Below are 57671 nucleotides of genomic sequence, written 5' to 3' on the forward strand. Positions count from 1 at the left end.
GGTATAGTTGTGCGCGTGCGGCTGGTATTCGCCGGAAAAGTTCAAGTCGATATCGGGAACTTTGTCGCCCTTGAAGCCGAGGAACGTTTCGAACGGAATGTCCTGACCTTCGCCTTTCAGCTTTTCTCCGCAGTTCGGGCAGTTTTTGTCCGGGAGGTCGAAGCCGCTGGGGATCGATCCGTCGAGAATCCATTCGCTGTGCTTGCACGATTTGCAAATGTAATGCGGCGGCAGCGGATTAACCTCGGAAATGCCGAGGAACGTCGCTACGACCGAGGAACCGACCGAGCCCCGCGAACCGACGAGATAGCCGTCGGCGTTCGACTTCTTTACGAGGCGCTCGGAGATCAGATAGTTGGCCGAGAAACCATATTTGATAATCGGCACAAGCTCCTTCTCCAGACGCGCTACAATAACCTCCGGCAGCGGGTCACCGTAAATCTGCTTTGCCGTATCGTAGCAGGTGTTGCGGATTTCATCGTCCGCCCCTTCGAGAATCGGCGTGAACAGCTTGGTCGGAAACAGCTCCAATTCCTCGAACCGGTCGGCAAGCTCCGACGTATTTTTTACGACGACCTCGTAAGCCGTTTCTTTGCCCAAATATTCAAACTCTGCAAGCATTTCCTTCGTTGTGCGAAGGTGGACGTCCGGCTTGCGGATATCCTTAAGCGGGCTGAAGCCGGTAATCCCGTGAATGGTGATGTCACGGTATATTTTTTCCCGCGGATGCAGATAATGCACGTTGCCCGTCGCAATAACAGGCTTGCCGAGCTTGCGGCCGATTTGGACAATTTTGCGATTGGCATCCTCAAGCTGTGCCGGGCTTCCGACCAAGCCTTTGTCCACCAAGTGCATATTAACGCCAATCGGCTGAATTTCAAGCACGTCGTAAAATTCTGCGACCATTTCCGCTTCTTCAACCGATTTGTTCAGCACCGTTTCGTAAAACTCGCCCTTTTCGCAGCCCGAAGCAATGATCAAGCCTTCGCGCATTTCCTGCAGCTTGCTCTTCGGAATGCAGGCCACCCGATGAAAATACTCCGTATGCGAAAGAGATACAAGGCTGAACAGATTTTTTTTGCCGACCATATCTTTGGCGTAAATGCAGCAATGGAATGGCCGCTGCGTTTTAAGGTTTTTGCCGACCTCGTCGTTCAAACGCGACAGCTGCTTATAGCCGCGGTCCCCTGCTTCTTTCAACAGGTGAAAAAGTACGTGGCCAAGCGCAATCGAGTCGTCAATCGCCCGGTGATGGTTGTCCAAGCTGACTTTGAACTTATCAGATAGCGTGTTCAGCCGGTGGTTTTTAAGCGTCGGGAAGAGCAGCCGGGCGAGCTCAAGCGTATCCAACACGGGATTGGTCACTTCGGGCAAACCGAGCCGTTTGCAGTTCGCTTGAATGAACCCGATATCGAATCGCGCATTGTGCGCTACCAGAACACTGTCTCCTACGAACTCGATAAACTTGGGCAGCATCTGCTCCAGCTCGGGCGCACCCTTGACCATGTCGTCCGTAATGTTGGTGAGCTGCTGAATGTTATATGGAATCCGCTCATGCGGATCGATAAACGTGGCAAAGCGGTCGATTTCTTTACCGTCCTTCATGCGGACGCCCGCAAGTTCGATAATTTTGTTGCTGGTGACAGACAAGCCTGTAGTCTCGATGTCGAAAATAACATACTCCGCATCGGTGAGGTTTATGTCCGTCGGGTTCATAACGACCTGTACGGAATCGTCAACGACGTTGGCTTCCAAACCGTAAATAACCTTGATCCCGTTTTTCTTTGCGGCCTTATACGCCTCCGGGAAGCATTGAATACCGCTGTGGTCGGTCACCGCAATCGCTTTATGGCCCCATTTGGCTGCGGTTTTGATGTATTGGTCGACCGGTGTGATCCCGTCCATTGTGGACATTGCGGTATGAAGGTGAAACTCCACCCGCTTCTCTTCCGCATCGTCCTTCCGGTCCGGCGGTGCGACGATTTCATTGACGTCGGAAGGAATCATCACAAGTTCGGGGATCTGCATAAACCGGTCGTACTCGACCCGGCCGCGCAGCTTCAACCACTTGCCGTTCGTGATCAGGCTGTAAATTTTAACATCTTCTTTCGTTTTGGCAAACGCCTTGACCATGATCGAATCCGAAAAGTCGGTGACATTGAACATGAACAGCGTGCTGCCATTCTTAAGCTCTTTCGTGTCCAGGCCGAAGACCGTACCTTGTACCGTAACTTTCTTCTCTTCGTCCCTGACGTCCTGCAGCGGAACGGCCGGATCTTTAATATCGTAACCGACCATCAGCTTCAGTTCCGCATCCTGCTGCGCGTCCGCTTCGTTCTCCGCCTCCACGGCCGTCAAGATATTGATCGTCACTTCTTTCTCTTCCTGCTCGATCTGCTTCGAGAATCTCTCCAGTTCTTCTTCCCGAGAATCGCTGACCGCATACTTTACATGAAAATCGACGCCGAAAAATCCGCTGAAATATCGTTGAATCAGTCCGCCGATATTTTTTTTCTTAGCCAATTCCAAGCCGATCGTGTCCAACAAATAAAGCGTAAGCACGTTCCCGTTCGTTTCAATTTTGGCCTTGGTCATCCAGCCGTTAATCGATGCCGCTTCCCGCTGTACCCATTCGAGAAACATGCTCCAGTATTCGTGCGCCACTTCTTCCGGCTTCACATCCGGCGTGTATTGGAGCACGAAACGAATGGCAGCGATGTGCGAGAATTTGTCCCGGATCATTTTGCAGAAGGAACGGTAAATATCTTGCGGCACCACTTGAGTTTTGACGATATGAAACGTCCATTCCCTGTTTTTGCGGCTCGTTTCCACTTTATCGATATACCCGTCCGAAAAAAAAGACCGAACCACGTCCGCCGGTACACTGGCCTGCTGCATCAGCATTTCAAAGCGGTCCCGTTTCAGCGCCGTACTGTCATTGCTCATGGTGCTCCTCCCCCCGTAAAACGATGAAAGGGGCAAAAGGAGTGTTGCTTTCCCGTTGCCCCTTATGTAAAAGGTTAGGCGTTTGTTTAGCTAAGTGGAAAGTTTGTTTCTACCGGCCGAGCGGAAAAGTATTGCCACTCCACCGCTCTTGAAATCAAGTTGCCCTATCTTATAAAAACCTGCAAGGTAGCAACTTGATTTCAAAGGCGGCCGTTTCACTTTCCGTGGCAACACTTTTCCTAGGGCTGTAAGAACAATGCTTTTCAATCAAAAGCAAAACCAAACTCCTAATTACATGGCGTTAGTAGAAAAGATCGTGTTAATACGATTTGCCGAAGACGACCGTGTGCTTGGCGTCTTCGCCGCAGACGAGACATTTCGGCTTGGATACGCCCGGCTCGAACGGAATGTTGCGGCTCGTTGCGCCGGTCTCTTCTTTGACCTGCGCTTCGCAGGCTGCGGAGCCGCACCAGCCCGACAATGCGAAGCCGCGTTGTTGCTCGAGGAACGATTTCAGCTCGTCCACCGTACCTGCTTCCGTCATGCTTTCGTCACGGAACCGCTTGGCTCGATCATACATTTCCTGCTGTGTTTCCGTCAACAATTTTTGCACTTCTTCTACAAATTGGTCCTGCTGGACGACACGCTTCTCTCCGGTAATCCGGGATACCAAGACTACTTGCCCGTTTTCCATATCCCGCGGTCCCAGCTCAACGCGGACCGGTACGCCGCGCATTTCGTATTCGTTAAATTTCCAGCCCGGGCTTTGGTCCGGACGATCGTCCACTTTCGCGCGTACGCCAGCCTGCTTCAACTGGGCATACAGCTCGTCGACGCGGCCGACAACCTGCTCTCTCGTCTTCGGAGGGCCGATCGGAATCATGATGACTTGCGTCGGCGCGATCTTCGGCGGCAATGCCAATCCGCGGTCGTCGCCGTGGACCATGATCAAAGCTCCGATGAGACGGGTACTTACGCCCCAGGAAGTCGTATGGCAGAATTGATGCTGGTTCTCGCGGTCCAAATATTTGATATCGAACGCCACGGCGAAGTTCGTGCCCAAATAGTGGGAAGTCCCCGCTTGTACCGCTTTGCCGTCCTTCATCATCGCTTCGATGGAATACGTATCGACGGCGCCCGCGAACTTCTCGGAAGGCGTTTTCTGGCCCATGATAACCGGAATCGCTAAGAACTCTTCGGCAAAAGAACGATAAATTTCCAACATCTGCATCGTTTCTTTGCGCGCATCGGCTTCGTCCTCATGAGCCGTATGGCCTTCCTGCCATAAAAATTCGCTCGTACGCAAGAACGGCAGCGTCCGTTTTTCCCAACGGACCACGTTGGCCCACTGGTTGATCAAGAGCGGCAGGTCGCGGTAGGAATTAATCCACTCCGCGTACATATGACCGATCATCGTCTCGGACGTCGGGCGAATCGCCAGCCGCTCTTCGAGCTTCTCGCCGCCTGCTTCGGTTACCCACGGCAGCTCCGGGTTGAATCCTTCCACGTGCTCTTTTTCTTTTTGGAAAAAGCTCTCGGGAATGAACAGCGGGAAATAAGCATTGCGGTGTCCCGTTTCCTTAAACCGGCGGTCCAGCTCCCGCTGAATATTTTCCCAAAGCTCGTACCCGTCCGGTTTAAATACGATGCATCCCCGGACCGGCGAGTAGCTCATGAGATCGGCTTTTTTAATGACATCAATATACCAGCGGGAGAAATCCTCGCCCTGCGGCGTAATCTCTTTTACAAACTGTTTGTCTTGCTTTTGGTTCGACATCGTTCTGTTATCCCCCTACGGACGGCAATTCGTTATCCTTTAATCAAACGTAATATATCGTTATAAGTGACGGCTATCATAAGCAGCATTAGCATCGCAAAGCCGACAAAATGCACCATGCTTTCTCGGCTCGGATCGACGGGCTTGCCGCGGAGCGCCTCCAGCAGCAAAAACACCAGTCGGCTTCCGTCCAGCGCGGGAATCGGCAGCAGATTGAACAGTCCCAAATAAAGACTCATAATAGCCATCCACGAGATGTATTGGGCAAACCCTGCGCTAGCCTGCTCGCTTGTAAATTCGACAATCCTTACCGGACCGCCCAAATCGTCCATTTTCACTTGAAGCGTCGCCAGCTTGCCGAAGCCGTCCATGATGATGGTCGTGGCGGAAACAAGGCTGTTCCAACCTCCGGTAAATCCTTCCAGTACCGTGGCAGGCCGCGTTTCGGTCAGGAGCGAGACGCCGACGCGAATCACGCCGTCCTTGTCCATGAGCGGAGTCACTTCTTTACGGATCTGCTCCTTGTTGCGCTCAATGATCCAGACCATCGGTTTATTCGGAGATTGTTGAATCAAGTTCGTCAGCTTGCTGCGGTCGGAGCCGATTTGCACATGATCCACCTGAAGTATAATATCGCCGGATTGCAGTCCCGCTTTCTCCGCAGCGGAAGCCGGAACGGTTTCCTGAATTTTTACCCGGTTGGGCACTCCTGCGACGAACACAAAGGTGATAAAGAGCGCCAACGCAAGAATAAAATTCATCAGCGGTCCGGCAAAGATAGCCATCGCGCGCTGCCCTACCGTCTTGCTCCCGAACTGGCGGTCCCACGGGGCAATCTGGGTCTCTTTTTCCTTGGACACCATCATCGCCTGAGGATGAATCGAATAACGTTCGATTTCCCCGTCGACATCCAGGCGGACGAACAAATCTTTCTCCAGATCAATCTGCTCGACAACGCCTTCAATCGCATCCCGGCGGCTTTCGAACTCGTTCAAGTAGATGTGCGTAACCTGATTGTCGTCCAACTGCACGGCGATCCGCTGGCCTTGGTTGATTTGAACGATTTCCGGATCTTCTCCTGCCATTCGGACAAAGCCGCCGATCGGAAGAAGTCTGAGCGTATACCGGGTTTCCCCGCGCTTGAAGGAGAGCAGCTTGGGACCGAAGCCGATCGCGAATTCGCGAACAAGAATGCCCGCTCGCTTGGCAAAGTAAAAATGTCCCCACTCGTGAATCGTGACTAGAACAAAAAACAAAAGAACAATTTGAAATACGTTCTGGATGTTAGCCAATGGGTGTACGGCCTCCTTAAGTCGCAAATGTTCATATCCAAGTTATGGGCAAATGTTATTGGCTGCATGAAAAATCGTCCGAAGCCTTCCTTTAAGATTAACATTAATCCCAAAGGGAATACAAGCCGGGACTCATGATATGAACATATGAGCGGCTTCGCCGAAAGATGCCCTGGCGTCGCATCTTCAAACGGCCCATTTTAGTCCAAGCTCCGCGCCTCTTCCCTGGCCCACCGATCGATCTCCAGAATGGAGGACAAATCCGGGGCCGGGACTGGGGAATGCTTGTCCATTACCTTGGCAATCACCTCTTCGATAGCCAGGAATGAAATTTCCCCTTTTAAGAACCGTTCGACCGCAACTTCGTTTGCCGCATTGTACACGGTGGGCATGGAGCCGCCCGTCCGCCCGCTTTCATACGCCATCCGTAGACACGGATACCGTTCGAAATCCATCTCGCGAAACTGCAGCTTTCCGACATCGGATAAACGCAAACGTTCCGAAGGCGTCGCCATCCGGTCCGGATAAGTCAGCGCGTACTGAATCGGAACCCGCATATCCGGCATCCCCAATTGAGCGATGATGCTGTAGTCTACATACTCGACGAATGAATGGATAATGCTTTCGGGATGAATCAGTACTTCAATCTGGTCGTACGGCAAACCGAACAGCCAGTGGGCTTCGATCACTTCCAGCCCTTTGTTCGCCATCGTCGCCGAATCGATCGTGATTTTCGCGCCCATCGACCAATTCGGATGCTTGAGCGCATCTTCAACCGTTACATCAGCAAGCTCTTCCCGGGTGCGGTCGCGAAACGATCCCCCGGAAGCGGTTAGCGTAATTTTATGTATACGGTCCCGTGATTCTCCGTTCAAGCATTGGAATATAGCGGAATGCTCGCTATCGACCGGAAGCAAAGCGACGCCGCGGCGCTGCGCCAATTCCGTCACGAGATGGCCTGCGCTCACCAACGTCTCTTTGTTGGCAAGACCGATATGCTTGCCCGCGTCGATGGCGGCCAGCGTCGGCTTAAGTCCTTGGCTGCCGACAATCGCGGTGACGACTAGCTCGGCATCGGTGCCTGCCGCAATTTCGTGCAGCCCCTCTTCACCGTATAGCACCTGAACGTTCGATTTCGTTGCCGCACGCAACTGCTCCGCCGCTTCCTTCGTCGCAACGGATACTTTGCGGGGACGAAAGCGCTCGATTTGCTCCAGCAGGAGCGGGATATTATAACCGCCGGCGAGCCCTTCCACCTCGAAACGTTCCGGGTAATGCGATATGACATCCAAGGTCTGGGTTCCAACGGAACCGGTCGCCCCCAGAATACTGACTTTTTTCACCAACGTTCACCTCGGGGCAATAGTTATACGTGCGGGAGCAGAGCCACTAAATGGAGGAAGGGAAACACGATCAGCCAGCTGTCGGTCCGATCAAGCACGCCGCCATGTCCCGGCAGGATCGTTCCCGTATCCTTGATTCCCTTCACCCGCTTATAAGCGGATTGAATCAAGTCGCCCATCTGACCGACAATCGCAATAACGAGGCCGATCCAAATCGCTTGCGCAAAGTCAAGCAGGTCCGGACGGTACCAAGCAAAGCCGAGTGCAACGACAACGGACAACGCCGTGCCGCCGATAGCTCCCTCGACGGATTTTTTCGGACTAATGGTAGGCCAGAGCGGTGTTTTTCCAATCATCGATCCGGTAAAATATGCGCCGGAATCCGTTGACCAAATGCACAAAAATACGAGCAGCGTCCAATAAAGCCCATTCTCGGACAGCCAGCGCGTCTCCACCATGTAATGAAAGCCGATACCGACGTACACCATGCCCAAAAATGCCGTAGTCACATGATCGATCGTAATTTTGTTCTTCGAAATAACGGTAACGGCCAGAAGAACAAACAAGAACAACCAAATCAAACGCTCTAGCGATATCCCTGCTTCTTGCCACGGTATGACAAGGCCAATCACTCCTAGAGAGCCTAAAATCGAGATCGTTTTGTTCTTGTTAAGACCGTTCATCCGTAAAAACTCGTCGTATCCAATCAGCGACAAGGCCAGGATTAACCCGGCAAACCAATAGCCTCCCAAATACAACAGGATGAAAAAGGCGATCCCTGCCACGACTCCTGTGACAATTCGCTGCTTCAAATCGATTCCTCCATCGTTTATGCTGGCAGTCGGACATAAGCCAACTGCCCCTACCTGTTGTCAACAGCCGCTATAAACCGCCGTATCTCCTGGCGCGGCGCTGGTATTCCCCGATAGCGTCGTAGAAATGCGGCTCTGTAAATTCAGGCCAGCACAAATCCGTAAAATAAAGCTCCGAATAGGCTAACTGCCAGAGCATAAAGTTGCTGATCCGAAGCTCTCCGCTGGTGCGTATCAGAAGATCGGGGTCCGGGAGCGGATCGGTTAACAAATATTTGGAGAAAAGCGCCTCGTCCACTTCGTCCGCGGCCACTTTATTTTCTTTCATATCCTGAGCGAGCCGCTGAATACCCTTCAGCATTTCCTTGCGGCTCCCATAATTAAGCGCAAAGTTCAAAATGAGGCCGGTATTATGCTTCGTTTGATCGATCGCATCCTGAACCGCTTTCAGCGTAAAGTCAGGCAGATCTTCCTGCCAGCCCGTCATACGGATCTGGACATTATTTGCAATAAGCTCGTCGATTTCTTTCGGAAAAAATTCCATCGGCAGCTTCATCAAGTAGTCGACTTCTTCCTTCGGTCTCTTCCAATTTTCCGTGGAAAAAGCATACATGGTCAGCACCTTCACACCGATGCTGTTTGCGGCCATCGTAATTTTTTTTACGTTTTTCATACCTGAATGGTGGCCTGCCACCCGCGGCAGTCCCCGCTTTTGTGCCCATCGGCCATTACCGTCCATGATGACGGCCACATGGTTCGGAATGTTGTCCGCATCCAGCTTGAGAGCGGCTTGCTCTCCTTCCGGCTTGCTTCCAAACCATTTTTTGAATGACATCATGTCTGAATCCCCCATCAGGAAAGACTAAAAGCCCCCTCGAATAAGGGGGTCTTTACCGGTTACACTTCCATGATTTCTTTTTCTTTGGCAGCCAATACTTTGTCGACTTCCGCGATATGCTTGTCCGTAAACTTCTGGATGTCGTCCTGATGACGACGGGACTCGTCTTCCGAAATACCCGTCTTCTCCAGTTTTTTGATATCGTCGTTCGCGTCGCGGCGGATGTTGCGGATCGCCACTTTCGCTTCTTCGCCGAACTTGCGCGTCATTTTGACGAGCTCGGAACGGCGTTCTTCCGTCAAAGCCGGAATGACGATACGGATCGCGCTGCCGTCGTTGGATGGCGTCAATCCGAGATCGGATTTCATAATCGCTTTTTCGATAGCGGCAACCGAGCTTTTGTCCCACGGCTGAATCATCAGCGTGCGGGAATCCGGCGTATTGATGTTCGCCAGCTGGTTGACCGGTGTCATAGAACCGTAGTATTCGACTTGAACGCGATCCAGCAGGGCAGGAGTCGCACGCCCCGCACGAAGCGAAGCCAGCTCCTTCTTCAGCGCGCCGATCGCTTTCTCCATGCGTTCTTCCGCACTTTTTTTAATGGATTGCGGCATAGATTACACACTCCCTTTTACGATCGTGCCGATCTTCTCCCCAACTACGACGCGCTTGATATTGCCGCTTTCCGTAATCGAGAAGACGACCAGCGGAATATTGTTGTCCATGCATAAGGAGGATGCGGTCGAGTCCATAACGCCAAGGTTTTTGTTAAGCACTTCGAGGTAGGTCAGCGTTTCGAATTTTTGCGCGGTGGCGTCTTTGAACGGATCGGCGGTGTAGACGCCGTCGACTTTGTTCTTCGCCATCAAGATCACTTCCGCTTCGATTTCGGCTGCTCTCAGCGCCGCGGTCGTATCCGTCGAGAAATACGGATTGCCCGTTCCTGCCGCAAAAATGACAACCCTGCCCTTTTCCAAGTGCCGGATCGCTCTTCTGCGGATGTACGGTTCTGCAACCTGCTGCATCGTGATGGACGTTTGTACTCGTGTCGGTACGCCGATCGTTTCCAGCGCATCCTGCAGCGCCAGCGAGTTCATCACCGTAGCCAGCATACCCATGTAGTCTGCGGTTGCCCGGTCAATGCCTTTTGCGCTTCCGGCAATGCCGCGCCAGATGTTGCCGCCGCCAACGACGATGGCGACTTCCACCTGAAGATCCACTACTTCCTTCACCTGCTGGGCGATGGACGAAATCATCTCGGAGTCGATGCCGTAACCTTGTTGTCCGGCTAACGCTTCTCCGCTTAATTTCAAAATGACTCTTTTATAAATCGGACGTTCCAAGCTCCAACCCCTCCATTTCGATCAGACCGCTAAAGCTTTCTTTTAAAAAACAAGGAACACAGCGTGTTCCTCGTTACCTTGCATTTATCTTGTTGAATTACAGTTTAACTTGGGACATAACTTCTTCAGCGAAGTTTTCTTGTTTCTTCTCCAGGCCTTCTCCGAGCTCGAAACGAACGAAGCGGCGGATCGACAAGTTTTCGCCGATCGTTGCGATGTTTTCTTTCAATACTTCTTCTACGGTTTTGTCCGGGTCTTTAACGAAAGGCTGCTCAAGCAGGCAGTATTCCTCGTAGTATTTCGCCAGACGGCCTTCGACGATTTTCTCGACGATTTTTTCCGGCTTGCCTTCGTTCAGCGCTTGGTTCGTCAAGATTTCGCGCTCTTTGTCCAGCGCTTCTTGCGGAACTTCGTCACGGCGAAGGAATTTCGGGTTGGAAGCTGCGATGTGCAGAGCAACGTCGCGTACAAACGTTCTAAACTGCTCGTTTTTCGCCACGAAGTCAGTTTCGCTGTTTACTTCAACCAATACGCCGATTTTGCCGCCAGCGTGAATGTAGGACTCGATCATGCCTTCCGTTGCGACGCGGCCTGCTTTGTTGGCCGCTGCGGAAAGACCTTTTTCACGCAAAATTTCAGCAGCTTTTGTCAAGTCGCCGTTTGCTTCTTCCAATGCTTTTTTACAATCGAGCATGCCTGCTCCTGTTTTTTCGCGCAATTCTTTTACTGCTGCTGCACTAACTGCCATGATTTGGCCTCCTTGGAATGTAATATGTATTCCCAAAAAAAGGGCGGTGAAAGGATTTTGCACCTTTAAACCACCCTTTCTCGTATTCAATGCATTAAGCTGAAGTCTCTTCGCCTTGGTGAGCTTCGATAACCGCGTCAGCAATTTTAGCCGTCAGCAATTTCACGGCACGGATCGCGTCGTCGTTACCCGGGATCACGTAGTCGATTTCGTCCGGATCGCAGTTCGTGTCTACGATACCAACGATCGGAATACCAAGCTTGCGTGCTTCCGCAACGGCGATGCGCTCTTTGCGCGGGTCGATGACGAACAGTGCGCTCGGCAGACCTTTCATATGGGAGATACCGCCCAAGAATTTCTCAAGACGATCTTTTTCTTTGCGAAGAATGATAACTTCTTTTTTCGGCAGCACTTCGAACGTGCCGTCTTGCTCCCATTTTTCCAGCTCGTGCAAACGGTTGATCCGTTTTTGGATTGTTTGGAAGTTAGTCAGCGTACCGCCGAGCCAACGTTGGTTGATGTAGTACATTCCGCAACGCTCAGCTTCTTCTTTAACCGAATCTTGAGCTTGCTTTTTCGTACCTACGAACAAGATCGTGCCGTTCTCTGCGGCTACGGACTTGACGAAGTTGTAAGCTTCCTCAACTTTTTTGACCGTTTTTTGCAGGTCGATGATGTAAATTCCGTTTCTTTCGGTGAAGATGTATCGATCCATTTTCGGGTTCCAACGACGGGTTTGGTGACCGAAGTGTACCCCAGCTTCGAGCAGCTGTTTCATGGAGATAACTGCCATCCTCACGCACCTCCTCTAAATTGGTTTTTTGTGGTTTCCTCCGCCGATCGCATCTCCCGGTAAAACTCCTTGACCAAGACGCTTAAGAAAGCATCTGTTGAAGCCAGTGGGAGCACCATTACCGGAATTAACCGACGTGTGGTTTTTAACACCGAAAATTACTATACCATAACTGACAACCGTATGCAACACCTGCGGCAGTCCGACGAAAAAAGACAAATTCAGACCCCAACTGCCCGAGTCTGACCTTTTTATTGTGTCGTTAAGTTGGCAATGACTTGCGTCAGCTCGAGAGGCCCCTTAAATACATGTAGGCCCGAGATGATTTTGTCGTTCATCTGCTTTTGCTTCATCGTATCTACGAAGGCGTTCCGGTCGGCAATAACGCCGCTCTGCTGCAGCAAATCGGCAACTTGGGCCGCAGTCATGCCTTTGGAGACATAAATGTACGTTTCCTTATCGGGCGCGGCAGACTGCGGCTGTGCGGCTTGCTTGTCCCTCTCTTCTTTCAGCTTCTGCGCGATCAAGGCATCGACCTGCGGCTGGTCGTACAGCTTTTGACTTTTGTCGTACACATTAAAATAGGTAGAAGCAACTTCCTTAAGCCGGACGCGATCCATCTCCTCGGGCGCCTGTCCTGCCGCGGGCTGCTTGGAAGCGGCGCTGCTCGACGGAGCAACCGCATTCATCAGCTGAAGCAGAATGGCACCCAAAATCAAACCGATGCCGAGCCCGTACAGAAGCGATTTGTTCTTAAGCATTCGACCGTTCCTCCTGTTTGGCAAGCTGCAGGATCAGACTGATTTCCCCTTTGTTCATACCCAGCTTCTTGGCGATATAGTCCGTCGATTTGCCGGACTCGTACAATTCGAACAGCTCGCCGTAACGCACCTTCATATTCATCGCAGCTTTGTTCGCTGCTTCCGGCTGCGGGTCGGGTGCGGCAGGTTCCGTATAAGCCGCCGGCGATACCGCGGCCCCGGCGCTCGCTCCCAACGACTCTCCCGGCTTCGACGCTTCCGCTTGAAGGGATAGACGCCGCTGCTCTTCCGAGAACGTCAGTCTGTTCAGTTCGTGCCGCAGCTCCTGACATTGCTTTTCAAGCGTTTCCACACGCAAGGTCAGTTTAGCCGCCTGCTCCTCGTAAGTTTGTTTCGTCCCGGAGAACATCTCGATCAGCGCTTTGTTCTGCTCCTCAAGCTCCATAGCCAAGTGATCCATCGCCTGCTCCATCTCTTTTACGATGGCGCCGTCGGACTTGGCAGTTCCTTCCGATTTTCGCGGGATAATCTTTGCATAGACCACGATTAGAAGCCCGACCAGCACGATGTATACCCAAGGTTGGTCCAATTGCATTCACCTAGTTTCACAACAAAATAGTTATAAGGTCAAGTCGATATGATGCCCCTTGAACGGATGCTCCGGTCCGGTGCCGCCCTGCGCCTGTTTGGCTTCCTCGGCCGACTTCTTGGCCCCTCCGCCCCCTCGGGAGTCCCGTTCTCCCGAACGGCCCGACTGATCGTCTTTGATCGAAGCTTGACCGGTTTCCTCCGTCTTGGCGCTGATCTGACGCTCTTTTATCGTCGTCTTCTCGTTGGAGCTGTTCAGCATGGCCTGGTCTTCCACTCGCTTTTGCACCATTTGATGCTGCTTCAGACCGGCTTCGTCGTTCTTATGAAGCGCAAACTGCATTTCAACCGGTTTCATGCTCACCGGCATACCCTCCTTCGAGCTGTACGCGTACGTCAGCCTTTATACGATAGGAAGCATCGCGATATCTCCGTCGATCAATTGAAACCTAACGCGGGGAGAAGTATCTTTAATGAATTTGGTATATCGGCCGATCACGATTTTCGTTCCGCTGTAGGCGTTGGCCATGACTTCGACCTTTGCTTTTTCCGAGTCCTCAAGCGATCTCTCAATTTCCAACATTCGCTCTCTGGAGCTCGCAATTTCTTCCGTAACCTGTTTCTTGGTATGGTTCAGCTTAACCCGCATCGCCACTTTGTCCGGCCCAAGCTGTCCCGCGGCTGCCAATTGGTCGAGCAGCACAAGCGCCTTATCCGTCTTATCCAGGTTCTCGCTCAAAGCTCTTTGCTGGATGCGAAGCTGCTGAAGCTCGTTGCGGAGCTCCGGCAGGACCCCGACTTCGATGACTGTAGCGGTCGACATGGAGTTGCCGATCGTCCGGGCAATGACCGCGTCGCCCGCTTGAATCATTCCTCCGACAATCAGTCCCTTGGTGCCTTTGCATACAACTTGATTGCCGGCGCGTACCTGCGAGTGCATAATGCTCTGGCTGACCAGCACTTCTTCTCCCGCTGCGACGTTGGCATCCTGGATGAAAGAGCTTTTTACCCGTTTTCCGGCACGAATCGTTCCTTTGTTATGCCCAAGGATTCCCGCGCTGATCTCGATGGAGCCGGCTGCCTCCAACTCTGCGGCGTCCACACTGCCCGTAATGCGGATATCTCCCGCCGCTTTGATGCGAAAGCCCGGCAGCACGTTGCCGCGGATGACGACGGACCCGACAAAATCAATATTTCCGACATTATAGTCGACATCCCCGTTCACTTCAAAGATCGGAAACACATTGATTTTATCCCGGTCCGTCTTGGTGACCATTCCGTCAATGGCTGCATAAATGGCCGTCTGCTCCGGATCGGTCACGACATTTTTGCCGAGCTTGAGGCGCGCATCCTTCCCGTCCTTCGCAAAAAGCGTTTCCCCGGTTACCGCACGTCCCGGGACACCTAAGGCGGCCGGAATTTTTTGGGCGATCAATTGTCCCTTTTTCACATTATGGATCGTTGTCACTTCTTTATAATCGACCTTGCCGTCCTCCAGCTCGGCCGGGCGTTTGGATTTGTCGTCCAAATCGTACATCATCTGGACACGCCCGTCCTGACCGTTGTTCGGCGCATCGCCTTTGGCGATCACCGTCTGAGAGAAGAAGAAAGCCTTCGGATCGTCTACGATCGCGGCGATTTTCTCCTCATCTATGCCGTATACGATGTGATATGAGGCAATCAATTCCATAAGCTGTCCTTTGTTAACGCGGAACGAATCCTCGCAATTCGCAAACTTGAGGTAAGCGAACAGCTTGTCGTCGGACAACGAAATATCCATATAATAGCTGAGCGGCATCGCCAGATCGGCCATCATTCTCCCCACTTTCCGACCACTTAGTCATAAAATAGCTGCGACTTATGACGGCTCAAAGAACCTTTTAACCGCAGAATCGCTTTTGAGTGCAGCTGTGATATTCTGGATGGGGAAAGATTCATGACTTCGGCGATCTCGCTTAAAGACAATTCTTCGTAATAAAAGAGGGATACGACGGTCCGCTCTTTTTCCGTCAATCGTTCGATAGCTTTAGCTAATGTTTCTTTTAAGTAGACTTCATTTACTTTGGATTCCGGACTTTTCGCCTTTTCGTCAATTAACAAAGAAAGCCGCGTCTCCGAATCTTCCTCCCGGATAGGATCGTCGATCGAACAGACGGTCGTCACTGCGATCTCCTGTACCATCTGTTGAAACTCCTGCTCGCTGACATCCAGATAAGAGCTGATTTCGCTATCGGTTACGGAACGCAAGTATTGCTGTTCGAGCTTTTGATAAGCGTCCTCGATCTTCTTGGCCTTCTCCCTCACGGAACGGGGAACCCAATCGCCTTGACGGAGCCCGTCGATCATCGCTCCGCGAATGCGCCAGGAGGCATACGTTTCAAATTGCAGTCCCCGCTCGTAGTCGAACTTTTCGATGGCATCGATCAAGCCCATAATACCGCAGCTGGATAAATCTTCTTTCGAAACGTTTTTTGGCAGACCTATGGAAAGACGACCCGAAACGTAATCCACGAGCGGCAAATACGTTTCGATAAGCGCCTGCTTCGCTTTCAATTGTCTGTCTTCTCTCCATTGCTTCCAAACATCGATATTCGCCAAATGGGATTTTTGCGCGATCATGACAGATGGTCACCATCCTTATTCTTCAGACATTCGGCGAACCGCCTGTGCCAATTCGTCAGGACTCCCTTGTATCTTCGTTGAGAGCTTCGGTGGATTCAGCGGGGAAAAATCGGTCTCCGCGGCGTCCTTCAGACCCGGCGACGGTTTCAGCATCTGATGCAGCTCCGCATCCTGATCGGGCGTTACAACATCGACCGCCGTTCCTTTAAGCTCATCCTCTTCTTCCGAATGCTCAGGAATCGGAGCGCCCGCCAATCCGGCAACCGTGCCAAGCAACCAACGGAACAAAAATACGATTACAAACATCAGGACAAAGCTGTAGAAGCTGCGAATCAAGGTAGTCAGCCAAATATTGTCGGTTATCGACAATGCAAAGGTAATGACGAATGCCGCGGCTCCTACGATAAAGTTCCAACGTATCGATCCGATCATAGGTTTACAATTCCTTCACTCCGTGTTGTACGCTGCGAATCATGAGCATACCGGATTCGCAGTCGAATTCGATGGTTCGCCCGTAATTGCCGCCGGTATCTTCGGCAATAATCGGGATTTGGTAACGGCTGAGCATTTCCTTGCAGGACTCGACATTCCGCGGTCCGATCCGCATCGTGTCCGATTGGGAACCGAATGCGAACATTTGTGCTCCACCGGCCATTTTGGCAACCATGCGCTTCACTTGAGCCCCAAGATCCTCCATCAGGCGAATCATTTCGGGGATTGCCGTATCTGCATATTTCGCGATGTTCAGCTTTCCTTCTCTGGCAATATCCGAGGTCGGCAGCATGACGTGGGCCATTCCGGCTACTTTGGCCTTGGCATCGAACAAGGTAACACCCACGCAGGAACCGAGCCCCGTCGTCTTGAGCACACCGGTCAAGTGAGCGACGTTCAGGTCGGCCATTCCTACTTTAATCAGATTGTCTTGGATCATGGAGTATGCACTCCCAAAGCAACGAAAATACGTTCGAAGGACTCCGGATCCGGAATGAGGAAGAAATGCCCTTCCACCTCGTCGCTTCCATCCAGAAACTTCGTGTCGATCAAGAGCGCCTGGTCTCCCATTTGGCCGAATTGGAGCAGGCCGTAGCTCAGAATCGCTCCCGCCATATCAATCGCAAGCGAAGGAACAGTCGGCTGCATGTTCAGCTGTGTGAAATCCGCCAGGGACGACAAGTACGAGCCCGCCAAAATGTTGCCGATCTCGTTGAGCGCGGACAACTCCATTTCGGAGTACTCTTCGCCTTCCACCCCGTCCATTCCGACCAAGTTGCGAAGAAGCTTCTTGGCCGACTCGAACTTCAGAATAAAGAATAAATTTCCCGGCGTTTCCCCTTCGACCCTCAGAAATATAGCGATAACGGCTTCCTCGGCTCCTCCTACGCTGTCCGCGATTTCCTCGAAAGGAACCATTCGCACTTTGGGCACAAGCATATCCACAGGCTTATCGAGCAGCTGCGAGAGCGCAGTAGCCGCATGTCCGGCACCGATATTTCCGACTTCCTTCAGCACATCCATTTGAAAATCGGCAAAAGAATTAAATGCTTCCACTAGGCCTACTCCTCTACATTCTCCAGTTGAACGATCTCGCTCTTGGTCAATACTTCCTTCAGGTTCAGCAGCACAAGCAATCGGCTTTCGCCTACTTTGGCAATCCCGTGAAGGTACTTAGCCTTAATGCCGCCTACGATTTCCGGCGGATCGTCGATATGATCCGAATCCACATCGATGACATCGTTGGCCGAATCGACAATCAGGCCGACTTCGATGTCGCCGACGGCAACGATAATGATCCGCGAGTTGTCGGTATACTCGGTCTCCGGAAATCCGAAGCGGCCGCGCAAATCGATGACGGGGGTAACAACGCCGCGCAAATTGATGACGCCTTTGACAAATTCAGGCGTTTTCGGAACTCGGGTCATCGGCTGCATCCGTTCAATGGTGCGGACCTTCTCGACCTCTACCCCGTATTCTTCCTTTCCTAAAGTAAACACAATGACTTTCAATTCTTCTCCCATGCTCGCAGCCTCCTTAAGTTATCGCGTGAATGTAGCCGTCTTTGCGTCCCGCTATTTAATCAAGGCATTCGTATCGATAATTAACGCGACTTGTCCGTCTCCCAGAATGGTTGCGCCGGAAACCGCAAACAGCTTGGTCAAATATTTGCCGAGCGTCTTCAGCACGATTTCCTGCTGGCCGATAAATTCGTCGACGACGAGCGCCGCCATTTTGTCGCCTTTGCGTATGATGACCACTTGCGTTTCGTTCTCGGAAATGTTCGTTCCTCCCGGCACATCGAACAGATCGGCCAAGGATACGAGCGGGATAACCCCGGTACGGTACTCGACCATGCGATTGCCGTGAACCGAGCGAATCTGTTCTTTACGGACAGCCATCGTTTCCACAATGGAAGAAAGCGGAATAGCGTACTTCTCGTTATTGAGCCGGATCAGCATCGCCGAGATAATCGACAGCGTCAGCGGCAGCTGAACGGAAAATTTAGAGCCTTTCCCCCATTCCGAATCAACTTGGACTTGTCCGCCGAGACTTTGAATCTTCGTCTTCACGACATCAAGTCCGACCCCGCGGCCGGAAATATCCGATATTTTATCCGCCGTGCTGAAGCCGGAAGCAAAAATCAACTGATTGACCTCGTCATCCGTAATGCGCTCGGCTTGTTCCTTGGTCAATACGTTGTTTTCCAGAGCTTTTTTCAACACTTTGTCCCGGTTGATGCCGCGTCCGTCTTCCTCGATCTCGATAAACACATGGTTTCCGCTATGATACGCGCGCAGATGAATCGTTCCGGTCTCAGGCTTTCCGAGGGCAACGCGGTCGGCAGCCGGCTCCACGCCATGGTCGACGGCATTCCGGAGCAAGTGCACCAACGGATCGCCGATTTCGTCGATGACCGTCCGGTCCAATTCGGTATCGGCGCCGGTGATGATCAGATCTACCTTTTTGTCCAGCGTCTTCGCGACATCCCGGATCATACGCGGGAAACGGTTAAAGACGGTATCGATCGGCACCATGCGCAGCTTCAGTACGATATTTTGCAAATCGCTGCTGACCCTGGACATATGCTCGACGGTTTCCGTCAGTTCGCTGCGGCGAATTTCGCTGGCAAGCTGCTCCAACCGTACCCGGTCGATCAGCAGCTCGCTGAACAGGTTCATCAGCGTATCGAGCCGCTCGATGTCGACGCGGATCGTGCGTCCGGCTACAGGGGCACCTCCTGCGGCAGGTGCTTTTTTGGCTTCCTGCTTCGGCGCTTCCTGCGTCGATGCGGCGGCTGTCTCGGCTTGTGCCTGCGCTTGTGCGGCCGCTGCATTCGACCCGGAAGGCGGAGTCATGAGCTCCGTCAGCTTGGCCTGATCCAAAACGATGACGTCTACTTTATCGATTTCGGACACGCTCGCGACTTGCTTTTGCAGCTCGTCGGTGTCAATTTGGGATATGTAATAAACGACGAACGATTGATCGAATCGCTCCTGCTCGATATCTTCAACGGAAGGGTTGGACTTGATGACCTCTCCGTTCTGTTCAAGCACGTTGAATACCATATAAGCGCGCGCCGCTTTTAACACGCAATCTTGTCGAACCGTTACTTCGAGGCGAAGTACGGGAATGCCCGCTTCGATGGACTGCTGAAGAATCGAATATTGAAATTCGTCAAGCTCTCCCCCGGCGACGGTTGTCTGCACCGCTTTGGCCGTCGCGCCTCCGGCTGCGCCACCCTTGGTGTAATCGCCGGAAACGATGGACTTGAGCGCGGCAACGATTTCGGTTACGTCCGCTTGGCCTGTGCCGCCCTGAATGATGTCCTCCACCATGGATTCCAAGGAATCCAGACTTTTGAACAGGCAGTCGAAAATAAACGAATCCATCTTCAGCTTATGGTTGCGGACGAGGTCCAGCACATTCTCCATCTCGTGAGTCAGCGACGCCAGATCCTCGAATCCCATCGTCGCCGACATTCCTTTCAACGTATGTGCCGACCGAAAAATATTTTGCACGATCGTGATGTCTTCCGGGCTGCTCTCCAGACTGAGCATCTGTTCGTTCATCGCTTGCAAGTGATCTCTCGACTCATCGATAAACATCGAGAGGTATTGATTCATTTCCATATCTACACCTCCATCAGAGTAATTGTTCTATCAAAGCTTACCCGGAAGTCAGGGCTCGCGGGCGACGGCTTGTACCAGCTTCGCGGTAATTTCTTGCTGGGGGAGCACATGCGTTACGCAATTCAGCTCCACCGCCGCACGGGGCATCCCGTAAACGATGCAGGTGTCCTCCGATTCGGCGATCGTCGTTACGGCTCCGGATTGCTTCAGCGCCAGCATCCCTTTGGCTCCGTCGGAGCCCATACCGGTCATAAGTACGATGTGGCGTTTAAGCTCCCTCATCGGCAGCAGCGATTCGAAAAGCACGTCGACCGACGGCCGGTGTCCGCCGCGCGGATCTTCTTTTGTCAGATGGATCTTGTAAGAATGGTTCCCATTGCGGGCTACGGTCATATGATAGCCGCCAGGAGCGACATAAGCGGTGCCGCTCTCCAGAATCATGCCGGCTTCCGCCTCAACCACCCGCAGCCTTGAAACGGAATCGAGCCGCTGCGCCAGCGACTTGGTAAAGTTAGGAGGCATATGCTGGACGATAACGACCGGAGCGGGAAAGTGCTCCGGGAAATCGGACAACACCTGGTGCAGCGCCCGAGGCCCCCCGGTCGAGGTGCCGATGGCGACGATATGTTCGAATCCTGCCGTACCTGTAGCGGGGCGCCGTTCCATTCTTGGGGCCGGTTCCGAGAACGGCCGCGGATCTTTCGGCATCTCCGGCGCTTTCAGCGACGGCCTGCTCAACGCGGAACGCGACAGCTTGCGCATGTTCGTTTTTACCGCGATGTGCAGTTTTTCGAGCAGCAGTTGCTTGACTTTATGCAAATCGAGTGAAATCGAACCCGACGGTTTTCCGACGAAATCGACAGCCCCCCATTCGAGCGCTTTGATGGTCTCCGCCGCGCCTTCTTGGGTCAGACTGCTTAACATGATGACCGGAACCGGGTGCTCATTCATGATCGCGCGAAGCGCATCCAACCCGTTCATTTCCGGCATCTCAATATCCATGGTGACAGCATGGGGATTCAATTTTTTGACCAGCTCGACGGCTTCCTTGCCGTTTTTTGCGGTTCCTACTACCCGCAGCGCCGGGTCCCCCGATATAAGGTCGGTGATGATTTTTCTCATAAAAACCGAATCATCCACCACGAGCACATCATAAGGCTGCATACGTTTCACTCCTCTGCGTTGTGTCTGAAATCTGAAGGTCGGAGGACGTTCTCTTTTCTTTTATTTAAGCAGCTTAATCATTCGGTTCAAGAAGCCTTTGACCGCCCCCGAGCTCATGTCCGCCGGCTTTTGGTTCGCAATAAAATCATCGGTCAGATCGTAGATCGATTTGGATGCGCCGCTCGACGGAAAAGCTACGGTAAAAGGCACCTGCTTTTTTACGGCTTTGGATACCGCAGCATCATCAAGCACGTAGCCGATGGTTGGAATGTCCAGATTCAAAAATTGCTTGGCGACCATGCTGATCTTTTCGGCGGTTTGCCTGCCTTCCCGCCAATCGGTCACCCGATTGACGACCAGCCGGAAGCGAATGTCGTAATCCATCGCGCTTACCATTTTAATAATGGCATACGCGTCGGTAATCGAGGTCGGCTCCGGCGTCGTCACCACGATCGTTTCTTGTGCGGCAACGATAAACTTGAGCGTTTCTTTCGACAACCCGGCCCCCGTATCGAAAATGATAAAGTCCGCATGTCCGTTCAGCTGACCGATTTGCTCTTGAAAATAATCCAATTGTTCCTCGGACAGCCGGATCAGGTCGTTGAAACCTGAGCCTCCTGCAATAAATTGCAAATCGTTATAGCCCTTATGAATGATGTCCCAAATTGTCTTTTCCTTTTTCAACAAATGATACAAATTGTACTTCGGCGTAATGCCCATGAGCACGTCGATATTGGCCAGACCGATATCGGCGTCGAAAACGAGTACCTTGAACCCTTTTTTTTGAAGCGCAAGAGCAAAATTAAGTGTAAAGTTCGATTTGCCGACCCCGCCCTTACCGCTTGTAACGGCGAGAATGCGTGTCGGCTTTACTGCGGAGTTGGCTCGATGCCTGATCAGATTCCGAAGCTCTTGTGCCTGATCATTCATGGTTGTTATCCTCCAGAATCCAATCGATCAGCTGCCTCTCGTTCAACTCCTCGATATCGTCGGGAACGCTCTGTCCGTTGGCGATATAAGAAGTCTGCAATCCGAAATCGCGGATTAGGTTAACGACGGCGCCGTACGAATCGGTCTCGTCCCTTTTCGTAAACAATACTTTATTTAACTTGAACTTGCTGAAGTTGTATGTAATGGCCTTCATATCTTTATATTTGGTCGTTAAGCTGAGCACCAGAAACGTTTCGCTCTTCCCTTCGGATTGAAGCAGCGCATTGAGCTCCGATACGTACATCTCGTTGCGGAAGTTTCGACCGGCCGTATCCATAAAAATAAGATCACAGTCTTTCAAATTCTCGAGTGCCTTGTTCAAATCCAGCGGAGAAAAGACAACCTCAAGCGGAACGTTCAAAATGGTGGCGTACGTCTTGAGCTGCTCCACCGCGGCGATGCGGTACGTATCCGAGGTGATGAACCCGACCTTGCGGCGGTGCTTCAGCACTTGTTCGGCTGCCAGCTTGGCAATCGTTGTCGTTTTGCCTACGCCTGTAGGCCCGACAAAATGAGCGATTCGGGTATCGGAAGCGATCCCTTTGCCGCCCTGCGGCTGAAGCAGCGTTTGAAGCTGCGTCCGGATAGAATGGACAGCGAATTGTTCCGTGATCGGAACGTCTTCGGTTTCGGCTTCCTCCGATACCCGGTCCAGAAGCTCCCGGACCATCTGCGAGTCGATCTCCTGATCGAGCAGCCGGCGCTCCAGTTCCACTAAGACCGGATCTTGGGCTGCCTCGGGCATACGCTGTGAAGAAAGCTTCTGCATCATTTCTTTCATTTGCTTGATCTCTTCTAGCAGCGTATCTTCCTTGGCTCTGCTGCTGACGGATGCCGGCGGTGCCCCAACAGGGCCGGCCTGAGGAGGCGGGCTTGCCGGGAGCACGTCCGGCACTTCGGGAAACGACAGCGTCGGCTGCGCTTCCCGCTCCCGTTCCCGCTGCACCCCGTAAGCGGCAGCTGCAGCCGTACTCCCCACAAGCGCATTAGCCGCCGGGGCAGCCGGCTTCGCCAAGGTAGCGGTGGCCGACCTGCCGGAAGCCGGCTGTCCGCTTCCGGCCGCCGAATCCGTGGCAGCGATCACTTCGATCTTTTTCTTCGAAAACATGCCGAGAAATCCGCCGGAACGAATTTCTTTCGTATTGATGATGACAGCGTCTTTTCCGAGGTCCGTGCGAATTTTTTGCAAGGCATCCGGCATGGAGTCTACGACATATCGCTTTACTCTCATAGATTAACAACCCCCATGCTCTGAATTTCAACGCTCGGTTCCAGCTCGCTGTAAGATAAGACCGGAATGTCCTGCATCGTGCGTTCAAGCAGCTGCCTCAAGTACATGCGTATGGTGGGCGAGGTGAGAACGATCGGCTGCTGCCCTGCTTGAAGCAGCTTGGTTACTTGATCGGTAACCTTCTGATAGATCACTTGGCTGGACGTCGGATCGAGCGCGAGATAGCTGCCCTGATCCGATTGCTGTACCGATTCCGCAATTTTTTTCTCGAGCGTCGGCCCGACCGTAATAACTTTCAACGACTCGCCGCCGGTCGTGTACTGCTGCGTAATTTGTCTGGATAATCCCTGCCGGACATATTCCGTCAGCACTTCCGGATCCTTCGTGTACGTGCCGTAATCGGCGAGCGTCTCCAGAATGGTGACGAGATCGCGGACGGATATTTTTTCGCGAAGCAGCTTGACCAGCACTTTTTGCACGTCGCCTATCGACAGAACGTTCGGGATTAAATCCTCGACCAGCGCCGGGTGATTCTCCTTGACGTTCTCGATAAGCGCCTTCGTTTCCTGACGGCCCAGAAGCTCGTGAGCGTGCTTCTTAATAATTTCCGTCAAATGCGTTGCTACGACGGATGGCGGATCGACAACCGTGTAGCCGGAAAGCTCGGCCCGTTCCTTCGTCGGTTCGTCAATCCATAGCGCCGGCAGCCCGAAGGCCGGCTCCAGCGTATCGATCCCGGTAATCGAATCGTCGTCGATTCCTGGACTCATCGCCAAATAGTGACCGAGTAGCAAATCGCCGCGTGCGACCGTATTGCCTTTAATTTTAATGACATATTCGTTCGGTCGCAGTTGAATGTTATCGCGAATCCGGATCACCGGCACGACGATTCCGAGCTCGAGTGCGCACTGTCTGCGGATGAGGATTACGCGATCGAGCAGGTCGCCGCCCTGCTGCGTATCCGCCAGCGGGATAAGTCCGTATCCGAATTCGAACTCGATCGGATCAACCTGCAGCAAGCCGATGACACTTTCGGGGCTTCGTACTTCTTCGATTTGCTGTTCCTCCTCAAGCTGGACTTCAGCGGCTTGCTTGCGGTTCATCGTCTGCTGCATTTTGTAAGCTGCGAATGCAAGCATGGCAGCGATCGGCAATGTAGTGATCAGATGGATCGGCGTGAAAATGCCCAGCGCCGTAATCGTTCCCGCTACAATATAAAGCAGCTTCGGATACGAAAAGATTTGCGATGTCAAGTCGTGGGCCAAGTTTCCTTCGGAAGCCGCCCTCGTCACGATAATCCCCGCTGCGGTAGAGATCAGCAGTGCCGGAATTTGACTGACGAGACCGTCCCCGATCGTTAGGATCGAATAGAGCGCTCCCGCTTCACTAAGCGACATCCCTTTCATCGCCATTCCGATAATCAAGCCGCCGATGATATTGATCAGCAGCATGATAATGCCGGCGATCGCATCCCCTTTCACGAACTTGCTCGCACCGTCCATCGCGCCGTAAAAGTCGGCCTCACGCGAAATTTTCTCGCGTCGTTCTCTGGCCTGCTGTTCGTTGATCAGCCCTGCGTTCAAATCCGCGTCGATACTCATCTGTTTCCCCGGCATCGCGTCGAGCGTAAACCGTGCGGCTACCTCGGCAACCCGCTCCGAGCCTTTGGTAATGACGATAAACTGCACCAGCACCAAGATGATAAATACCACAAAACCGACGACAATGTTGCCCTGGGCAACGAACGATCCGAAGGTGCTGACCACGTTGCCCGCGTCCCCATGGGCCAAAATGTTTCTGGTTGTCGATACGTTCAGCGCAAGCCGGAACAAGGTGGTGATGAGCAGGAGCGACGGAAAGATGGAGAACTGAAGCGCGTCCTGTGTGTTCATGCCGATCAAAATGATCATGAGAGCAGCCGATATGTTGATAATCAGCAGGACATCCAGCAACCATATCGGCAGCGGGACGACCATCATCAGAACGATGCCGATCACGCCGATCAGCACGACCAGGTCTTTTGCTTTCATTGCAGGGTGTCCTCCTTTCCGGGATTAATTCGCTTTTCCTTTAACTTTGTATACGTATGCCAGCACCTCGGCTACGGCCTGAAACATATCGGCCGGTATCGATTCTCCGATCTCAACCTGCGCGTATAACGCGCGGGCGAGCGGTTTGTTTTCCATCGTTATGATGCCGTTATCCTTGGCAATCTGCCTTATCTTCAAGGCGATGTAATCGGTCCCCTTGGCGATAACGGTAGGCGCCTGCATCTTGGAGGCATCGTATTGAAGCGCGACGGCAAAGTGCGTCGGGTTCGTGATGACGACGTCCGCTTTAGGAACGTCCTGCATCATCCGCTGCAGTGCCATGCGGCGCTGCTTCTCGCGGATCTTTCCTTTAATCAGCGGATCCCCTTCCGTTTTCTTGTATTCGTCTTTAATATCCTGCTTGGACATCCGCAAGCTCTTCTCATACTCATAGCGCTGATAAATGTAATCCAAAATTGACATGACGATCAGTATCAATCCAATTTTAATCCCCAGTTGCAGCGTCAAGGAAGCAGTGAAAGCGATGATTTCTTCCAACGGCAGCCGCGCAAGCTGCAATATGTTGTCCTTTTCCGCCATTAACGTCGTATAGACAACAACTCCGATTACCGTCATCTTGAGCACCGATTTTAGAAAATCGACGATGGCCCGCATGGAGAACAGCCGCTTCGCCCCTTCGAGGGGGTTAATTTTGCTAAACTTCATCATGAGCGGTTCGCCCGTAAACAAAAAGCCGATCTGCACATAATTTCCAACAACGCCGATGACCATCGAGATCAAAAAAATCGGACCGAGAATCAACAACATTTGTGTGGCGATCTTTTCGAATAACACCATACTGTTATCCATGGTGACGTTCATATTGAGAAAATCGATGAAGATCGAGCGAAACAAACCGACGAGTCGCTCTTTCATGTAGCCTCCGAACAAGAAAAACGATAAGAAGGAGAAAAACAAGATGAAGGCGGCCGGCACTTCCATGCTTTTGGCTACTTGCCCTTTTTTGCGGGCTTCTTGTTTTTTCTTAGGCGTCGCCGCTTCCGTTTTCTCTCCCGAGAACAATTGCAAATCCAGCTTTAAACGTAATGCAGCCACGGCCTGCCTCCTCACACGCTAACTGCCAGCGAACAATCCGAAAAACTTGGCCATCGTTTCCAGCATGGTCGAGAATTTCTCTTTGTAGATCAATTCGTACCCTGGAAACAGGAGAAGCAGCAGAATAAAACCAACGATAATCTTCACCGGAATCCCGATGACGAAAATGTTGAACTGCGGGGCTACCCGAGCGAGAAGCCCAAGACCGACATCGGTCAGAAACATCGCGACGACAAGCGGCGCCGCCATTTGAAAGCTTATGGCAAATACTTGAGAGAACGTCTTCAGCATAAAGTCCGAAAGCTGACCGTTATAATTTTTAACAAACAAATCGTTATTCAAAGGAATCCATTCGTAGCTTCGCATAATTCCTTCGAGCAAGTAATGATGACCGTTGAAGCTTAAAAACAACAGCATGGCGATCATGTACTTCAAGTTGCCCAGAATCGGACTTTGCGCTCCTGTCAGCGGATCGATCACGTTCGCTATACCGAACCCCATCTGAAGGTCGATGAACGAACCGGAAATCTGAACGACCTGGAAGAACATATAAGCTATGAACCCCAGACATAGTCCCACAAGCACTTCCCGGAAAACGGAAAGAATATACAATGAATCCATAGCCACAGGCGTCGCCAGCCCAATGCTGAAGAAAGTAATAAAAGCAACGAAAAACGATAGCCCTACTTTCAGCTGCATCGGCACATTACGGGCCGCAAATACGGGAGCAACGACAAAAAACGAAGAAATCCGACAAAAAAACAACAAAAATCCAGGAAGATACTGCAAAACCCACTCCATTTCACCCACAACCTATCCCACGTATTTATACAGGTTATTCAACAGATTATAGGTAAAATCAACGAGTGTCGTCAGGATCCAAGGACCGAATATAAGTATCGCAAGCAGCACAACGACGATTTTCGGAACAAAGGCAAGGGTCTGCTCCTGGATTTGCGTCGTCGCTTGAAACACACTGATGATCAAGCCGACCGCCAGCGCCAGCACCATCATCGGAGCGCTGGCTTTAAGCGTGGTGTATACCGCTTCTCCGGCTAATCTGATTACAAATTCCGAGCTCAATGCGCTCTCCTCCCGGCTGGTCCGTCTATGTATTGTAACTGAGCAGAAGCGAACGAACGACGAGATACCAACCGTCCACAAGAATGAACAGCAAGATTTTGAACGGCAACGAAATCATTACCGGCGGCAGCATCATCATCCCCATCGCCATCAGCGTACTGGCAATGACCATATCAATGACCAAAAACGGAATAAAGATCATAAAGCCCATCTGAAACGCCGTCTTTAACTCGCTAATCGCATAAGCGGGAACAAGTGCCGTAAGCGGCGTATCTTCCACTCCGCTGGGCCGTGGCGCCTTGGTGTAATCCAGGAACAGCTTTAAATCTTTCTCCCGGGTATGCTGAAACATGAACTTCTTGATCGAAACGGATGCTTTCTCCAGCGCTGCCGTCTGGGTCAGCTCTCCCTTAAGATATGGCTGCACAGCCGTTTGGTTGATGTCCCCAAGCGTTGGCGCCATGATGAAAAAGGTAAGAAATAACGCAAGACCGATCAGCATTTGATTCGGCGGCATTTGCTGCGTACCGAGCGACGTCCGGACAAAGCCGAGCACGATGACGATTCGGGTAAAGCTGGTCATCAAAATCAGAATGGCCGGAGCGATGCTGAGAATGGTAATCAGCAGCACGATGGTAATGGCGCTCGAAGCTCCCTGCGGACTGTCGGATGTCCCGATATCGATGTTGATGCCGGGAATCGGATCGGCCGCATAGGCAGGGCTTGCGAGCGAACCGCACAGAACAAGAAGAATCAGCAGGAAAATGAGCCTCTTATTGAATTTCATCATTTATCATTCAACCGATCTGAATTAGTGTCTTGCTTGAGCAGCTGTTCCATTTGTTTCTTCTGATCCGACATATGCTGGATTTTTGTGTGAAACACCTCTTGGAACGAGGCTGTCACTTCTATGTCTTCTTCGACTGCCGGCTTGTTGCGAAGCTTTTTGAGCCAGCCTCCGATGGAATCGAAGGTCGGGCCCGCAAACGCCGGGCCGGAGGACATCAGCTCCGTAATCAAAGCGACCTCGGTTTCGTCCTCGATCTTTTCGAGCAGCTGAATGTTCTCCCCTACTCCGACGATATAAAGCGAACGGCCGATTTCGACAACTTGAATCGATTTATTTTGTCCGAGCGGCAGTCCGCCCAAGGAACGTATCGACCGCCCGGATAAAAATTTATTTTTCTGCGAAATCATCTTCACGATTACCAGAAAAATTCCGATAATAAGTAGAAGAAAAAAAAGGACTTGGAAGATCATCCAGAACGTGCCCCCTGAACTGCCTTCCGTTACAAGTCGATCCGGTGTTCCCAGCATTCCCGCCCCAGAGGGGGCCGGGTTTTCTGATTCCGCGAAACAAACAGCAGCAGGCCATACTGCTGTTTGCATCCAAACCATGGCAACACCGGACGATAACTTGGCTATGAGTCTTCTCAACATTTCACTTTCCTTTCAATTTGCGCAAGACCCATCGTTTAACCCCTGGTTGAAATTATCCCAAGGTTTTCTTGATTGCTTCAATAACACGGTCCGCCTGAAACGGCTTCACGATGAAATCTTTGGCGCCTGCCTGGATCGCATCGATAACCATAGCCTGCTGCCCCATAGCGGAGCACATAATAACCTTGGCATTTCCATCAAGCTTCTTGATTTCTTTAAGCGCATGGATACCGTCCATTTCCGGCATCGTGATATCCATCGTAACCAGATCGGGGCGGAGCTCTTTAAATTTTTCAATCGCTTGTGCGCCGTCGTTTGCTTCTCCGACAACTTCATAGCCGTTTTTCGTTAAAATATCGCGAATCATCATTCTCATAAATGCTGCGTCGTCTACAATCAAAATACGGTTTGCCATGGGTAACCATTCCTCCTATAGGATGCTTAAGTAATCTTGTTGGTTGATTTCTTATTGTAATTTTTGAATCCGATCCCATTGATTCACAATATCCGTCACGCGGACACCGAAGTTTTCGTCAATGACGACGACTTCGCCTTTGGCGATCAATTTGTTATTGACTAAAATATCGACAGGTTCCCCGGCCAGCTTGTCCAGTTCGATGATCGATCCTTGAGACAATTCGAGAATGTCCTTAATGACCTTATGCGTACGCCCCAGTTCAACCGTCACTTTAAGCGGGATGTCCAGCAGCAGATTCAAGTTCGTATCTTCTGCAGGAGACAGCTGCGGGTGACTGAAATTGGCGAATTGAGCCGGCTGGACGTTCACTCCCCTTGCCGTCGGAACTCCGTAGTTGGCCGGCTGCGGCGGATAAGCTTGCGCTGCAGGCGGAGTCATCGGCGGCTGGTATGCTGGCTGCTGATAACCGTGCTGCGGCGGCGGTTGATGCCCTGCCGGAGGCTGCGAATATGGATCTTGTCCGAAGGCGCTCGGCGCGGCATAGGCTGGCTGCTCCGGTGCCGGTTGGGAAACGGGCGCGGATTGTGCAGGCGCCGGTGCAGGTTCCTCTATTGCATCTCCACCTCCCATTAAAGTAGACACCATCTCTCTGGCGAAAGGGACCGGCAGCAGCTGCATGATGGTCGAATCAATCAGATCGCCGATCGTCAGTCGGAAAGAGATTTTGATAAATACATCTTCTGGAGGCAGGGAGGCAGTTCCTTCCCCTGACGCTAAATTTAATATGTCGATTCCCGGTGGCGAAATATTGACAAACCGGTTGAAGATCGTCGACATGGAAGTAGCGGACGAGCCCATCATTTGGTTCATCGCTTCCTGAACCGCGCTGATATGTATTTCGCTGAGCTCTTCCGTTTGTCCCGTCCCGTCTCCGCCCATCATCAAATCGGCGATAACCTGGGCATCCCGGGTTTTGATCACCAGAAGGTTGATTCCGTGAAAACCGTCGACGTAGTTCACATGGACAGCCACGTGCGGCTTCGGAAACTCATCGGCGAGCTCAGACTGAGCGATAATGGATACTTTCGGAGTCGTAATATCCACCTTTTTGCCAAGCAGGGTGGAAAGTGCAGTAGCCGCGCTTCCGAATGTAATGTTTCCGATTTCGCCAAGCGCATCTTGCTCCAAAGAAGACAAATAATCTTCTACTTGAGGAACAAACTCGGAAATAGCGGAGGAGCCGCTATCGCCCGATTGTCTCAATAGCGCATCAATCTCTTCTTGAGACAAATAATCCTTGTTATTCGTCATTCTCTTCCACTCCTTCTTCTTGGACAATCTCGCTGATTTGGACAGCCAGCTTGCCTCGCGTCGTCCCGGGACTGCCGTAAAACTTCAACTTTTCCCCTATGCGAATGTCTAACGGCTCATTCACGGATTTGCCAAGCGTGATGACATCCCCGGCATTGAGGTTCAAAAACTCCCTTACGGAAATTTGAGAAGAACCCAGTTCCGCGATAATCGGCAGTTTCGCTTTATGCAGCCTGGACTGCAGAGCCGTCAGCTCCTCCGGCGCACTTGTTTTTTTCTGGGAAACGAACCAATGGTGCACCGATAGTCTCGGCATAATCGGTTCGATGACGACGTGCGGAATACACAGGTTGATCATCCCGGTCGTGTCGCCGATTTTGGTGCTGAGCGAGATCAGCGCGATCGTTTCGTTAGGCGATACGATCTGCATAAATTGCGGATTCGTTTCGAGCGCTTCCAGCCTCGGAGACAAATCGATTACTGTCTTCCAAGCCTCCTGCAAACTGTCGAAGGCCCGGCTGAAAATCCGTTCGATGACAATGGTCTCGATCTCGGTCAACGCATTGATTTTCGTCGGCGATGTCCCCGCTCCGCCTAAGAGCCGATCCAGCATCGCAAAGGCTACGTTCGGGTGAACCTCAAGCACCATGCGGCCTTCCAGCGGCTCCGCCTCGAAGATGTTGAGAATCGTCATCTTCGGAATGGACCGGATGAACTCGTCGTAAGGCAGCTGTTCGACCTGCACGACGTTAATCTGGACAAAGGTTCTAAGCTGAGCGGAAAAATACGTCGTCAAATATCGGGCAAAGTTTTCATGGATTCGGGTTAAGCTCCGGATATGATCCTTGGAGAAACGTACGGCACGTTTAAAATCGTACACCCGTATTTTTTTCTGCGTCTCTTCCTTTTTAAGCTCCTCCGCATCCATTTCCCCTGAAGAAAGCGCCGCTAGCAGGGCGTCAATCTCATTCTGTGAAAGAACATCAACCATTAGCGTCACCTCCTTTGAACTGCTGCATCATGCTATGTAGTTATTGGAGTACGAAATCCGTAATCAAGATTTGATTCATTTTTCCCGATTGGAGAAGCGGGTTCATTTTATTCATAAGGGCGGAAGTGAGATTGTCGAAGCCTTTGCTTCCCGATACTTGCTCCGGTGTCATATCGGATAGCGTTTGAATGACAATGGCCTTCATTTGGCTGTCCAACTTCTCAAACTCTTCCTTGGCCTTCTTATTTTCCAGTTCAAAGGCAAAGCTCAATTTAATGAATTTGCCATTGCCCCCGGCCAAATTGGTAAGCACGTCTTTCATGATGACTGTATTTTGCTTGACCTCATCCGGGGTCAGCTTTTTGGCTTGTTTTACATCGCGGGCAGAACTTTGCGCCTGCTCTTGAGGGTTCTGATTGGCTTTATCCATATAGTTCCACAGGACGAACGCAGCCGTCAATATCAATGTAATCGCAATAAGAATAGCAACAACCATTATGAAAATTCTGCTTTTAAACAACTTACGACCCCTCCGAATTCAGGCTCTTAACCGTACCGCCGACAAGACCTACGGTTTGCAAAAAGCGGTGTACGGTGTCCATTACTTCCGTCACCGGCTCGAGCACCATGATTTTTTTACCGGTCACCAGCGTGATCATCGTGTCCGGCGTTTCTTCAATTGATTCGATCAAAAGCGCGTTCAGAACGATTGCTTTCCCATTAAGCCGTGTCAGGCGGACCATCGGTTACCTCCGAAAGGATAAAATCGGGGGAGAATCACTCCCCCTTGAAGCAAACTATCGTTTCAGATTGACGACTTCTTGAAGCACTTCGTCGGATGTAGTAATAATTCTCGAGTTGGACTGGAAGCCGCGCTGAGCGACAATCATTTCCGTAAACTCGGACGTTAAATCCACGTTGGACATTTCAAGCTGACCGGAAATGATAGCGCCGGTTCCCGTGGCTGGGTTGTTTGCCGTGGACTCATCGACAACGATTTCTGCCGTATTCGAGTTTGGCGTCGTCCGGTACAAGTTTCCTCCAATTTTCTCCAGTCCGCCCGGATTTGTTACTTTGGCAACGGCGATGAATTGATTGGTCGGCGTTGCAGCCCCGTCAGCTCCGATGGCGATAATTTCGCCGGACTGCGAAATCGAGAATGCGGTAACGGTGTCTTCCAGCGCCACAGCTGTACCTCCGGTGTTCAAAACAAACATACCGTCCGCCGTAACGAGACGACGTTGGGCATCCAGATCAAAGTTACCGGCACGTGTAAGGAGCGGCTGCCCATTTACATCAGTAGTTGGCGACACAAGGAAGAACCCGTCTCCGTCAATACGCAAATCCGTTATTTTATTCGTCGTCTGGGCGCTGCCCGGGGTGTGGAGAGTATCGATAGCGCCAACCGTCACGCCAAGTCCGATTTGTTTGGCATTAACGCCGCCAACCGTATCCGTCGGGGCCGTTACGCCGGAAATCTTTTGGCTCATGATGTCTTTGAACGCTACGCGACTTGATTTGAAGCCGTACGTATTCACGTTTGCGATGTTGTTACCAATGACGTCAAGCTTCGTCTGAAAGCCTCTCATACCCGAAACGCCGGAATAAAGCGATCTTAACATCGATAGTTATCCTCCCATATTGCAACTGCGCATCAATGGATGAAAACAGTTGTCAATGATGATGTAATAAACGACAGTTACAGCAAAGTTTAAAACACATTCGTTATTCGGTTGTTTCAGTCGGTCCACAACCTCGGCCTCCGAAATTCGGGCCGGCCTATCGCTACGAAATAATCATGGCCGAGTCGATTTGGGTAAATACGTTGTCCTTCATCGATGCTCCGTCCATGGCTGTAACTACCGTGCGATTCTTGATGTTGACGATCAGAGCGGTATCGTTGATCAGCATCAACGAGTCCTTTGCGCCTTTGCTCGCGGCTTTGTCAATCGCGGTGTTGAGCTTGACAAGCTGCTCGGGCCCTAGCTGAATGCCCCGCTGCCGCAAACGTTCTTCCGCGTGATGACTGAAACGCACGAGTTGATTTTGCAGCATCGTATCGAACGAGGTTGTCTGAACCCTCGGTTCCGGGTCCGTTCGTCGTACGGGCTGCGGCGCCACGGCATTCGGAAACAGGCGACCAACCGTTATTCGATCCGTCATGGAGTTACCTCCGGATTGGAAATTTGGCTGATCTGATCCATTTTCACTTCGTCGCCGTTAATTTTTGCGTACTGCTCGTCCTTCTTCATAAGGATGGACTCCACAGTTCCGGTTTTGACGATAGATTTGTTGTTTTTGTCAACATAGGTGTAGGTAACCTTTTTACCAATCAAACTGGATGCAAATCCTAGCGACTGCCGAAGCATTTTCATTTCCGAACTCATTTTGGCAAGCTGCTCGACGGATGTAAATTGAGCCATCTGAGCAATGAATTCTTTATCCTGCAGCGGCTGCGTCGGATCCTGGTTTTGCAATTGGGTCATGAGAATTTTAAGGAATTCGTCTTGCCCCAATTTTCCTTTCTCCTCGCCTTTGCCGGCGTTCTGAATATTTCCTTTGGCGTAATACGGCCATATGTTCCTGGTGCTGACATTTGAATCGGGCACGGTTTCACCCCCTGCTCCATCGGTGTAAGCTTGCTTAGGCCGTAACGTCAATCGATCCGGTTCCCAGGCTGCCTGCGGTGCTCGAAGTCTTCGCTTCTTCCTTCAGCTCGTCTTCTTCCATCGCAGCAATTCGGCCGCTGGCCGCTTTCTGCTGCTTGGAGGATTGTCCGGATTGCTGCTGGCGTCCTTCCTGGAACATGCCAGACTGGTAGTTCTGGCTTTGGCTTACTTCAAGCTTCTCCACTTGGATACCCTGGCTTTGCAATGTTGTTCTAAGCTGCGACAACTGACTTTCCAGCATTTCCTTACCGGCCAAGCTGTCCGCTACGAACTGGGCAATCAGTTGTCCGTTATGCATGGTCAGCTTCACTTCAACGTGTCCGAGATGCTGAGGATACAACGAAATTTTAGCCTCGGTTATCCCGTCTGCCGACGTTCCCATAAATATGGAACGAACGACAAACTGCGTCATGTCCTCCGAAAAAGTAGCTGCCTGCATCTGCACAACCGGCGCTTTTATCTGCGCATGATTGCCTTGCTGCTTAATGTATTCGTGCAGCGGCATCGGCTGACTTTCCGTTCCGTCTGCCATTCCCGCGTTTAACGGTTCAAACAGAGGTCCTTCGTCGGCTTTCGGCGGATCCATATGAAGCTGAACCATCGCGGCCTTTGCTGTAAGCGCTTCGAGCTTTTGCACCGGGCTGGAGACCACTTGGACAAGCTTCCCGGCATCCGAAGTCGAAGCTGCTTCCGCTGTCACTGCAGTCTGTATAGTAGAAGAGACACGGCGTTGATCGGCGCTTGATTTTTGCAGTTCGCTTAATTTGGACGCGGCCGACAACAGAACAGCCGGCAACTCTTTCACGGTTTGCTGAAGTTTCGTGTCTGTTTTTCCTTCCGCTACCAGGTCTTTTAACTGTTTCAAAATGGCGGCAGCTTCCTGTGCCGTCAGCGCTTTGGGCTGCTGTATTGCGCCAAGTTCATCGGTCTTCGACTCCGCAGGCGTATCCACAGCAGGCGTCAAAGGAATAAACAGCAGCGGATTAAGCGCATTCGCACTCTCTTCCGCGTTGTTTCCTTCGCCTGTTGGAACGGCCGCTTGATTGTTCTCAGGCTGATTCAAGGGAAGTGCTGCCAGCAGCGCTTGAAGCTGCAACAACCAAGCTTGCAAATCCGGGTTGTTCATCAGCGCGTTCGCATCCTCGCCTTTTGCCGAGTCGAGAAGTTGGATTAAGCCGTCGATTTGTTGAGCCGTTTGAGCCTGAGCTTGATCCGCCATCTGCGGGAGCGCGGCAATCAAAGGAGCGATCAACTGAGCAAGTGCCGACAAGCTGGCGGTTCCTGTCGTGCTGGCTCCCGCTCCGGAAGCATCGCCTGTCATCATTCCGTTTAGAGCCGACGAGAAGGATCCGGCCCCTCCGGCTGTGCTCCCCGTACTGGCGGAAGCGTTCGATCCGGCAGCGGATGTCCCGGCAGATGCGGCCACAGGAGTTTGTGTCGAAATTTCCATCTTTTTTTCACCTCCTTTCCATTGTATTTATTGAACCAGTCGGGCCGAGATCAGCGCTGCGGTTTCTTTGGACTGATCCGATATGGCCGCCAAAATTCTGGAGCGTCCGGCGCTATCCATAGAGCTCAAGATGGAGATCACTTTGTCGGGATTCGATTTCTGCATTTCCATCAAGACAGTAGCCGCACTTTTGGGCGTCATATTCGAAAACGTGCTGCCCAAATCGTCTTTGCTCAGCTTGTCCGTAGGCTGCTTGCTCTGCGCCGCCAATTCCTTTACGCGCTCCTGCAGGGCCGCAATCTCCGTATCCCTTACGTTCGTTTGATCCTTCAGCAGAATCGAGGCGTCAGCAGCCTTCTTCGGGTCCATCTTCTCCAGCACCTTGACGCGCTCGTCCGGCTTCATCATCCCAAGCACCAGAACCAATTCTTTGGAGGTCAAGTTCTCCATAATCGGCGCCGATTTGCTCGGCGACATCTTCGCATACATGGTAGCAAGCTGTTGAATTTGATGCGCATACTCCTCGTCGCTCAAAGTCTTGCTTTTTGCGCTTTCTTCCAATGTACTGTTCTTGAGCTGCAATTCCTTTATCGTCTCATCCCGCTGCTGCAGCGAGGCTTCCGCCTTTTTCAGCGCCTGCTCCAATTCCTGAAGCTTGGCCGTCGTGCCGGCATTCGCATTCTCCTGTGCCGGAGCGGACGACTCGGTCCCGGCGGGTTGAGCCGTTTCCGGATTGGCTGCCGTCTCCTTCGTTTTCGGATCCGGGATGATGTTGTTTACGATAGGAATTTTATTGGCTGCCCGAAGAACGTTGTTCATCACATCATAATCGAAAATCGTCAGCAGAACGCCGAGCAGTACAGCTGTAAAAACAAAAGGGATAAGGAACCATATTAAAAACCGCTCCATAGCTCCGTAAGAGGAGGACTGCTCCGTATCTGTGTTTGCCACTTCCTCACCTCCCCGCATTTTCATGAATTACGAAAGCCGTTTAAAACGATTCGTCGCCATTTCGTCCAACTGATTTTGCTCTTTCTTCAAAACCTCGGTGGAAAAATGCTGAAACGCTCTTTCTTTCGCTTTCGTCCAAACTTTTTCTTCAATCATCTTACCGGTTAAATCATCCTGTTTGTGCTGTACGATCGTTTTGGCTGCTTGCACATCCCGATGCTTGAGCTGAATGCGACCGTCAATATGGTTCACGTAACTTTGCAGCATGAGCAGGTTGGATACCGTCGTTACTTGGCTGGAAGACTTATGCAGCTCCTCCTGCATCTCGTGCTTGGCTTTCTCCAGCTCGGCCAGAGAAGATTCCTCCGCACGCATTTTACCGATCGCTTCGGACAGCATCCATTCCGCTTGCGTTTTCTCGTTCATCTTCAAATCAACGATTTTTTGAAAAGCGTATCGAAACCGCATGCTCCTTCTCATCCCCTGTAAAATTCTCGAATTAGCCTTTCCTGCGCTTCCGCGTATGTCAGCTTCTCCGTGACGCGCTGTCGCGTATAATCCCATATCGCTTGTATAGAGTCGAGAGATTGATCAATTTCTGAATTTGATCCTCGCTGGTACGCCCCGATATTGATCAAATCTTCCGAATCTTTATACACAGATAGCAATCTTTTCAAGTTCTCGGCCGCAAGCTGCTGCTCGTGAGGAACAATTTCTTTCATCACCCGGCTAACGCTGGCCAGAACGTCGATAGCGGGGTAGTGCCCGCGGTTGGCTATGTTACGGTTCAACACGATATGACCATCCAGTATTCCCCGTACAGCATCCGCAATTGGCTCATTCATATCATCCCCGTCGACAAGAACCGTGTAAAAGGCCGTAATAGAACCCTTAGGTCCGGTGCCCGACCGCTCCAGCAGCTTTGGAAGCGTTGCAAATACGGAAGGCGTATAGCCGCGAGTTGCAGGAGGTTCGCCTACCGCCAAGCCGACTTCACGCTGTGCCATGGCAAACCGGGTCACCGAGTCCATCATTAGCATCACATTCATCCCGCGATCGCGAAAAAATTCAGCGATCGTCGTAGCGATCAGCGCACCCTTGATCCGGATGAGCGCCGGTTGATCCGACGTTGCTACAATGACAACCGATCGGGCCAGCCCTTCGGGACCGAGATCGCGTTCGATAAAATCGAGCACCTCTCTGCCGCGTTCTCCGATAAGCGCAATCACATTCACGTCGGCTGACGTATTGCGGGCGACCATTCCCATCAGCGTACTTTTTCCGACGCCGGACCCGGCGAAAATACCGACACGCTGTCCCTTGCCTATCGTCAGCAGACCGTCGATGCAGCGTACGCCGACGCTTATCGGATCTAAAACGCGCGGCCGTTTTAACGGGTTGCTAGGTATATTATTAGTAGAATATTGCGTCATGCGCGATGGCAAAAACGTTCCGTCGAGCGGTTGCCCGAGCCCGTCCAGCACTTTGCCGAGCAGCTCGTGTCCTACCTGCACCGTCAGCGGTTTGCCGGTGCCGACCACATCGCAACCTGGACCGATGGCATGAAGCTCGCCGAGCGGCATAAGAATAACCTTGTTGTTCTTAAAGCCGACAACTTCCGCTTTGAGCGGCTGGTTCGATTTGAGCGGATAGATGTAGCATACGTCACCGATGCTTGCATCCGGTCCCTCCGATTCGACCGTTAATCCGATGACTTGAGTGACTTTTCCGTTTACGCGCACCGGGTCGATTTGACTTAAATGCTCTATGTATTTCTGCGCGGATGGCACCTGCATGATCTAAGATCCCTCGCTTCGCAGCGCCACTTGCCGAAGCGCATTCTTGATTTCGTTCAGCTGCGTGTCGATGCGGGCATCGATGCTTCCGAAGGAGGACCGAATAACGCATCCACGATCTTGTACCGAAGCATCCGGAATAATTTGTAGCTCCGCTTGCGAATCTAAGTGCAACAAAAGTTCTTCTCGTGCGTCTTGTATATAGGAGAATTGAGAAGGCGATACGCAAAGCGCAATAATTCCCTTTTCTCTTCGCCGTGACAGTACCTTTTGGATTAGCTCGATAACCCATTCGGATTGCAGCGTCAGCTGGCGGTCGACGATTTTCTCGGCAATCGAGCAGCTGAGCTCGATCAAGAACGGTTCGGACTCTTGAATGATCTGCTGCTTTAGTATGTACGATTGTTCCAAGATTTGCGACGCTTCCTGCAGCATGGTGTCGTATTGCTGGCGAAGCTCCGCTTCGGCTCTGGCCAGCCCTTCCTGGTAGCCTTGCTCGAAGCCCCGGTCCATCGCTTGCTCGATCGTTTCCTGATCCAACTGTCTGCGTTCGTCCCACCAAGCTTCAATCTCGGCTTGGGCCTGTTGTCTGATGGCTGCGGCCTCATCCATGGCGGCGCGTACTTGCTCTTCGGCAAACGATTCGGCGTCTTGAAGAATTTGGTCCTTCATCTGCATCAGATTGTCGAGCTCGAGCTGTTGTTCCTCCGTCAGTTCGCCGTCTTGCAGCGGTTCTTGTTTGAGAACGGGAGGAGCTGGAGGCTCTACAAGCTTGCTGTCTTCCATAGCTACATATTGAAATGATTTGATGACATTAGACAATAATATCATCTCCTCCGCCACGGGCGATGATGATTTCACCGGCTTCTTCCAAACGCCTAATCGTAGCTACGATGCGTGTTTGTGCTTCTTCGACGTCACGCAGCCGAACCGGACCCATGTACTCCATTTCTTCCCGGAACGTTTCGGCCATCCGCTTGGACATGTTTTTGAAAATGGCTTCCCGAACTTCTTCACTGGCCACTTTAAGCGCCAACTGGAGGTCGGCATTCTCGATGTCGCGGATAATCCGTTGGATCGAGCGATTGTCGATGTTGACGATGTCTTCAAATACGAACATCCGCTTCTTGATTTCCTCGGCAAGCTCGGGATCCTGAATCTCGAGCGAATCGAGGATCGTACGCTCTGTCCCGCGGTCGACGCCGTTCAAAATTTGAACGACGGCCGAAATCCCGCCGGCATTCGTATAGTCCTGCGTAACCGTTGCGGACAGTTTCTGCTCAAGTACCCGCTCGACTTGGCTGATGACCTCCGGCGACGTGCTGTCCATCAAGGCAACCCGCTTCGCCACATCCGCCTGCTTCTCTTGCGGAAGCGAGGACAGGATAATGGAGGCTTGCTCCGGCTGCAGGTAAGCGAGAACTAGAGCAATAGTTTGCGAATTTTCATTCTGGATGAAGTTCAAGATTTGAGCAGGATCGGCTTTCCGGGCAAAATCAAAAGGTCTCACTTGAAGCGTCGCCGTCAACCGGTTGATGATATCCAATGCTTTCTGAGATCCGAGTGCTTTCTCCAAAATCTCTTTCGCATACGTAATACCGCCTTGCGATATGAATTCTTGGGCTAAGCAAATTTGATGAAATTCTGCCAAGATCGCTTCTTTTTCGACATTGTCAACTTTCCTGACATTGGCTATTTCCAAAGTGAGCTGCTCAATTTCTTCGTCACGCAGATGTTTAAAAATTTGAGCGGACACTTCCGGACCCAAACTAATCAAAAGAATTGCGGCTTTTTGTCGCCCCGTTAAACCCGGTTGCTGTACTTTAGCCAAGTGTTGCACACCTCTATTCGTCTACTAACCAAGTGCGGAGCAGATTAACAAATTCTTCCGGTTTTTTCTTGGCAAGCTGTTCCAGCTGCTTGCGCACTTGATTTTCATTGTTCAAGTTATCGATATCGATGGTCGGGAATTCCACTCGCGGCGACTCGTCCAGGATCTCTTCTTCTTCCTCTTGCAGCGCCTTGCGTCTGCGCATAAACCAGTAGGCGCCTCCGCCCAGCAAAGCGAGAGCCAGTCCGCCGAGTGCACCGTAGAGCAGCATCGAATTCGTGCTCGTTCCCTGGCTTTCGTTCGTTCTAGCGAACGTGTGGGGAAACACGGTTACTTTTTTAAGTAGCTCTGCATCCGTTATCGGTTGCTTGTTATCGGCCAAGCCTGCACGCACGACGTTGACGAGCATATTCCGGATCTCATTCACCGTTTCTGGCGAAAGCGAGGCCGGATTTTGCGGATCGGGTGGTTCAATGCCGACGTTAATGCTTAAATCTTTTACTATGTAAGGCGTCATTTCAATTTCGTTCGTAATGCGGTTGACTTCCCGGTTTACCGTTTTTTGCAGCTCTTCGGAATTCGTCTTTCCGCTGTTGCTGCTGCCTGGGTATCCCGGCACATCCGTCGCGCCCGTTCCCGGTACGCCGGACGTTCCTGCGCTGCCGTCGCTCGTATAGTTCTTTTGGATCTCTTGAATGGAAATATCGAGCCCGGTTTGGTCTACCGTATTCGGCGCAGTCACCAGTTGCTCTTTGCGTCTCGTCTGATCGAAGTTCATCGTAGAGAATACACTTACGATCACTTTGTCCCGGCCGAGAATGGAGCCGAGCATTTGTTGCACGTTGCGCTGCACATCGTTTCTGAACTTGTTGTTGATTTCGAACTGCTGCAAAGCAAGATTGGAAGCTCCGCTCACTTTGCCGTTCGCTTTGGAGTACTCAAGCAGATCGCCGTTTTGATCGGAAATCGTAATGTTCTCGACCGGCAGCCCTTTGATACTGTGAGAAACCAAGTTATACATCGTATCGACCTTGGCCTGATCAAGCGTGTAGCCCGGCTTGATATCAAGCACGACGGAAGCCGATGCTTTCTCCGGTTGCTCCCCCTTCCGCAAGAACAAGCTTTCCTGTGGCAAGCTGATCAATACTTTCGAGCTTGCGATCGCATTGTTCGAGTTGATGAGCTGCTGCAGCTCGCCTTGAACGGCATTGACGTATTTGACATCGAATTCTCTGTCCGTGGTACCGAATGTGCTGCTTTGACTGAAGGCGCCATAGCCGACGTTGCCGTTTTTGTTCAACCCTTGCGATTCGACGGCAAGTTTGACACTGGCGACTTGACTGCGCGGAACGCCGATGCTTTTTCCGTCTTCGCTGAGCTGATACGGGATTTTGGCGCCGTCCAAGTACGCTTTGATGGCCGCTGCGTCGCTTGGCTGCAAGTTCGTATAAGCCAAGGCGTACTCGGTTTTAGAAAAATTATAACTAATAATACCTACCGTCAGTATGACTAAAATCACAGTTGCGATAACAGTCCACTTTTGCGTTTTGCTGAATTGATTCCAATATTGTTTCGTTCGGTTCCAATATTGGAGCACATTTTCGTTCACTGTTTCACCCCATCTGATGAACCCTCTTCAGGTACGTTTGAAGATTAGATTTGCGTTCTCATGATTTCTTGATAGGCCTCGATGACTTTGTTTCGCACTTGAACCGTGAGCTCTAATCCCAAGGACGCTTTTTCAGAGGCGATCATCAGTTGATGCACGTCGGATATTTCTCCTTTGACGAACTGGCCTTTCATTGCATCGGCGGCGGACTGCTTATTATTCAAATCGGCGATGGCGTCGCTCAAAAATTTTCCGAATTGGTCCGTAACTTCGGATGCGCTAGTTATTTTGGGTTGAACGGCGCCGGCAATCTGCTGCGGCTGCTGCAATTTCAAGGATTCGATCATGGTTATTACTCCTTTTCGTTAACTATTTCCCGATTTCCAACGCTTTCCCGATCAAAGCTTTGGAAGCGTTCAGTGCGGTGACGTTGGCTTCGTAGGACCGGGTAGCCGAGATCATATCGACCATTTCTTTCAAAATGTCCACATTGGGCAAAAGTACCATGCCGTTCTCGTCCGCATCCGGATGCGTCGGGTCGTAATGCTGTCTAAAAGGAGAAGGATCTTGGATTACTTGAGTTACCCGTACGCCGTCCCCGGCTCCCGAATTTTTACCGGACATGGCATTGGCAAGCGACTCGCCGAAATTTTGCTGTTTTGGTTCGAAAGACACCAGTTTGCGCTGATACGGGACCCATTTGCCGTTTACCATCTGCGCTCTTGTCGAATCCGCATTGGCGATGTTGGACGAAATAACGTCCATCCGAAAGCGCTGCGCCGTTAGTGCGGAAGAACTGATGTCAAAACCGTTTGTAAGTCTCATCCGTTACACTCTCCCGCCGATAGCTGTTCTGATTTTTTTGATCTCGCCGCTGACTTGCTGGACCATTACGTTGTATCGAAGTTGGTTTTTGGCCATGAGCGCCATTTCGTAATCGATATCGACGTTATTCAAGTTGTTGTTAATCATGGATTGGTTGTCACGAACGATTTGCGGTTCCGGCTTTGCCGGACGTCCGATATAAAAATGCCTCGGATCCGTCCGATACCCTTCAATCCCGGCTCCGTTCATTTCCTGCTGCAGCAGTTCTTCAAAACGAACTTCCGAACGTTTGAAAAAGGGCGTGTCGACATTTGCCACATTGTCGGCAATCACTTTTTGCCTAAGTGTGGCGGCATCAAGGGCACGCTCCAGCGTTTGAAATGAAGGCTTGTTTAAAATATTCATGCGTTGACTCCCACTTTCCAAGGATGATTCTGAATCTAGTTATTCAACAAGATAACGTAATATCCTCCTTCCTTCGACATCTAAACATAAAAAAAATACAATACGGTTTGTCGTAAAATGTAGTAAACGAGAACTACATCTATATTGAGAGATCTTGGAAGTGAATACAATATGAAAAAAGCCCTATATTTGCATATAGAGCCCGAAATGTTAAATATTTCACGTTTTTGAGAATGCTGACTACGCTTTCACACTTTGGATGCCAGCCATCAATTGATCGTTCAAAACGCGAATGTACGTTCCCTTCATGCCAAGCGAACGCGTTTCAATGACACCGGCGCTTTCCAGCTTGCGCAGGGCATTGACAATGACCGAACGGGTAATCCCTACGCGATCCGCGATTTTACTGGCTACAAGGAGTCCTTCCGACCCTTCGAGCTGCTCGAAAATATGTTCGACCGCTTCCAGCTCGCTGAAGGATAACGAACCGACCGCCACCTGGACGACTGCTTTGCCCCGGGCTTCGATCTCAATCTGCTCCGCTTTTTCGCGCAAAATCTCCATCGCCACAACAGTAGAACCATATTCCGCCAAAATTAAATCGTCATCGATAAACATGCCGTTGCGTTTCGTGAGAACAAGCGTTCCCAACCTTTCGCCACCTCCGATAATCGGAACAATCGTCATGTAAAAGCCGGCATCATTCGAAATTTGTCGAAAGATATCGAATTCGCTACCTGCCTCCAGGTTGGAGGACGTTTCCTCCACCTTGAGCAAAAGCTGGTTGTATTCGGACGGAAACCGGTTTTCCTGCAGCACCGTTTCGTTCACGCCGGCCTCGAATACGGGCGTTGTGAACGCGCTTCCCAGCACCTTTCCTCTCCGACTGACGACAAATATTTCCGCCTGCAAAATATCGCTCAGCACCGTGGCCATATCCATAAAGCTGACCGGGTTCCCCGCTTCCTTTTGCAGCAGTTTATTCAGCCTTCTGGTTTTCATCAAAAGTGTCATTAGTCTTGCCTCCAAGTTGACATTACAAAATGTACTGGCTGAGATCCCGGTTCTGCACGATACCGGACAGTTTTTCTCTGACATACTCCGGTGAGATTACGATTTGCTCAAGCGTGATTTCCGGCGCTTCGAAGGACAAATCTTCCAGCAATTTCTCTAAAATGGTATGCAGACGGCGGGCGCCGATGTTATCGGTATTCTGATTCACGTCGGCGGCAATCCGGGCAATTTCCAGAATCGCTTCGTCGGAAAACTCGACACGAATTCCTTCCGTTTCCAGCAGTGCCGTATATTGTTTGGTTAACGCATTTTTCGGCTCTTTCAATATGAGCACAAAGTCCTGCTCCGATAAGCTGCTCAGTTCGACCCGGATCGGAAAACGCCCCTGAAGCTCGGGAATCAAATCCGACGGTTTCGCGATATGGAATGCCCCTGCCGCCACAAACAGGATATAATCCGTTTTTACAGGGCCGTATTTGGTCATGACGGTCGATCCCTCGACAATAGGCAAAATGTCCCGCTGCACGCCCTCACGTGAGACGTCCGGCCCACTGCCGCGGCTGGAGCTGCATATCTTATCGATCTCGTCGATGAAAATGATGCCTCCCTGCTCTGCTCGCTTCACCGCTTCCTGGATCACTTCGTCCATATCCAGCAGCTTTTGGGCCTCCTCTTGAAGCAGCACCTTGCGCGCTTCTTTGATCGGGAGCTTGCGCTTTTTCGTCCGCTTCGGCATCAGGCTTCCGAACAGCTCCTGCATATTCATTCCCGCCTGATCGTTGCCCTGTCCCGCCAGCATATCGAACATCGAAGGAGAGCTATCCTCCACCTCGATTTCGATCACTTGATTCTCAAGCTCGCCGCGCAGAAGACGTTCCCTAACTTCCTGCCTCTGGGACGCAATCGACGAATCGGTCTCCGGCTCCGTATCCGTATGACCTGCATTCTGCTGGCCAAACAGCATTTCCAGCGGATTGCGCTGGCCCCGGTTCTTGGACGGACTAGGTACAAGGATGGATACGATCCGGTCGTTAACCATTTGCTCCGCACGGTCCTTAAGCTTATCGGTTTTCTCCGCTTTTACCATGCGGATCGACGTTTCCACCAAGTCCCGGACCATTGACTCAACATCGCGTCCGACGTATCCGACTTCCGTGAATTTTGTTGCCTCGACTTTAATAAACGGCGCATTGACCAGTTTTGCCATACGGCGGGCAATTTCCGTCTTGCCGACACCGGTCGGTCCGATCATTAGCAGGTTCTTCGGTGCGATCTCGTCGCGGAGCGATTCTTCGAGCAGGCTCCGGCGGTACCGGTTGCGCAGCGCGACGGCAACGGACTTCTTGGCCTGCTTCTGTCCGACGATATACTTATCCAATTCGGCTACGATTTCTCTGGGGGTTAAGGCTATTTGCTTCAACGTCATAACCTCCTGGATCATTCGATTTCTTCGACAATGATATTGTGATTCGTAAACACGCAAATCTCAGCCGCCATCGTAAGCGCGGCATGGGCGATTTCCTTCGCGCTCATCTGCGGCGCATAACGGTGCAGCGCCCGGCCGGCGGCGAGCGCAAAGCTGCCCCCGGAACCGATCGCCAGGATGCCGTCGTCCGGCTCGATGATTTCCCCGTTGCCGGACAAAAGCAGTAGCCCGCTTCGGTCCATCACGATCATCATGGCTTCCAGTCTGCGCAGCACGCGATCCTGACGCCAATCTTTGGTCAGTTCAACGGCAGAGCGCTGCAAATTGCCGTGATGCTCCTCCAGCTTCGCCTCGAACTTCTCGAATAATGTAATCGCATCGGCGACCGAGCCGGCAAACCCGGCTATGACGTTGCCGCGATACAATCTTCTCACTTTTTTGGCTTGACTTTTCATGACCATGCTGTTGCCGAAGGTCACTTGTCCGTCCCCTGCAATAGCGCCCTTGCCCTGATGGCGGACGGCAAAAATCGTCGTGGCGTGAAATTGCTCCATGGGCCCGATATTCCTCCTCCATAGTAAAGAAAAGCTTCGGATTAAGCGCTTTTCCGCCCACAATAACACTCGCTGCGGGCTTCCGGAACTTCATTGATGCAGAATTTAGTTGTCTACAAGACGAAAACTAAGCTGTTTCAAGCTTAGTTTGGCGAGGGCTCCGTGATGCGGAGCAAGATAATATTCGGATCTATCGTAACACAGTACATGTTTTATTTACAAGGCGAATTGTATAGGTTTTGTGAAAAATTCTGAATTTTCTCAATTGCTCGCATAGCAATTTTTTCGTATTTAAGCTTCTTGTTCTTGATCTTCTCGTCAAGCGGCGCAAACAGCCCGAAGTTGGCGTTCATCGGCTGAAAATGCTTGAAATCGGCCGTCGTGATGTATTGCGCCATGCTGCCGAGCGCGGTATCCGGAGGGAGTACGAACAGCTCCTGACCTTTGGCGTAACGCGCCGCGTTCATGCCTGCAAGGAGGCCCGAAGCGGCCGATTCGACGTATCCTTCCACGCCGGTCATCTGTCCGGCAAAGAACAGATTGTCCCGGTCTTTGAACTGGTACGTAGGGCGCAGCAGCCTAGGCGAATTGATGAACGTATTGCGGTGCATGACGCCGTAACGGACAAACTCCGCGTTTTCCAATCCGGGAATAAGGGAAAGTACCCGTTTCTGTTCGCCCCACTTCAAGTGGGTCTGAAAGCCTACTAAATTATAAAGCGTGCCCGCCGCATTATCCTGACGAAGCTGAACGACCGCGTAAGGCAATTCGCCCGTATGCGGATTAATTAGCCCAACGGGCTTCATCGGACCGAATAAGACGGTTTGCCGGCCGCGCTTCGCCATGACTTCAATCGGCATGCAGCCTTCGAAATAAATTTCTTTCTCGAACTCCTTCACCGGCGCCGTTTCCGCAGAGATCAAGGCTTCATAGAACGCTGTGAATTCCTCTTCGGTCATCGGGCAGTTCAAATAGGCTGCCTCACCCTTATCATAACGGGAGGCCAGGTAAACCTTGCTCATATCGATCGATTCTTTTTCCACAATCGGCGCTGCCGCGTCATAGAAGTATAAGTACTCCTCGCCCGTCAGCTCCTGCAAATGCTTGGAAAGCGCAGGCGAGGTCAGCGGTCCGGTCGCAACGACGACAATTCCTTCGGGAAGCGACTCCAGCTCCTCGTTGCGCACCTCGATCAGCGGGTGGTTGCGCAGCAAGGACGTTACCTCGCCCGAGAAGCCATCCCGGTCGACGGCAAGCGCCCCGCCGGCCGGAACGGCATGCTTGTCGGCTGCGTGCAATATTAACGAGTTCAAGATGCGCATTTCTTCCTTCAATACGCCCACTGCATTTGTCAATCCGTTCGCCCGTAGCGAATTGCTGCAGACGAGCTCGGCGAATTGATCGGAAATGTGCGCAGGCGTTTTTTTCGCGGGACGCATTTCATATAAAACCACCGGCACGCCTTGGCTTGCGATTTGCCATGCAGCTTCGCTGCCAGCCAAGCCCGCGCCGATCACAGTCACTTTCGGTACGACAGTCAACTTCCGTTCCTCCTATATGAAGCCAGATGACAAGTTAGTCCTGATCTTGCTCTTCTTTCGCTTCTTCTCTAAAGTCGCAGGACACGCATTGGGTGAACGTTCCTGATTTGTTTCGCTTTTCGACGAGCATCGCGCCGCACTTCGGACACGGGTGGCCAACAGGTTTATCCCACGAGACGAAATCGCATTCCGGATAGCGGTCGCATCCGTAGAAAATGCGTCCTTTTTTGCTGCGGCGTTCGATGATTTTCCCTTCGTGGCAATTCGGACAGGTGACGCCGGTATCCTTGACGATCGGCTTCGTATTGCGGCAATCCGGGAAACCGGAGCAGGCCAGAAACTTGCCGAAGCGCCCCATCTTGTAGACGAAATGGCGGCCGCATTTCTCGCAAATCTCATCGGAAACCTCGTCTTGAATCTCGACCTTCTCCATTTCTTCTTCGGCCACTTCAAGCCGCTTCTCGAACGACTCGTAAAACTCGCTCAGCACGCGGACCCAATCTTCTTTCCCTTCCTCGATGTGGTCCAGTCCCTCTTCCATGTGGGCGGTAAAATCCACGTCCAGAATTTCCGGAAAAAATTCGATCATTAGCTGAATAACCAGCTCGCCAAGCTCGGTCGGCACAAATTTCTTTTCCTCTATAGCCACATAACCACGCTTTTGGATGGTTTCGAGCGTCGGAGCGTAGGTACTCGGACGTCCGATGCCCATTTCTTCCAACGCTTTAACCAAACGCGCTTCCGTAAAACGCGGCGGAGGCTGCGTAAAATGCTGCTTCGGATCGATCTGCTGCTTTTTTACCTTGTCCCCTTCTTTCAGAGGCGGGAGCAGCTTATCGTCATCCCCTGTATCTGCCGCAGCATCGTCGTTGCCTTCCACGTACACTTTCATAAAGCCGTGGAACTTCACCTTCGAACCGACGGCCCGGAAAATCGTGTTGGCGGCCGTTAAATCTACGGTCATTGTATCCAAGACCGCGGAAGCCATCTGGCTTGCGACGAAGCGCTCCCAAACGAGCTTGTAGAGGCGATATTGATCGCGGCTTAAGTACGCTTTGATCTGATCCGGTTCGCGCAGCACAGAGCTCGGACGAATCGCTTCGTGCGCATCCTGCGCGTTCGTGTTCTTCTTCGTATAGACGCGCGGCGTTTCGGGATAAAAGGACTCACCGAATTTTTGCACGATATAGTCTTTGGCTTCTTCCTGGGCTACAGGGGAAATCCGCGTCGAATCGGTACGCATATACGTAATCAAGCCGACTGTACCTTCGCTGCCGAGATCGATTCCTTCATATAATTGTTGTGCTACCGACATCGTCTTGGCCGCGCGAAAGTTTAATTTCCGGGCCGCCTCCTGCTGAAGCGAGCTTGTAATGAACGGAGGGGACGGATTGCGGAGACGTTCCTTTTCCTTGACTTCGCTTACAATAAAATCTGCCTTCTGAAGCGCGGTCAAGACAGCGTTCACTTCCGCTTCGTTCTTTAGCTCTTTCTTTTCGCCGTCCAAGCTGTAAAACTTCGCTTCAAAATCCGCTTTTCCCGAGGTCAACTTGGCCGTGATGCTCCAATACTCTTCGGGCACGAACGCTTTAATCTCATTCTCACGGTCATAGATCAGCTTTACAGCCACGGATTGCACCCGACCGGCCGATAACCCTTTCTTGACCTTCTTCCAAAGCAGCGGGCTGATTTTGTAGCCTACCAGCCGGTCCAATATGCGCCGGGCCTGCTGCGCGTTCACCAGATCCTGATTGATTTTGCGGGGGGTCTTGAATGCATCCTTGACCGCCTGCTTAGTGATCTCGTTGAATACGACACGGCACGCTTCCTGATCGGAAAGCTCAAGATAATGAGCCAAGTGCCAGGCAATCGCCTCGCCTTCGCGATCAGGGTCCGCTGCGAGATATACTTTTTTCACGCGCTTGCTTGCGTCTTTAAGCTCTTTAAGTACGGAGCCTTTGCCCCGGATCGTAATATATTTCGGTTCAAAGTTTTTCTTGACTTCGACTCCGATCTGGCTCTTCGGCAAATCCCGAATATGCCCCATCGATGCTTTTACAATATATTTGCTTCCTAAATATTTGCTGATCGTTTTGGCTTTTGCGGGTGACTCCACAATGACTAACGAATCGGCCATAGGGTCTTGCCCCCTTCGACAATGGAAATATGTATGACCATCAAGGTACGGCGTACACCGAACCCGGTAGTTCGACGATCCTGCGCGTCATTAGTAAATTTATCAGAACTGAATGCAAATGTCCAAAGGTAAATTGGCTTTGCGAGAGCAATTCGTCGATCGTAAGCGGACGGATCTGAAGCATGTCAACTATTTTTTGCTCATCTTTAGACAAGACAGGCTTTGCTTCCGTTGTATTCATAATGTATGCCTTTTGATCCAAGGATATCCGGCCTGCGTACTCCTCCAAGATGTCTGCGGCTCCGGTTATCAGCTTGGCGCCCTGCTTCAGCAAGGATAGCGTGCCTTCGCTCTTGGGGGAAGAGATCGGGCCGGGAACGGCAAACACGTCGCGCGAAGCTTCCAATGCCTGGTCCACCGTGATCAGGGAGCCGCTTCTAAGCGCCGCTTCAACCACCACAACTCCGAGGCTCAGACCGGCAATAATGCGGTTGCGCTGCGGAAACAACCCGGGATGTGGCCTTGTGCCGAGCGGGTATTCGGAAAGAAGCAGCCCGCATTCGGAAATTTTACGGTATAAAGCTTTGTTCTCGGGCGGATAAACCGTCTCGATACTACAGCCAAATACGGCTACGGTGCTCCCGTGGCTGCGCAAAGCCCCTTCGTGGGCTGCGCTGTCAATCCCCCGGGCGAGCCCGCTTACCACGCAAACGCCTGCTGTAGATAACGATTCGGCCAGACGCTCGGCCGTCATTTTCCCGTAAGCGGTCGGAGTGCGCGTGCCGACCATAGCAATGCACGGGCGGTTTACGATATCCAGTTGTCCCCGGTAATACAAAATCCAAGGCGGGTCAGCCGTCTCCAAAAGCATTGCCGGATAACGGTCATCCCCAAGGACCACCCATTCGATGTGCAGCTCCTCGTAACGGGATCGCATGGTGTCCAGTCGGGCTTCGGTTAAACTGCCGATTCCCCTAACCATTTGTTCAGCCCGGACCGGGGTCAGGCCAAATTCGAGCCAATCGGCATAGCTGAGCGAAAGGATATCGCATAACTGCGGAAACTGCCGCAACAGCCGGCCAATTGTCTTGGAACCGGTACCTTCCATATGATGCAAGGCAAATAGCATACTTCGGTTGTCCATATAGTATAGCTCACTCCTTTGGTCAGAAACAACTTTCTTCATTTGTAAGGTATAGCCAAAAAACAAAAAAGCCTCTCAAACCCGTATCTCATACGGATTTGAGAGGCTGCTTGCCATCTCGTCATTGATGCGAAAGACTGCTTACTTCTTGGTGATACACTTTTCGAGCAGGCCTTTTTCTTCCAATACGCTCACCAGGGTGGAACCCATTTCGGAAGGTGTCGGCGCTACTTTGATACCGCAGCGTTCCATCGTTGCGACTTTCTCCGCTGCCGTTCCTTTGCCGCCGGAAATGATGGCGCCCGCGTGGCCCATCCGTTTTCCTGGAGGCGCTGTTTGACCTCCAATGAAGCCGACAACCGGCTTCTTCATGTTCGCTGCGATCCACTCTGCCGCTTCTTCTTCTGCGGAACCGCCGATTTCACCGATCATGATGACGGCATAAGTATCCGGATCTTCATTGAACAGCTTCAGGATATCGATGAACTCGGAGCCTTTTACCGGGTCGCCACCGATTCCTACGGCAGACGATTGGCCGATACCGCGAGTCGTCAACTGATGTACCGCTTCGTAAGTCAGCGTTCCGCTTCGGGATACGACGCCGACATGACCCGGCGTATGGATGTAGCCCGGCATGATGCCGATTTTGCACTCGCCCGGAGTGATGACGCCTGGGCAGTTCGGCCCGATCAAACGGGTCTTTTTGCCTTCCATGTAACGGCTGACTTTGACCATATCGAGCACCGGAATACCTTCGGTGATGCAGATGACGAGATCGAGCTCAGCGTCAACGGCTTCCATGATCGAATCCGCAGCGAAAGCCGGCGGAACGTAGATAACCGAAGCGGTAGCGCCGGTCGCATTTTTTGCTTCCAGTACGGTGTTGTACACCGGAAGCGTTACCGTCGTGCCGTTTTCCAGCGTGAAATCAACATTCGTGCCGCCTTTGCCCGGTACCGCGCCGGCTACCATTTGCGTGCCGTACTCCAGGCCGCCCAGCGTATGGAACATGCCTGTCTTGCCTGTCATGTTCTGAGTGATGACCTTCGTATTTTTATCAACCAAAATAGACATGGTTAAAATTCACATCCTCTAATAGTATGGAAGAAGAAAGGTGCTGCTTCGGAAAGAGAAATTACTTCACCAGCGCAACGATTTTTTGCGCGCCGTCGGCCATCGAATCGGCTGCTACGATGTTCAAACCGGATTCGTTCAAAATCTTTTTGCCGAGATCCACGTTCGTGCCTTCCAGACGTACGACAAGCGGACGGTCCAGACCCAGTTCCTTCGCTGCAGCCACAACGCCTTCAGCGATAATGTCGCACTTCATAATGCCACCGAAAATGTTAACGAAAATTCCTTTTACATTCTCGTCGGACAGGATGATTTTGAACGCTTCGGTTACTTTCTCTTTCGTAGCACCGCCCCCTACATCGAGGAAGTTGGCCGGTTCGCCGCCATAGTATTTGATGATATCCATAGTTGCCATAGCCAGTCCTGCACCGTTAACCATGCAGCCGATATTGCCGTCGAGCGCGATGTAGCTCAGGTCGAATTTGGAAGCTTCGATTTCTTTTGCGTCTTCTTCGTCCAAGTCGCGCAGCTCGACGATGTCTTTATGACGGAACAGCGCGTTGGAGTCGAAGTTCAGCTTCGCGTCAAGCGCCATAACGTTGCCGTCGCCAGTTACGACGAGCGGGTTGATTTCGGCAATGGAGCAATCTTTTTCCACGAAAGCGGTATACAAAGCGATCATGAATTTAACGGCTTTGCCTACAAGCTCGCCCGGAATATTGATGGCATAAGCCAGCTTGCGCGCTTGAAACGCTTGCAGACCGACAGCCGGATCGATTACTTCTTTGAAAATCTTCTCCGGGGTGTGGGCGGCTACTTCTTCGATCTCCGTTCCGCCTTCTTCGGAAGCCATCATGACGACGCGGCCCGTAGCGCGGTCGACCACGAGACCGATGTAATATTCTTTCTTAATATCGCAGCCTTGCTCGATCAGGAGGCGTTTTACTTCTTTGCCTTCCGGACCGGTTTGATGCGTAACGAGGACTTTACCCAGGATTTCCTGTGCGTATGTACGAACTTCGTCGAGGTTCTTGGCAACTTTGACACCGCCCGCTTTACCGCGGCCGCCGGCGTGAATTTGCGCTTTGACGACAACTACGGGAGTACCCAGCGATTTGGCCGCTTCCACCGCTTCGTCTACCGTGAAAGCCACTTTTCCTTCCGGTACGGCAACCCCGTACTGTTTCAGCACTGCTTTGCCTTGATACTCATGGATATTCATTTAGCAAAATCCTCCTATCAGTAATGACTTACTATATGGAATCGACCCTTCCCAGGCTCGGGACGAGTCCACTCGCTAATAAAGTCCGGTTGCCAAACATTAGCATGTCCTAAACGGCAAACCTTTATCATTGTACCACTTTTTTCGAGCGGTTTCCTTATATTTTGTATTAAATATTTGATACATCTTTTTTATAAGCGTCGAAAAGAATAGTTATTTGGAAAATTAACCATGAGCAACTGCGATACATGTAAAAAGCGCATCTCCCCCGATACTCTGCATACCGAAATAGATGCGCCGTGCGCAGTTCCTGTTAATAAAAAGTCGGATTGGCCGGCGTTCCCGCCCGAGGCTCCCGTTCCGCTTGCTTTACAAAACGCATTTCGTTTCCGGTAAAGCTGCACACCATGCATTGAATGGTCGGTTCGGTTTCGTCGATGCGCTGCGGTTCGGCTACGTCTTGAACGGTTCCGGAAATCGCGTCCTTGAAAAAAGGTTGGGAAAAGCTTGAGATTACACTGAATTTGACCCGGTTGGAACGGCAGTTCGGACAAAAATAAGGTTTTTCCTGCATCTCATAATCACCTCATCGAGTATTTTTGCCAATTGTTGATTTTTTATCCGGAACGTCCCGGATCGGTATGATTCGGTTGCGCCGGACGAAGGGACATATTACAATAACAGGTAAGTTAGTACGGCAGATAAGGAAGCACCTTTCGCCATGAATCGACATGGGAAAGGTGTGTTTTTTATGTATGGAAAAGTGGTAAGCGCTTGTCTGCATGGCGTGGACGGAAAGCTGGTCGAAGTCGAGGTGGATCTGAGCAACGGTTTGCCGCAAATGATGATTGTCGGGCTGCCCGACGTGGCCATCAAAGAATCGATGGAGCGGGTCCGGGCCGCGATTAAAAATTGCGGGTTTTCGTTCCCATTGCAGCGGATCACGGTGAATTTGGCGCCGGCGGATTTGCGCAAAGAAGGCTCTGCCTTCGACTTGGCCATCGCCCTCGGCATTCTCCAAACGAGCGGGCAACTGCCGGACGAAGCGCTAAACGATACGCTGATTATCGGGGAGCTTGCGCTGGACGGTTCCGTCCGGTCGGTCCCAGGCGTCTTATCGATGATTGCAACGGCCCGGGAACACGGAATAGCCCGTGTGATCGTACCGGCGGAAAATGCGGAGGAAGCCGCTTGGATCGGAGGGTGCGAGGTTCGCTGCGTTCGGCATTTGGGTCAGTTTCGGCGGTCCGAGGGGAATGCGGTTGCGGCTGTTGTCGGCGAAGCCGAGGAGTTGAATCCCGGGCCCACGGAATATTTAGCGGGAAGCGGGTTATTGTCCGGTCCCAAAACGGCTGCGTCCCGGGAAACGAGAAAAGCGGAGGACGATTATGCGGACGTCAGCGGTCAGCTCCATGTCAAGCGGGCGCTCATGATCAGTGCTGCCGGCATGCACAATTTCATCCTTATCGGTCCACCGGGGACCGGCAAGACGATGCTGGCCAAAAGACTCCCTACCATTTTGCCGCCTATGAGCGATTCGGAGTCGCTGGACGTCACGAAAATTTACAGCGCTTCGGGAAAATTTGCCGACCGGCGGCAGCTCATCCGCGAGCGACCGTTTCGGATGCCTCACCATACGATTTCCGCCGGAGGCCTTGTGGGAGGCGGGGGCATCCCCAAGCCCGGTGAAGTAAGCTTGGCGCATCGCGGCGTACTTTTTCTGGACGAGCTTCCGGAGTTTTCTCGGGTCGCCCTGGAAGTGCTGCGCCAACCGATGGAGGACCGTTTTGTGACCATCGGCCGCGCGCGGGCCGTTTACCGGTTCCCGGCGCATTTTCTACTCGCTGCCTCGATGAATCCGTGTCCGTGAAGATAATAACCTAGATATTTATATAGAAAGAAATAATAACGTTCCTTCATATAAATATGGACGTGAAATTATGGATGATATTCCCGGTGGCCGTCTACGTAAAATCAGACAAGAGAAAAAATTGACAGTACGTGATGTGTCCCTTATGACGGGACTTACTGAAGCAACCATAATGAACATTGAAACAGGAAAAACTGTTCCTTCATTATCTAGCCTGAGAACGTTATCTGAATATCTTGACATACCAATTTATTACTTAGGGTGTTTTGAAGATCTCCCTGAAAGAACGTTAGGTGAGCGTATGCGGAAAGCGAGAATGTACCACGGATTCACAAAGAAAGAAATTTCCGAACTACTTGAGGTCGATGTTAAGACTTTGTACAACTGGGAATCTGATGCTTGCAAACCATACTCTCACTACATGCAATCAATTAACTCAATTTTAAAGAAACTAGAAAGATAATTGAAAAAAGTAGGAGCGATTAATTGCCCCTACTTTTTTTATATTCTCTCTTAATCATCACTGATCATTTCTTTCCAGATTGGCAACATACTATTTTCTCCCCCGACGGAGTAACAACTTTCACTTTTGCGGGGAATGCGCATTCTTTTAAAAGGAGAACTGAAAGGATAAATTCGTCTTCGAATTCAACAGGGATATCGACGTTAACGCGAATTACGTGCACTTCTGATTCAGCTCCCCCATGGCGTAATGAAACCACAAAAAAAATTGTAATGTATAATGATTTTAATTTATTTGGGCAGTAGATCAGTCTCTGTTTTTTATATAACACAAAACATATTGTTGACTTAATATTTTTTAATAGGTAAGATAAATTTGCTTGGATCGGACTGAATCCGGGCTCCAACCGGAAACTGTCCATAAAGCCGTCGGCCCCTCATGTCGAACGGCTTTTTTAATTTCCCATTGGCAATCCCCTCCCTTCTAAAAAAAATAATCAAATCATGATGGCGTTACCAAAACAGGAAGCATTTGTGTGATTTCATTTTAGCACATAAATAATTGATCATATATACTGGAAAATTGGTGAAAATCCACTTGAGCATCATATAGACAACTATTGGACATCATGATATAATACGTGAATTTTTCAATTGATACTAAAAAAAGAACCCACGTGATCAAATCGCGTGATCTACGCGGGTTTTCTTGGTTTTTCTTGGCAGATGCTTCACTTTATGCATGTTAGGCATTGAAATATTAACTTGTAGATTATTGTCGAAATGCGCGGTTCTTAGTTTTTCGTCAATGTATTTTATCTTTGCTAAATGGACCAGATTACCTGAATCCAGCTTACTAAATCCAAATGGACTGAAAATAACCTCAAATGCGTCAAGTGAACCTTGTAATCGAAGAATGTATTTCTCAGTTACTGTATGTACGAGAAGGTCATTTTTTTGTACTGTAAATAAAACAACCTCCTCGATAAATACGCTCACTTTATCTTTGTTTTTGTTAATACACGGTAAAGGTAGATTCATTGTCATAGCTTTTATTTTTTAAGTAATTCAGCCGGCGCCTTAGCGTCGCCTATTGCTCCTTTCATTACAAATACAAACATTACTGCAACCAAAGAAAGAGTAACCCCTGATACGCGAGCTAAGGCCTTACTCAGGCTTATTTTTTTCATGGATAATTCACCCCCTTTCACGCGGCAGCAATAATAAGGCCTGTGTAAAAAATGATAATGTTAAAACTGGCGATTGGAAGAAAAAGTTACTTAGGATTATTAATATTGATACTGCTTTGAAAATAGGACGAATCTCATCTGTATATCTCGTATTCCTGAGACTTGTCGGCGCTTTTAGGGTGACCACTACTAGTGAAATACCATTAATCGTCATCGATATAACTCTTTCATCCAGCAACATGGTAATATGAGGGATTAGGGTAAGCAAAATTGCGGAAATAATAGCGCAGACATCCAGAGATCTAAAATGAAAACCACCGCTGAACATTCTCAATATCACAAACGCACTTAAACCTATCAAAGTTTCAATGCTCTTTCCGCTGATGAGCCCAATTATCGATGATAGAAGTAGCACGGAGCCAAGATTAAGCGTGACCAAAGCCGCGTATTCCAAGATTGCTCTGCTGACTGGAAACTCCGGGTCGGTTGCTTTTATCCAGTTAACCCACTTCTTAGCCATGGACTCAATCATATCCGTAGTCCCTTCTATATGATAAAACAAGTAAAATTACTAACGCTCCCCACACTGAACCCAGAACTACAAATTGCCCGTGAACATAATTAAATACCCAGTACATAGTGCTGCATACGACAAGAACGCCAACTACATTTGAAATATATGCGAACCTATTCCCCTTAATCTTAAAGAATGTAAAACGATCATGGGGCGGCTGCGATAC

At 51.2% G+C, this 57671-nt stretch carries 61 protein-coding genes and 1 pseudogene (1 of these 62 running past the window's edge); 2 read left to right on the forward strand and 60 right to left on the reverse strand.

All coding sequences use genetic code 11. The features are described from left to right. The 56 genes from QJ48_RS03665 to QJ48_RS03940 form a co-directional block, all read right to left on the reverse strand. The coding region (locus QJ48_RS03665) for a PolC-type DNA polymerase III (RefSeq protein WP_054972301.1) at positions 1-2946 on the reverse strand (2946 nt) is incomplete at its 3' end. 319 nt (positions 2947-3265) lie between these two features. Beyond that, positions 3266-4723 (reverse strand): proline--tRNA ligase, encoded by a 1458-nt coding sequence (gene proS, locus QJ48_RS03670; RefSeq protein WP_054972302.1) that lies wholly within the window; start codon positions 4721-4723, stop codon positions 3266-3268. A gap of 32 nt (positions 4724-4755) precedes the next feature. After that, positions 4756-6015 (reverse strand): RIP metalloprotease RseP, encoded by a 1260-nt coding sequence (gene rseP, locus QJ48_RS03675; protein WP_054972303.1) that lies wholly within the window; start codon positions 6013-6015, stop codon positions 4756-4758. Between the two features lie 200 nt (positions 6016-6215). After that, positions 6216-7358, reverse strand: coding sequence for a 1-deoxy-D-xylulose-5-phosphate reductoisomerase (locus QJ48_RS03680; RefSeq protein ID WP_082420326.1), 1143 nt, complete (start codon positions 7356-7358; stop codon positions 6216-6218). Between the two features lie 23 nt (positions 7359-7381). After that, positions 7382-8170, reverse strand: a complete 789-nt coding sequence (locus QJ48_RS03685; RefSeq protein WP_054972305.1) for a phosphatidate cytidylyltransferase — start codon at positions 8168-8170, stop codon at positions 7382-7384. Between the two features lie 70 nt (positions 8171-8240). Further along, positions 8241-9008: an isoprenyl transferase gene (locus QJ48_RS03690; RefSeq protein ID WP_054972306.1), complete on the reverse strand. Its 768-nt coding sequence runs from the start codon at positions 9006-9008 to the stop codon at positions 8241-8243. A 59-nt stretch (positions 9009-9067) separates the two neighbouring features. After that, positions 9068-9622 (reverse strand): ribosome recycling factor, encoded by a 555-nt coding sequence (gene frr, locus QJ48_RS03695; RefSeq protein WP_054972307.1) that lies wholly within the window; start codon positions 9620-9622, stop codon positions 9068-9070. Between the two features lie 3 nt (positions 9623-9625). After that, positions 9626-10351: a UMP kinase gene (pyrH, locus tag QJ48_RS03700; RefSeq protein ID WP_010491262.1), complete on the reverse strand. Its 726-nt coding sequence runs from the start codon at positions 10349-10351 to the stop codon at positions 9626-9628. A gap of 97 nt (positions 10352-10448) precedes the next feature. Further along, entirely contained in the window at positions 10449-11099 is a 651-nt protein-coding gene (gene tsf, locus QJ48_RS03705; protein ID WP_054972308.1) for a translation elongation factor Ts, read from the reverse strand. A 94-nt stretch (positions 11100-11193) separates the two neighbouring features. Further along, positions 11194-11892 carry a 30S ribosomal protein S2 gene (gene rpsB, locus QJ48_RS03710; RefSeq protein WP_025850723.1) on the reverse strand — a complete coding sequence of 233 codons (699 nt, stop codon included), beginning with the start codon at positions 11890-11892 and terminating at the stop codon, positions 11194-11196. 251 nt (positions 11893-12143) lie between these two features. Further along, on the reverse strand, positions 12144-12653 hold the full coding sequence (locus tag QJ48_RS03715; protein ID WP_054972309.1) for a hypothetical protein: 510 nt from the start codon (positions 12651-12653) through the stop codon (positions 12144-12146). Then, entirely contained in the window at positions 12646-13242 is a 597-nt protein-coding gene (locus QJ48_RS03720) for a hypothetical protein (RefSeq protein WP_054972310.1), read from the reverse strand. Before QJ48_RS03720 ends, QJ48_RS03715 begins: the two co-directional genes overlap by 8 nt. Positions 13243-13272: 30 nt before the next feature. Beyond that, positions 13273-13605 carry a hypothetical protein gene (locus QJ48_RS03725; RefSeq protein WP_054972311.1) on the reverse strand — a complete coding sequence of 111 codons (333 nt, stop codon included), beginning with the start codon at positions 13603-13605 and terminating at the stop codon, positions 13273-13275. A gap of 39 nt (positions 13606-13644) precedes the next feature. After that, on the reverse strand, positions 13645-15054 hold the full coding sequence (locus tag QJ48_RS03730) for a DUF342 domain-containing protein (RefSeq protein WP_054972312.1): 1410 nt from the start codon (positions 15052-15054) through the stop codon (positions 13645-13647). 23 nt (positions 15055-15077) lie between these two features. Further along, positions 15078-15860 carry a FliA/WhiG family RNA polymerase sigma factor gene (locus QJ48_RS03735; RefSeq protein WP_054972313.1) on the reverse strand — a complete coding sequence of 261 codons (783 nt, stop codon included), beginning with the start codon at positions 15858-15860 and terminating at the stop codon, positions 15078-15080. Between the two features lie 18 nt (positions 15861-15878). After that, a complete protein-coding gene (locus QJ48_RS03740; RefSeq protein WP_054972314.1) occupies positions 15879-16295 on the reverse strand; it encodes a hypothetical protein in 417 nt (138 codons plus the stop codon). A gap of 4 nt (positions 16296-16299) precedes the next feature. After that, a complete protein-coding gene (locus tag QJ48_RS03745) occupies positions 16300-16794 on the reverse strand; it encodes a chemotaxis protein CheD (protein WP_054972315.1) in 495 nt (164 codons plus the stop codon). Further along, entirely contained in the window at positions 16791-17411 is a 621-nt protein-coding gene (locus QJ48_RS03750; protein WP_054972316.1) for a chemotaxis protein CheC, read from the reverse strand. Before QJ48_RS03750 ends, QJ48_RS03745 begins: the two co-directional genes overlap by 4 nt. Positions 17412-17416: 5 nt before the next feature. Beyond that, a complete protein-coding gene (locus QJ48_RS03755; protein ID WP_036676403.1) occupies positions 17417-17878 on the reverse strand; it encodes a chemotaxis protein CheW in 462 nt (153 codons plus the stop codon). A 51-nt stretch (positions 17879-17929) separates the two neighbouring features. After that, positions 17930-19987 (reverse strand): chemotaxis protein CheA, encoded by a 2058-nt coding sequence (locus QJ48_RS03760; protein WP_054972317.1) that lies wholly within the window; start codon positions 19985-19987, stop codon positions 17930-17932. Positions 19988-20035: 48 nt separating this feature from the next. Next, positions 20036-21151, reverse strand: a complete 1116-nt coding sequence (locus tag QJ48_RS03765; protein ID WP_054972318.1) for a chemotaxis response regulator protein-glutamate methylesterase — start codon at positions 21149-21151, stop codon at positions 20036-20038. Between the two features lie 60 nt (positions 21152-21211). Further along, on the reverse strand, positions 21212-22081 hold the full coding sequence (locus QJ48_RS03770) for a MinD/ParA family protein (RefSeq protein WP_054972319.1): 870 nt from the start codon (positions 22079-22081) through the stop codon (positions 21212-21214). Further along, a complete protein-coding gene (gene flhF / locus QJ48_RS03775) occupies positions 22074-23372 on the reverse strand; it encodes a flagellar biosynthesis protein FlhF (protein ID WP_054972320.1) in 1299 nt (432 codons plus the stop codon). The genes QJ48_RS03770 and flhF overlap by 8 nt, the downstream gene beginning before the upstream one ends. Continuing rightward, complete coding sequence (gene flhA / locus QJ48_RS03780) at positions 23369-25402, reverse strand: flagellar biosynthesis protein FlhA (protein WP_054972321.1); 2034 nt, start codon at positions 25400-25402, stop codon at positions 23369-23371. The genes flhF and flhA overlap by 4 nt, the downstream gene beginning before the upstream one ends. Positions 25403-25426: 24 nt before the next feature. Continuing rightward, complete coding sequence (gene flhB, locus QJ48_RS03785; RefSeq protein WP_054972322.1) at positions 25427-26518, reverse strand: flagellar biosynthesis protein FlhB; 1092 nt, start codon at positions 26516-26518, stop codon at positions 25427-25429. An 18-nt stretch (positions 26519-26536) separates the two neighbouring features. Further along, entirely contained in the window at positions 26537-27319 is a 783-nt protein-coding gene (fliR, locus tag QJ48_RS03790; RefSeq protein ID WP_054972323.1) for a flagellar biosynthetic protein FliR, read from the reverse strand. 12 nt (positions 27320-27331) lie between these two features. Then, a complete protein-coding gene (gene fliQ, locus QJ48_RS03795; RefSeq protein WP_025850740.1) occupies positions 27332-27601 on the reverse strand; it encodes a flagellar biosynthesis protein FliQ in 270 nt (89 codons plus the stop codon). 25 nt (positions 27602-27626) lie between these two features. Then, complete coding sequence (fliP, locus tag QJ48_RS03800) at positions 27627-28391, reverse strand: flagellar type III secretion system pore protein FliP (protein ID WP_054972324.1); 765 nt, start codon at positions 28389-28391, stop codon at positions 27627-27629. Continuing rightward, positions 28388-28861 (reverse strand): flagellar biosynthetic protein FliO, encoded by a 474-nt coding sequence (locus QJ48_RS03805; protein ID WP_237762798.1) that lies wholly within the window; start codon positions 28859-28861, stop codon positions 28388-28390. Before QJ48_RS03805 ends, fliP begins: the two co-directional genes overlap by 4 nt. Positions 28862-29093: 232 nt before the next feature. Next, positions 29094-29456, reverse strand: coding sequence for a response regulator (locus tag QJ48_RS03810; RefSeq protein WP_010491286.1), 363 nt, complete (start codon positions 29454-29456; stop codon positions 29094-29096). A gap of 51 nt (positions 29457-29507) precedes the next feature. Next, positions 29508-30770, reverse strand: a complete 1263-nt coding sequence (fliY, locus tag QJ48_RS03815; protein ID WP_054972326.1) for a flagellar motor switch phosphatase FliY — start codon at positions 30768-30770, stop codon at positions 29508-29510. After that, positions 30760-31761, reverse strand: a complete 1002-nt coding sequence (gene fliM, locus QJ48_RS03820) for a flagellar motor switch protein FliM (RefSeq protein ID WP_025850745.1) — start codon at positions 31759-31761, stop codon at positions 30760-30762. The genes fliY and fliM overlap by 11 nt, the downstream gene beginning before the upstream one ends. A gap of 40 nt (positions 31762-31801) precedes the next feature. Beyond that, on the reverse strand, positions 31802-32257 hold the full coding sequence (locus tag QJ48_RS03825) for a flagellar basal body-associated FliL family protein (protein WP_193394388.1): 456 nt from the start codon (positions 32255-32257) through the stop codon (positions 31802-31804). A 25-nt stretch (positions 32258-32282) separates the two neighbouring features. Beyond that, positions 32283-32504 carry a flagellar FlbD family protein gene (locus QJ48_RS03830; RefSeq protein WP_010491294.1) on the reverse strand — a complete coding sequence of 74 codons (222 nt, stop codon included), beginning with the start codon at positions 32502-32504 and terminating at the stop codon, positions 32283-32285. 54 nt (positions 32505-32558) lie between these two features. Next, positions 32559-33383 carry a flagellar basal body rod protein FlgG gene (gene flgG / locus QJ48_RS03835; protein ID WP_054972328.1) on the reverse strand — a complete coding sequence of 275 codons (825 nt, stop codon included), beginning with the start codon at positions 33381-33383 and terminating at the stop codon, positions 32559-32561. Between the two features lie 163 nt (positions 33384-33546). Beyond that, positions 33547-33924, reverse strand: coding sequence for a TIGR02530 family flagellar biosynthesis protein (locus tag QJ48_RS03840; RefSeq protein ID WP_054972329.1), 378 nt, complete (start codon positions 33922-33924; stop codon positions 33547-33549). Beyond that, positions 33921-34370, reverse strand: a complete 450-nt coding sequence (locus QJ48_RS03845) for a flagellar hook capping FlgD N-terminal domain-containing protein (protein WP_054972330.1) — start codon at positions 34368-34370, stop codon at positions 33921-33923. The genes QJ48_RS03840 and QJ48_RS03845 overlap by 4 nt, the downstream gene beginning before the upstream one ends. 34 nt (positions 34371-34404) lie before the next feature. After that, positions 34405-35880: a flagellar hook-length control protein FliK gene (locus tag QJ48_RS03850; RefSeq protein WP_054972331.1), complete on the reverse strand. Its 1476-nt coding sequence runs from the start codon at positions 35878-35880 to the stop codon at positions 34405-34407. A 27-nt stretch (positions 35881-35907) separates the two neighbouring features. Then, positions 35908-36831, reverse strand: coding sequence for a magnesium transporter MgtE N-terminal domain-containing protein (locus tag QJ48_RS03855; protein WP_054972332.1), 924 nt, complete (start codon positions 36829-36831; stop codon positions 35908-35910). 27 nt (positions 36832-36858) lie between these two features. Next, a complete protein-coding gene (gene fliJ, locus QJ48_RS03860; protein WP_054972333.1) occupies positions 36859-37299 on the reverse strand; it encodes a flagellar export protein FliJ in 441 nt (146 codons plus the stop codon). Between the two features lie 8 nt (positions 37300-37307). Then, entirely contained in the window at positions 37308-38627 is a 1320-nt protein-coding gene (gene fliI / locus QJ48_RS03865; RefSeq protein ID WP_054972334.1) for a flagellar protein export ATPase FliI, read from the reverse strand. 3 nt (positions 38628-38630) lie between these two features. Next, the gene (locus tag QJ48_RS03870; protein WP_054972335.1) at positions 38631-39449 is read right to left on the reverse strand and encodes a FliH/SctL family protein; all 819 of its coding nucleotides are present in this window, start codon (positions 39447-39449) and stop codon (positions 38631-38633) included. Continuing rightward, complete coding sequence (gene fliG / locus QJ48_RS03875) at positions 39442-40458, reverse strand: flagellar motor switch protein FliG (protein WP_193394389.1); 1017 nt, start codon at positions 40456-40458, stop codon at positions 39442-39444. The genes QJ48_RS03870 and fliG overlap by 8 nt, the downstream gene beginning before the upstream one ends. A 13-nt stretch (positions 40459-40471) precedes the next feature. Then, the gene (gene fliF / locus QJ48_RS03880) at positions 40472-42067 is read right to left on the reverse strand and encodes a flagellar basal-body MS-ring/collar protein FliF (RefSeq protein ID WP_054972337.1); all 1596 of its coding nucleotides are present in this window, start codon (positions 42065-42067) and stop codon (positions 40472-40474) included. Positions 42068-42111: 44 nt separating this feature from the next. Continuing rightward, complete coding sequence (gene fliE / locus QJ48_RS03885; RefSeq protein WP_054972338.1) at positions 42112-42414, reverse strand: flagellar hook-basal body complex protein FliE; 303 nt, start codon at positions 42412-42414, stop codon at positions 42112-42114. Between the two features lie 22 nt (positions 42415-42436). After that, positions 42437-42892 carry a flagellar basal body rod protein FlgC gene (gene flgC, locus QJ48_RS03890; RefSeq protein ID WP_054972339.1) on the reverse strand — a complete coding sequence of 152 codons (456 nt, stop codon included), beginning with the start codon at positions 42890-42892 and terminating at the stop codon, positions 42437-42439. Positions 42893-42895: 3 nt separating this feature from the next. Then, entirely contained in the window at positions 42896-43297 is a 402-nt protein-coding gene (flgB, locus tag QJ48_RS03895; protein ID WP_054972340.1) for a flagellar basal body rod protein FlgB, read from the reverse strand. 240 nt (positions 43298-43537) lie between these two features. After that, complete coding sequence (gene codY / locus QJ48_RS03900; RefSeq protein WP_054972341.1) at positions 43538-44311, reverse strand: GTP-sensing pleiotropic transcriptional regulator CodY; 774 nt, start codon at positions 44309-44311, stop codon at positions 43538-43540. A gap of 22 nt (positions 44312-44333) precedes the next feature. Continuing rightward, entirely contained in the window at positions 44334-45731 is a 1398-nt protein-coding gene (gene hslU / locus QJ48_RS03905; RefSeq protein ID WP_054972342.1) for an ATP-dependent protease ATPase subunit HslU, read from the reverse strand. Positions 45732-45748: 17 nt separating this feature from the next. After that, positions 45749-46291, reverse strand: a complete 543-nt coding sequence (gene hslV / locus QJ48_RS03910; RefSeq protein WP_010491321.1) for an ATP-dependent protease subunit HslV — start codon at positions 46289-46291, stop codon at positions 45749-45751. Between the two features lie 212 nt (positions 46292-46503). Beyond that, entirely contained in the window at positions 46504-47832 is a 1329-nt protein-coding gene (gene trmFO / locus QJ48_RS03915; RefSeq protein WP_054972343.1) for an FADH(2)-oxidizing methylenetetrahydrofolate--tRNA-(uracil(54)-C(5))-methyltransferase TrmFO, read from the reverse strand. A 34-nt stretch (positions 47833-47866) separates the two neighbouring features. Continuing rightward, positions 47867-49969 (reverse strand): type I DNA topoisomerase, encoded by a 2103-nt coding sequence (topA, locus tag QJ48_RS03920; RefSeq protein WP_054972344.1) that lies wholly within the window; start codon positions 49967-49969, stop codon positions 47867-47869. A 40-nt stretch (positions 49970-50009) separates the two neighbouring features. Then, entirely contained in the window at positions 50010-51113 is a 1104-nt protein-coding gene (gene dprA / locus QJ48_RS03925; protein WP_054972345.1) for a DNA-processing protein DprA, read from the reverse strand. 141 nt (positions 51114-51254) lie between these two features. Next, positions 51255-52187 (reverse strand): succinate--CoA ligase subunit alpha, encoded by a 933-nt coding sequence (gene sucD, locus QJ48_RS03930; protein WP_010491325.1) that lies wholly within the window; start codon positions 52185-52187, stop codon positions 51255-51257. Between the two features lie 61 nt (positions 52188-52248). Further along, positions 52249-53409 (reverse strand): ADP-forming succinate--CoA ligase subunit beta, encoded by a 1161-nt coding sequence (sucC, locus tag QJ48_RS03935; RefSeq protein WP_054972346.1) that lies wholly within the window; start codon positions 53407-53409, stop codon positions 52249-52251. Between the two features lie 313 nt (positions 53410-53722). Continuing rightward, complete coding sequence (locus QJ48_RS03940; protein ID WP_054972347.1) at positions 53723-53983, reverse strand: hypothetical protein; 261 nt, start codon at positions 53981-53983, stop codon at positions 53723-53725. Positions 53984-54160: 177 nt separating this feature from the next. Here QJ48_RS03940 and QJ48_RS03945 point away from each other — a divergent pair. Continuing rightward, positions 54161-55276: pseudogene (locus QJ48_RS03945) on the forward strand (YifB family Mg chelatase-like AAA ATPase); the annotation flags it as partial. 73 nt (positions 55277-55349) lie between these two features. After that, positions 55350-55742 carry a helix-turn-helix domain-containing protein gene (locus tag QJ48_RS35530; protein WP_082420327.1) on the forward strand — a complete coding sequence of 131 codons (393 nt, stop codon included), beginning with the start codon at positions 55350-55352 and terminating at the stop codon, positions 55740-55742. Positions 55743-56422: 680 nt separating this feature from the next. On the opposite strand, the gene QJ48_RS39430 is transcribed toward QJ48_RS35530, so the two are convergent. The 4 genes in view from QJ48_RS39430 to QJ48_RS03960 are tightly spaced (at most 7 nt apart) and all read right to left on the reverse strand, a layout consistent with a single transcriptional unit that may run on beyond the window. Then, positions 56423-56788, reverse strand: coding sequence for a LytTR family transcriptional regulator DNA-binding domain-containing protein (locus QJ48_RS39430; RefSeq protein WP_082420328.1), 366 nt, complete (start codon positions 56786-56788; stop codon positions 56423-56425). 5 nt (positions 56789-56793) lie between these two features. After that, a complete protein-coding gene (locus QJ48_RS36590) occupies positions 56794-56931 on the reverse strand; it encodes a hypothetical protein (RefSeq protein WP_157261496.1) in 138 nt (45 codons plus the stop codon). Positions 56932-56938: 7 nt separating this feature from the next. Then, positions 56939-57463 (reverse strand): accessory gene regulator B family protein, encoded by a 525-nt coding sequence (locus tag QJ48_RS03955; RefSeq protein WP_054972349.1) that lies wholly within the window; start codon positions 57461-57463, stop codon positions 56939-56941. Next, positions 57456-57671, reverse strand: the 3' end of a protein-coding gene (locus QJ48_RS03960; protein ID WP_054972350.1) for a hypothetical protein. Its footprint extends 453 nt past the window's final position; the window shows 216 of its 669 coding nt (coding positions 454-669); its start codon lies beyond the right edge, outside the window; its stop codon occupies positions 57456-57458. The genes QJ48_RS03955 and QJ48_RS03960 overlap by 8 nt, the downstream gene beginning before the upstream one ends.

This window comes from Paenibacillus sp. A3, assembly GCF_001399685.1.
Taxonomy (GTDB): domain Bacteria; phylum Bacillota; class Bacilli; order Paenibacillales; family NBRC-103111; genus Paenibacillus_G.

What these genes read in the sequence shown, in the direction of transcription:
- proS (WP_054972302.1), bottom strand. Translation starts at nt 4,723, where the DNA reads ATGTCGAACCAAAAGCAAGACAAACAGTTTGTAAAAGAGATTACGCCG.
- QJ48_RS03690 (WP_054972306.1), bottom strand. Translation starts at nt 9,008, where the DNA reads ATGATGTCATTCAAAAAATGGTTTGGAAGCAAGCCGGAAGGAGAGCAA.
- frr (WP_054972307.1), bottom strand. Translation starts at nt 9,622, where the DNA reads ATGCCGCAATCCATTAAAAAAAGTGCGGAAGAACGCATGGAGAAAGCG.
- tsf (WP_054972308.1), bottom strand. Translation starts at nt 11,099, where the DNA reads ATGGCAGTTAGTGCAGCAGCAGTAAAAGAATTGCGCGAAAAAACAGGA.
- rpsB (WP_025850723.1), bottom strand. Translation starts at nt 11,892, where the DNA reads ATGGCAGTTATCTCCATGAAACAGCTGCTCGAAGCTGGGGTACACTTC.
- QJ48_RS03715 (WP_054972309.1), bottom strand. Translation starts at nt 12,653, where the DNA reads ATGCTTAAGAACAAATCGCTTCTGTACGGGCTCGGCATCGGTTTGATT.
- QJ48_RS03730 (WP_054972312.1), bottom strand. Translation starts at nt 15,054, where the DNA reads ATGGCCGATCTGGCGATGCCGCTCAGCTATTATATGGATATTTCGTTG.
- QJ48_RS03735 (WP_054972313.1), bottom strand. Translation starts at nt 15,860, where the DNA reads ATGATCGCGCAAAAATCCCATTTGGCGAATATCGATGTTTGGAAGCAA.
- QJ48_RS03740 (WP_054972314.1), bottom strand. Translation starts at nt 16,295, where the DNA reads ATGATCGGATCGATACGTTGGAACTTTATCGTAGGAGCCGCGGCATTC.
- QJ48_RS03745 (WP_054972315.1), bottom strand. Translation starts at nt 16,794, where the DNA reads ATGATCCAAGACAATCTGATTAAAGTAGGAATGGCCGACCTGAACGTC.
- QJ48_RS03755 (WP_036676403.1), bottom strand. Translation starts at nt 17,878, where the DNA reads ATGGGAGAAGAATTGAAAGTCATTGTGTTTACTTTAGGAAAGGAAGAA.
- QJ48_RS03760 (WP_054972317.1), bottom strand. Translation starts at nt 19,987, where the DNA reads ATGGAAATGAATCAATACCTCTCGATGTTTATCGATGAGTCGAGAGAT.
- QJ48_RS03765 (WP_054972318.1), bottom strand. Translation starts at nt 21,151, where the DNA reads ATGCAGCCTTATGATGTGCTCGTGGTGGATGATTCGGTTTTTATGAGA.
- QJ48_RS03770 (WP_054972319.1), bottom strand. Translation starts at nt 22,081, where the DNA reads ATGAATGATCAGGCACAAGAGCTTCGGAATCTGATCAGGCATCGAGCC.
- flhF (WP_054972320.1), bottom strand. Translation starts at nt 23,372, where the DNA reads ATGAGAGTAAAGCGATATGTCGTAGACTCCATGCCGGATGCCTTGCAA.
- flhA (WP_054972321.1), bottom strand. Translation starts at nt 25,402, where the DNA reads ATGAAAGCAAAAGACCTGGTCGTGCTGATCGGCGTGATCGGCATCGTT.
- fliR (WP_054972323.1), bottom strand. Translation starts at nt 27,319, where the DNA reads ATGGAGTGGGTTTTGCAGTATCTTCCTGGATTTTTGTTGTTTTTTTGT.
- fliP (WP_054972324.1), bottom strand. Translation starts at nt 28,391, where the DNA reads ATGATGAAATTCAATAAGAGGCTCATTTTCCTGCTGATTCTTCTTGTT.
- QJ48_RS03805 (WP_237762798.1), bottom strand. Translation starts at nt 28,861, where the DNA reads ATGATCTTCCAAGTCCTTTTTTTTCTTCTACTTATTATCGGAATTTTT.
- QJ48_RS03810 (WP_010491286.1), bottom strand. Translation starts at nt 29,456, where the DNA reads ATGGCAAACCGTATTTTGATTGTAGACGACGCAGCATTTATGAGAATG.
- fliY (WP_054972326.1), bottom strand. Translation starts at nt 30,770, where the DNA reads ATGACGAATAACAAGGATTATTTGTCTCAAGAAGAGATTGATGCGCTA.
- fliM (WP_025850745.1), bottom strand. Translation starts at nt 31,761, where the DNA reads ATGGTTGATGTTCTTTCACAGAATGAGATTGACGCCCTGCTAGCGGCG.
- QJ48_RS03825 (WP_193394388.1), bottom strand. Translation starts at nt 32,257, where the DNA reads ATGGTTGTTGCTATTCTTATTGCGATTACATTGATATTGACGGCTGCG.
- QJ48_RS03830 (WP_010491294.1), bottom strand. Translation starts at nt 32,504, where the DNA reads ATGGTCCGCCTGACACGGCTTAATGGGAAAGCAATCGTTCTGAACGCG.
- flgG (WP_054972328.1), bottom strand. Translation starts at nt 33,383, where the DNA reads ATGTTAAGATCGCTTTATTCCGGCGTTTCGGGTATGAGAGGCTTTCAG.
- QJ48_RS03840 (WP_054972329.1), bottom strand. Translation starts at nt 33,924, where the DNA reads ATGACGGATCGAATAACGGTTGGTCGCCTGTTTCCGAATGCCGTGGCG.
- QJ48_RS03850 (WP_054972331.1), bottom strand. Translation starts at nt 35,880, where the DNA reads ATGGAAATTTCGACACAAACTCCTGTGGCCGCATCTGCCGGGACATCC.
- fliJ (WP_054972333.1), bottom strand. Translation starts at nt 37,299, where the DNA reads ATGCGGTTTCGATACGCTTTTCAAAAAATCGTTGATTTGAAGATGAAC.
- fliI (WP_054972334.1), bottom strand. Translation starts at nt 38,627, where the DNA reads ATGCAGGTGCCATCCGCGCAGAAATACATAGAGCATTTAAGTCAAATC.
- fliE (WP_054972338.1), bottom strand. Translation starts at nt 42,414, where the DNA reads ATGATCGAATCCTTGAAATTGCAGCAGCCGCAGCAGATTGCCGGCGCC.
- flgC (WP_054972339.1), bottom strand. Translation starts at nt 42,892, where the DNA reads ATGAGACTTACAAACGGTTTTGACATCAGTTCTTCCGCACTAACGGCG.
- flgB (WP_054972340.1), bottom strand. Translation starts at nt 43,297, where the DNA reads ATGAATATTTTAAACAAGCCTTCATTTCAAACGCTGGAGCGTGCCCTT.
- codY (WP_054972341.1), bottom strand. Translation starts at nt 44,311, where the DNA reads ATGACACTTTTGATGAAAACCAGAAGGCTGAATAAACTGCTGCAAAAG.
- hslV (WP_010491321.1), bottom strand. Translation starts at nt 46,291, where the DNA reads ATGGAGCAATTTCACGCCACGACGATTTTTGCCGTCCGCCATCAGGGC.
- topA (WP_054972344.1), bottom strand. Translation starts at nt 49,969, where the DNA reads ATGGCCGATTCGTTAGTCATTGTGGAGTCACCCGCAAAAGCCAAAACG.
- dprA (WP_054972345.1), bottom strand. Translation starts at nt 51,113, where the DNA reads ATGGACAACCGAAGTATGCTATTTGCCTTGCATCATATGGAAGGTACC.
- sucD (WP_010491325.1), bottom strand. Translation starts at nt 52,187, where the DNA reads ATGTCTATTTTGGTTGATAAAAATACGAAGGTCATCACTCAGAACATG.
- sucC (WP_054972346.1), bottom strand. Translation starts at nt 53,409, where the DNA reads ATGAATATCCATGAGTATCAAGGCAAAGCAGTGCTGAAACAGTACGGG.
- QJ48_RS03940 (WP_054972347.1), bottom strand. Translation starts at nt 53,983, where the DNA reads ATGCAGGAAAAACCTTATTTTTGTCCGAACTGCCGTTCCAACCGGGTC.
- QJ48_RS35530 (WP_082420327.1), top strand. Translation starts at nt 55,350, where the DNA reads ATGGATGATATTCCCGGTGGCCGTCTACGTAAAATCAGACAAGAGAAA.
- QJ48_RS39430 (WP_082420328.1), bottom strand. Translation starts at nt 56,788, where the DNA reads ATGACAATGAATCTACCTTTACCGTGTATTAACAAAAACAAAGATAAA.
- QJ48_RS36590 (WP_157261496.1), bottom strand. Translation starts at nt 56,931, where the DNA reads ATGAAAAAAATAAGCCTGAGTAAGGCCTTAGCTCGCGTATCAGGGGTT.
- QJ48_RS03955 (WP_054972349.1), bottom strand. Translation starts at nt 57,463, where the DNA reads ATGATTGAGTCCATGGCTAAGAAGTGGGTTAACTGGATAAAAGCAACC.